Source organism: Vibrio sp. 10N.222.55.B11 (assembly GCF_041473705.1).
Classification (GTDB): Bacteria; Pseudomonadota; Gammaproteobacteria; order Enterobacterales; family Vibrionaceae; genus Vibrio; species Vibrio crassostreae_C.
The window spans coordinates 109,889-167,559 of record NZ_JBFRST010000018.1; the positions used below are offsets into that span (position 1 = coordinate 109,889).

General features: G+C 44.0%; 54 protein-coding genes and 1 riboswitch (2 of these 55 running past the window's edge). Of the genes, 33 read left to right on the forward strand and 21 right to left on the reverse strand.

The annotated features are described in order from the left end of the window. Positions 1-287 carry the 3' end of a cytochrome c oxidase assembly protein gene (locus AB4503_RS07480; RefSeq protein WP_017064839.1) on the forward strand. The gene continues 343 nt to the left of window position 1, outside the view, so 287 of the gene's 630 nt are visible here — the last part of the coding sequence; its start codon lies beyond the left edge, outside the window; its stop codon occupies positions 285-287. A gap of 38 nt (positions 288-325) precedes the next feature. Beyond that, positions 326-1,210 carry a cytochrome c oxidase subunit 3 gene (locus tag AB4503_RS07485; protein ID WP_009845661.1) on the forward strand — a complete coding sequence of 295 codons (885 nt, stop codon included), beginning with the start codon at positions 326-328 and terminating at the stop codon, positions 1,208-1,210. 19 nt (positions 1,211-1,229) lie between these two features. Here the strand turns inward: AB4503_RS07485 and AB4503_RS07490 are convergent, their stop codons facing one another. After that, a complete protein-coding gene (locus tag AB4503_RS07490) occupies positions 1,230-1,460 on the reverse strand; it encodes a DUF2909 family protein (protein WP_017066085.1) in 231 nt (76 codons plus the stop codon). A gap of 1 nt (position 1,461) precedes the next feature. On the opposite strand from AB4503_RS07490, the gene AB4503_RS07495 reads away from it, so the two are divergent. From AB4503_RS07495 to cyoE, 4 genes are all read left to right on the forward strand, one after another. Then, on the forward strand, positions 1,462-2,295 hold the full coding sequence (locus AB4503_RS07495) for an SURF1 family protein (protein ID WP_367613547.1): 834 nt from the start codon (positions 1,462-1,464) through the stop codon (positions 2,293-2,295). Next, positions 2,288-2,896, forward strand: coding sequence for a hypothetical protein (locus AB4503_RS07500; protein WP_372114145.1), 609 nt, complete (start codon positions 2,288-2,290; stop codon positions 2,894-2,896). Before AB4503_RS07495 ends, AB4503_RS07500 begins: the two co-directional genes overlap by 8 nt. Positions 2,897-2,998: 102 nt before the next feature. Beyond that, positions 2,999-4,054 (forward strand): heme A synthase, encoded by a 1,056-nt coding sequence (locus AB4503_RS07505; protein ID WP_372114146.1) that lies wholly within the window; start codon positions 2,999-3,001, stop codon positions 4,052-4,054. Further along, on the forward strand, positions 4,044-5,018 hold the full coding sequence (cyoE, locus tag AB4503_RS07510) for a heme o synthase (protein ID WP_372114148.1): 975 nt from the start codon (positions 4,044-4,046) through the stop codon (positions 5,016-5,018). The genes AB4503_RS07505 and cyoE overlap by 11 nt, the downstream gene beginning before the upstream one ends. A 111-nt stretch (positions 5,019-5,129) precedes the next feature. On the opposite strand, the gene gbpA is transcribed toward cyoE, so the two are convergent. Beyond that, positions 5,130-6,596: an N-acetylglucosamine-binding protein GbpA gene (gbpA, locus tag AB4503_RS07515; RefSeq protein ID WP_229648182.1), complete on the reverse strand. Its 1,467-nt coding sequence runs from the start codon at positions 6,594-6,596 to the stop codon at positions 5,130-5,132. A 72-nt stretch (positions 6,597-6,668) separates the two neighbouring features. Then, positions 6,669-6,758, reverse strand: a riboswitch (cyclic di-GMP riboswitch). Positions 6,759-7,081: 323 nt separating this feature from the next. On the opposite strand from gbpA, the gene AB4503_RS07520 reads away from it, so the two are divergent. The 4 genes from AB4503_RS07520 to aroG all read left to right on the forward strand — a co-directional run bounded on the left by AB4503_RS07520 (position 7,082) and on the right by aroG (position 9,802). Next, positions 7,082-7,435, forward strand: a complete 354-nt coding sequence (locus AB4503_RS07520; RefSeq protein ID WP_017066796.1) for a hypothetical protein — start codon at positions 7,082-7,084, stop codon at positions 7,433-7,435. 100 nt (positions 7,436-7,535) lie between these two features. Beyond that, on the forward strand, positions 7,536-8,207 hold the full coding sequence (locus AB4503_RS07525; RefSeq protein WP_372114149.1) for a DUF3313 domain-containing protein: 672 nt from the start codon (positions 7,536-7,538) through the stop codon (positions 8,205-8,207). 13 nt (positions 8,208-8,220) lie between these two features. Then, a complete protein-coding gene (locus AB4503_RS07530) occupies positions 8,221-8,436 on the forward strand; it encodes a DUF3820 family protein (RefSeq protein ID WP_004730103.1) in 216 nt (71 codons plus the stop codon). Between the two features lie 313 nt (positions 8,437-8,749). Further along, the gene (aroG, locus tag AB4503_RS07535) at positions 8,750-9,802 is read left to right on the forward strand and encodes a 3-deoxy-7-phosphoheptulonate synthase AroG (RefSeq protein ID WP_017061746.1); all 1,053 of its coding nucleotides are present in this window, start codon (positions 8,750-8,752) and stop codon (positions 9,800-9,802) included. Between the two features lie 110 nt (positions 9,803-9,912). On the opposite strand, the gene AB4503_RS07540 is transcribed toward aroG, so the two are convergent. The 3 genes from AB4503_RS07540 to AB4503_RS07550 all read right to left on the reverse strand — a co-directional run bounded on the left by AB4503_RS07540 (position 9,913) and on the right by AB4503_RS07550 (position 14,144). Beyond that, the gene (locus AB4503_RS07540) at positions 9,913-11,337 is read right to left on the reverse strand and encodes a phosphomannomutase CpsG (RefSeq protein ID WP_372114150.1); all 1,425 of its coding nucleotides are present in this window, start codon (positions 11,335-11,337) and stop codon (positions 9,913-9,915) included. Positions 11,338-11,352: 15 nt separating this feature from the next. Then, complete coding sequence (locus AB4503_RS07545) at positions 11,353-12,888, reverse strand: mannose-1-phosphate guanylyltransferase/mannose-6-phosphate isomerase (RefSeq protein WP_372114152.1); 1,536 nt, start codon at positions 12,886-12,888, stop codon at positions 11,353-11,355. A gap of 86 nt (positions 12,889-12,974) precedes the next feature. Continuing rightward, positions 12,975-14,144 (reverse strand): mechanosensitive ion channel family protein, encoded by a 1,170-nt coding sequence (locus AB4503_RS07550; RefSeq protein ID WP_017064827.1) that lies wholly within the window; start codon positions 14,142-14,144, stop codon positions 12,975-12,977. Between the two features lie 186 nt (positions 14,145-14,330). On the opposite strand from AB4503_RS07550, the gene AB4503_RS07555 reads away from it, so the two are divergent. Then, on the forward strand, positions 14,331-14,987 hold the full coding sequence (locus AB4503_RS07555; protein ID WP_019820412.1) for a TrkA family potassium uptake protein: 657 nt from the start codon (positions 14,331-14,333) through the stop codon (positions 14,985-14,987). Positions 14,988-15,006: 19 nt separating this feature from the next. Beyond that, on the forward strand, positions 15,007-16,374 hold the full coding sequence (locus AB4503_RS07560) for a TrkH family potassium uptake protein (RefSeq protein WP_017065604.1): 1,368 nt from the start codon (positions 15,007-15,009) through the stop codon (positions 16,372-16,374). A 98-nt stretch (positions 16,375-16,472) separates the two neighbouring features. Here AB4503_RS07560 and msrB read toward each other — a convergent pair whose 3' ends face one another. Beyond that, positions 16,473-17,615 (reverse strand): peptide-methionine (R)-S-oxide reductase MsrB, encoded by a 1,143-nt coding sequence (gene msrB / locus AB4503_RS07565; protein WP_017061740.1) that lies wholly within the window; start codon positions 17,613-17,615, stop codon positions 16,473-16,475. A 200-nt stretch (positions 17,616-17,815) separates the two neighbouring features. Here msrB and AB4503_RS07570 point away from each other — a divergent pair, with 200 nt between their 5' ends. Beyond that, a complete protein-coding gene (locus AB4503_RS07570) occupies positions 17,816-18,214 on the forward strand; it encodes an OsmC family protein (RefSeq protein WP_372114153.1) in 399 nt (132 codons plus the stop codon). 133 nt (positions 18,215-18,347) lie between these two features. Here AB4503_RS07570 and AB4503_RS07575 read toward each other — a convergent pair whose 3' ends face one another. From AB4503_RS07575 to phnW, 4 genes are all read right to left on the reverse strand, one after another. Then, positions 18,348-19,415: an OmpA family protein gene (locus AB4503_RS07575; protein ID WP_102428795.1), complete on the reverse strand. Its 1,068-nt coding sequence runs from the start codon at positions 19,413-19,415 to the stop codon at positions 18,348-18,350. 332 nt (positions 19,416-19,747) lie between these two features. Further along, entirely contained in the window at positions 19,748-20,566 is an 819-nt protein-coding gene (gene phnX / locus AB4503_RS07580) for a phosphonoacetaldehyde hydrolase (RefSeq protein ID WP_050649212.1), read from the reverse strand. A gap of 92 nt (positions 20,567-20,658) precedes the next feature. Then, complete coding sequence (locus AB4503_RS07585) at positions 20,659-22,080, reverse strand: aspartate aminotransferase family protein (RefSeq protein ID WP_102332027.1); 1,422 nt, start codon at positions 22,078-22,080, stop codon at positions 20,659-20,661. Beyond that, positions 22,080-23,183 carry a 2-aminoethylphosphonate--pyruvate transaminase gene (gene phnW / locus AB4503_RS07590; RefSeq protein ID WP_372114155.1) on the reverse strand — a complete coding sequence of 368 codons (1,104 nt, stop codon included), beginning with the start codon at positions 23,181-23,183 and terminating at the stop codon, positions 22,080-22,082. The genes AB4503_RS07585 and phnW overlap by 1 nt, the downstream gene beginning before the upstream one ends. 350 nt (positions 23,184-23,533) lie before the next feature. On the opposite strand from phnW, the gene AB4503_RS07595 reads away from it, so the two are divergent. The 6 genes from AB4503_RS07595 to AB4503_RS07620 all read left to right on the forward strand — a co-directional run bounded on the left by AB4503_RS07595 (position 23,534) and on the right by AB4503_RS07620 (position 31,007). Then, entirely contained in the window at positions 23,534-24,544 is a 1,011-nt protein-coding gene (locus tag AB4503_RS07595; RefSeq protein ID WP_128644407.1) for a putative 2-aminoethylphosphonate ABC transporter substrate-binding protein, read from the forward strand. A gap of 144 nt (positions 24,545-24,688) precedes the next feature. Then, on the forward strand, positions 24,689-26,110 hold the full coding sequence (locus AB4503_RS07600; protein WP_372114157.1) for an FAD-dependent oxidoreductase: 1,422 nt from the start codon (positions 24,689-24,691) through the stop codon (positions 26,108-26,110). 227 nt (positions 26,111-26,337) lie between these two features. Next, the gene (locus tag AB4503_RS07605; RefSeq protein WP_372114159.1) at positions 26,338-27,447 is read left to right on the forward strand and encodes a putative 2-aminoethylphosphonate ABC transporter ATP-binding protein; all 1,110 of its coding nucleotides are present in this window, start codon (positions 26,338-26,340) and stop codon (positions 27,445-27,447) included. Between the two features lie 21 nt (positions 27,448-27,468). After that, positions 27,469-29,178, forward strand: coding sequence for a putative 2-aminoethylphosphonate ABC transporter permease subunit (locus AB4503_RS07610; RefSeq protein WP_372114161.1), 1,710 nt, complete (start codon positions 27,469-27,471; stop codon positions 29,176-29,178). A 67-nt stretch (positions 29,179-29,245) separates the two neighbouring features. Then, a complete protein-coding gene (gene phnR, locus AB4503_RS07615) occupies positions 29,246-29,950 on the forward strand; it encodes a phosphonate utilization transcriptional regulator PhnR (protein WP_029235340.1) in 705 nt (234 codons plus the stop codon). Between the two features lie 154 nt (positions 29,951-30,104). Further along, positions 30,105-31,007, forward strand: coding sequence for a multidrug transporter (locus tag AB4503_RS07620; RefSeq protein WP_372114163.1), 903 nt, complete (start codon positions 30,105-30,107; stop codon positions 31,005-31,007). A 134-nt stretch (positions 31,008-31,141) separates the two neighbouring features. Here the strand turns inward: AB4503_RS07620 and AB4503_RS07625 are convergent, their stop codons facing one another. The 3 genes from AB4503_RS07625 to AB4503_RS07635 all read right to left on the reverse strand — a co-directional run bounded on the left by AB4503_RS07625 (position 31,142) and on the right by AB4503_RS07635 (position 35,389). Further along, on the reverse strand, positions 31,142-31,924 hold the full coding sequence (locus AB4503_RS07625; RefSeq protein ID WP_102332033.1) for a siderophore-interacting protein: 783 nt from the start codon (positions 31,922-31,924) through the stop codon (positions 31,142-31,144). Positions 31,925-32,124: 200 nt separating this feature from the next. After that, a complete protein-coding gene (locus AB4503_RS07630) occupies positions 32,125-33,603 on the reverse strand; it encodes a peptide MFS transporter (protein WP_069601584.1) in 1,479 nt (492 codons plus the stop codon). 415 nt (positions 33,604-34,018) lie between these two features. Then, positions 34,019-35,389 carry an L-serine ammonia-lyase gene (locus AB4503_RS07635; protein WP_372114165.1) on the reverse strand — a complete coding sequence of 457 codons (1,371 nt, stop codon included), beginning with the start codon at positions 35,387-35,389 and terminating at the stop codon, positions 34,019-34,021. A gap of 356 nt (positions 35,390-35,745) precedes the next feature. Between AB4503_RS07635 and AB4503_RS07640 the strand changes: the two genes are divergently transcribed. After that, positions 35,746-36,624, forward strand: coding sequence for a YdcF family protein (locus AB4503_RS07640; protein ID WP_372114167.1), 879 nt, complete (start codon positions 35,746-35,748; stop codon positions 36,622-36,624). Between the two features lie 4 nt (positions 36,625-36,628). On the opposite strand, the gene AB4503_RS07645 is transcribed toward AB4503_RS07640, so the two are convergent. Both AB4503_RS07645 and AB4503_RS07650 read right to left on the reverse strand, forming a co-directional pair. After that, the gene (locus tag AB4503_RS07645; protein ID WP_017059520.1) at positions 36,629-36,751 is read right to left on the reverse strand and encodes a hypothetical protein; all 123 of its coding nucleotides are present in this window, start codon (positions 36,749-36,751) and stop codon (positions 36,629-36,631) included. 38 nt (positions 36,752-36,789) lie between these two features. Then, a complete protein-coding gene (locus AB4503_RS07650) occupies positions 36,790-37,050 on the reverse strand; it encodes a DUF333 domain-containing protein (protein ID WP_017059521.1) in 261 nt (86 codons plus the stop codon). Positions 37,051-37,352: 302 nt separating this feature from the next. Here AB4503_RS07650 and AB4503_RS07655 point away from each other — a divergent pair, with 302 nt between their 5' ends. The 5 genes from AB4503_RS07655 (at position 37,353) to AB4503_RS07675 (ending at position 42,694) form a co-directional block, all read left to right on the forward strand. Further along, positions 37,353-37,871, forward strand: a complete 519-nt coding sequence (locus AB4503_RS07655; RefSeq protein ID WP_017059522.1) for an NUDIX hydrolase — start codon at positions 37,353-37,355, stop codon at positions 37,869-37,871. Positions 37,872-38,099: 228 nt separating this feature from the next. Then, positions 38,100-39,863, forward strand: coding sequence for an ABC transporter ATP-binding protein (locus AB4503_RS07660; RefSeq protein ID WP_372114168.1), 1,764 nt, complete (start codon positions 38,100-38,102; stop codon positions 39,861-39,863). Then, positions 39,857-41,641, forward strand: a complete 1,785-nt coding sequence (locus AB4503_RS07665; protein WP_372114170.1) for an ABC transporter ATP-binding protein — start codon at positions 39,857-39,859, stop codon at positions 41,639-41,641. Before AB4503_RS07660 ends, AB4503_RS07665 begins: the two co-directional genes overlap by 7 nt. 235 nt (positions 41,642-41,876) lie before the next feature. Then, positions 41,877-42,143, forward strand: a complete 267-nt coding sequence (locus AB4503_RS07670) for a hypothetical protein (protein WP_017059525.1) — start codon at positions 41,877-41,879, stop codon at positions 42,141-42,143. A gap of 116 nt (positions 42,144-42,259) precedes the next feature. Next, positions 42,260-42,694, forward strand: coding sequence for a hypothetical protein (locus tag AB4503_RS07675; RefSeq protein ID WP_372114172.1), 435 nt, complete (start codon positions 42,260-42,262; stop codon positions 42,692-42,694). Between the two features lie 80 nt (positions 42,695-42,774). Here AB4503_RS07675 and AB4503_RS07680 read toward each other — a convergent pair whose 3' ends face one another. After that, complete coding sequence (locus AB4503_RS07680) at positions 42,775-43,290, reverse strand: cytochrome b (protein ID WP_082151303.1); 516 nt, start codon at positions 43,288-43,290, stop codon at positions 42,775-42,777. 276 nt (positions 43,291-43,566) lie between these two features. On the opposite strand from AB4503_RS07680, the gene AB4503_RS07685 reads away from it, so the two are divergent. Together AB4503_RS07685 and AB4503_RS07690 are read left to right on the forward strand one after the other, a co-directional pair. After that, complete coding sequence (locus tag AB4503_RS07685) at positions 43,567-44,406, forward strand: tetratricopeptide repeat protein (protein ID WP_017067625.1); 840 nt, start codon at positions 43,567-43,569, stop codon at positions 44,404-44,406. A gap of 161 nt (positions 44,407-44,567) precedes the next feature. Next, positions 44,568-45,833 (forward strand): peptidoglycan DD-metalloendopeptidase family protein, encoded by a 1,266-nt coding sequence (locus AB4503_RS07690; protein WP_065584577.1) that lies wholly within the window; start codon positions 44,568-44,570, stop codon positions 45,831-45,833. Positions 45,834-46,042: 209 nt separating this feature from the next. On the opposite strand, the gene AB4503_RS07695 is transcribed toward AB4503_RS07690, so the two are convergent. Together AB4503_RS07695 and AB4503_RS07700 are read right to left on the reverse strand one after the other, a co-directional pair. Continuing rightward, positions 46,043-46,363: a heavy metal-binding domain-containing protein gene (locus tag AB4503_RS07695; RefSeq protein WP_004730185.1), complete on the reverse strand. Its 321-nt coding sequence runs from the start codon at positions 46,361-46,363 to the stop codon at positions 46,043-46,045. A gap of 36 nt (positions 46,364-46,399) precedes the next feature. Beyond that, positions 46,400-47,347, reverse strand: a complete 948-nt coding sequence (locus AB4503_RS07700) for a LysR substrate-binding domain-containing protein (protein WP_372114173.1) — start codon at positions 47,345-47,347, stop codon at positions 46,400-46,402. Positions 47,348-47,438: 91 nt separating this feature from the next. On the opposite strand from AB4503_RS07700, the gene AB4503_RS07705 reads away from it, so the two are divergent. After that, complete coding sequence (locus AB4503_RS07705; protein WP_136974876.1) at positions 47,439-48,464, forward strand: DMT family transporter; 1,026 nt, start codon at positions 47,439-47,441, stop codon at positions 48,462-48,464. A 42-nt stretch (positions 48,465-48,506) separates the two neighbouring features. Here AB4503_RS07705 and AB4503_RS07710 read toward each other — a convergent pair whose 3' ends face one another. Continuing rightward, a complete protein-coding gene (locus AB4503_RS07710) occupies positions 48,507-51,530 on the reverse strand; it encodes an HD domain-containing phosphohydrolase (RefSeq protein WP_372114174.1) in 3,024 nt (1,007 codons plus the stop codon). A gap of 321 nt (positions 51,531-51,851) precedes the next feature. Between AB4503_RS07710 and AB4503_RS07715 the strand changes: the two genes are divergently transcribed. The 4 genes from AB4503_RS07715 (at position 51,852) to AB4503_RS07730 (ending at position 55,440) form a co-directional block, all read left to right on the forward strand. Beyond that, positions 51,852-52,598, forward strand: coding sequence for a phosphatase (locus tag AB4503_RS07715; protein ID WP_372114176.1), 747 nt, complete (start codon positions 51,852-51,854; stop codon positions 52,596-52,598). 144 nt (positions 52,599-52,742) lie between these two features. Then, positions 52,743-53,138, forward strand: a complete 396-nt coding sequence (locus AB4503_RS07720) for a cytochrome b562 (RefSeq protein WP_372114178.1) — start codon at positions 52,743-52,745, stop codon at positions 53,136-53,138. A 301-nt stretch (positions 53,139-53,439) separates the two neighbouring features. After that, positions 53,440-53,790: a hypothetical protein gene (locus AB4503_RS07725; RefSeq protein ID WP_017064798.1), complete on the forward strand. Its 351-nt coding sequence runs from the start codon at positions 53,440-53,442 to the stop codon at positions 53,788-53,790. Positions 53,791-53,901: 111 nt separating this feature from the next. Further along, positions 53,902-55,440 (forward strand): PepSY-associated TM helix domain-containing protein, encoded by a 1,539-nt coding sequence (locus AB4503_RS07730; RefSeq protein ID WP_372114180.1) that lies wholly within the window; start codon positions 53,902-53,904, stop codon positions 55,438-55,440. A gap of 244 nt (positions 55,441-55,684) precedes the next feature. On the opposite strand, the gene AB4503_RS07735 is transcribed toward AB4503_RS07730, so the two are convergent. Further along, on the reverse strand, positions 55,685-55,873 hold the full coding sequence (locus tag AB4503_RS07735; RefSeq protein WP_372114182.1) for a hypothetical protein: 189 nt from the start codon (positions 55,871-55,873) through the stop codon (positions 55,685-55,687). Between the two features lie 158 nt (positions 55,874-56,031). Here AB4503_RS07735 and AB4503_RS07740 point away from each other — a divergent pair, with 158 nt between their 5' ends. Then, on the forward strand, positions 56,032-56,859 hold the full coding sequence (locus tag AB4503_RS07740; protein WP_372114184.1) for a LysR family transcriptional regulator: 828 nt from the start codon (positions 56,032-56,034) through the stop codon (positions 56,857-56,859). A gap of 48 nt (positions 56,860-56,907) precedes the next feature. Here AB4503_RS07740 and AB4503_RS07745 read toward each other — a convergent pair whose 3' ends face one another. After that, on the reverse strand, positions 56,908-57,671 hold the 3' portion of the coding sequence (locus tag AB4503_RS07745; RefSeq protein WP_372114186.1) for a LysR family transcriptional regulator. 169 nt of this gene lie beyond the right edge of the window; 764 of the gene's 933 nt are visible here — the last part of the coding sequence; the start codon falls outside the window, past its right edge — the gene reads right to left on this strand; the stop codon is at positions 56,908-56,910.

Below are 57,671 nucleotides of genomic sequence, written 5' to 3' on the forward strand. Positions count from 1 at the left end.
ACTACATTGCCAAAAACCTTTCTGGAGCCTCATTGGTTGGCCAAGCCGTACCGTCGGTTTCTCCAGGTATGGGGGCAACCTACTTCAATAAGATGGAATGCTTTTGCTTTAATCAGCAGCCATTGGACGGGCACAAGAGCGCAGAAATGGGTTTGATATTTTACATTGAGCCAGATATTCCAGAATCGATACATACGCTGACGCTCTCTTACACATTATTCAATATCACGAATGAGGTGGGTGCTGCGGCCAATAAATCTGAGCCTAACGTACTCGCAAGTAACTAGGAATTTACAGAACCAGTATCAACATAAGGAGTTGAGCGATGAGTTCTAAAAAGGAAGTGTATTTCGTTCCACATCAAAGTCACTGGCCATTGGTGGGTGCTGTAGCACTGTTTTTGGTCGCGGTTGGCGCTGGCTTGACGGTGCAAAACATGGGTACCGACGCCGCAGGTGGTGTGTTTGGCAAAGCGGTGTTGTTAGTCGGGTTTGCTGTGCTGCTTTACATGCTCGCAGGTTGGTTTAGCAATGTGATCACAGAATCATTGAGTGGTCTCTATTCTGAGCAGATTTCTCGTTCTTTTAGACAAGGAATGAGTTGGTTCATCTTTTCCGAAATCATGTTCTTTGGCGCTTTCTTTGGCGCGCTTTTCTATGCTCGAATGATTTCTGTGCCTTGGATTGGTGGTGCGGGCAATAATGAAATGACCCATGAAGTATTGTGGCCGATGTTCCAATCAATTTGGCCACTAACGACGACCCCTGATGGCGTAACGACACAAGCCATGCCTTGGCAAGGTATCCCGCTTAAGAACACCATTATTCTGCTGCTTTCCTCTGTGACGCTGCACATGGCACATATCAGTCTTGAACAAAATAAGCGTATGGCTTTGATCGTGTGGTTGGAGATAACCATTGTTCTGGCTGGCTTCTTCCTGTTCTTCCAAGTTGAAGAGTATCTTCACGCTTATCAAGAGATGGGGCTGACACTTCAGTCTGGCATCTACGGTAATACCTTCTTTTTGCTTACTGGGTTTCATGGCTTACATGTCTGTTTAGGGACGATCTTTTTGATTGTGTTGCTGGCAAGGGTTGCGAAAGACCACTTCACTCCGAAAGACCACTTTGCGTTCCAAGCGGGCAGTTGGTATTGGCACTTTGTTGATGTGGTTTGGTTAGGCCTGTTTGTATTTGTCTATGTGCTTTAACTGCTGAGCCTATCGGGGATTAATAGGGGCGAGGGTTAGGAGTTATCACTCCTGATCCCAAAGCAAGTAATAAAAGTAGCACGACAACGGCTGACCACATGACACGACGACCCAAGAAGTAACTGAGTCTTTTTCCATTGTGTTTACCTGAGGCGATTTGGATTAGACCTTTCATCAAATTGAAAGCGATAAAAAACAGCAAAGCGACCAATACGACTTTAAATAACAGAACAAAGGTAGATGACGCCATAGTGATAACTCCAAACCGATTGATTGATGATGAACACAAGTTCCGCAGTAAAGGTTTTTGGATAGCGGTTGTTTTAACTGTGGTTTCAGTCGGCGCTTTAATCAAGTTAGGTTTATGGCAACTCGATCGTGGTAACGAGAAATTACGTTATGAACAGCAACTATCAGAAAGAGCGCAGCAATCGTTTAGGTCATTGGACACGGTTATCTCTGAATGGAAGGGCTCGCGTACACAAGCCCAAGGTACATCTGAACAGCAGTTTTTAAATGGTTTGAAGGTTGATGTTGAATTGGAAATACCAAGTGGTTTGGTGGTCTTGTTAGACAATCAGATTAACCAAGGAACGGTGGGGTATGTGATTTACATGTTGGGTGAGGTTCAATCTAAAGAGCAAGGCAACCAGCTTTTACACGAAAAGCAGTTATTGATCGATCTTGGGTTTGTTCCGGCAAGTAATGACAGAAGAGAACTACCGCAATTAGGAAGTATCACTGTACCAACCAAAATGTCAGGGCGCTTGTATACACGCTCAATTAATCCTTTAAGTCATGAGTTGGGTTTAGAAAATACGACACCGAATAGAATCCAAAACCTAAACATAGCAGCGTTATCACAGTATACAGGACAAGAAGTGCTGCCCTTTGTCTTCCAACCTCAGAGTTTAGATTCATGGCCCTATGAAATGTTATGGCGTCCAACGGCGATGAGGTCTGAGAAGCATTTTGGTTACTCATTTCAATGGTTTGTTATGGCTGCGGTACTTTTGTTTTTGATGTTGTTGATTGGCTATCGGTACCTAAAAGCAACACCTATCACGAGGAATAAGGATGGATAAACCTCAAGCACAAGTGAACAGGGAAATTACCGAGGCAAACATGGCTGAGCTCAGAAGCCGTCGTACTAAAGGACGCTTGGTATTAATCGGACTCGTTTTAATTTTCGCTTTGCCAGCCATTATCGCCAAAACTGTGTTGGATCAGAATTGGTATACGTCAGGTGTCACTAACTCAGGCGAATTGGTAGAACCAAGAATTACACTAGCGGATTTCGGCGTAACGGTACCCATGGCAGGAGAGGGTTGGGTTGTGGGTTATATCGCTCCCACAGAGTGTGAAAGCTTATGCGAACAACAACTCCATTATTTGAATCAAAGTTACTTGGCGCTAGGGAAAAACAAAGAGCGAGTGACCGCCGTTGTTTTCGTCTCAGAAGGTAACTCGTTGTCGGGTTCGCTCAACAAGCCTGATTTATCTTTGTTAGCAGGTGGTGATCAATTAAGTACTGAGTTTGCACCCGCTTCCATTGTCATAATTGACCCACTCGGGCAATTGGTTATGGAATACAAAAGTGTTTCTGATCCTTCGCAGCTAGTCAGCCAATCTAAAGGCTTGATTCATGATCTAAGAAAGCTGCTTAAACTGTCACGAGTTGGGTAGTTAATCAGCTTAAGTTGATAAGCTTGAGTTAATGAGCTTTAGCAGATTGCGTTAATGCTGAGTGTTGTTAGTGCAAAGGGAATAAGTATAGGGAGATAAACGATGCAGAATAAAGCCCCTGATTTACTCATGCACATGATGAGATTAACTATCTTGTTAACCCTTACCGTGATTGTGCTCGGAGCTTATACACGCCTGTCTGATGCTGGCCTTGGCTGTCCTGACTGGCCGGGTTGTTACGGTAAGATCACCGTTCCGTCTGATGCCCAAGCGGTGAGTCAAGCCAATCTGCAATTTCCAGAGCGAGCTCTTGAAGCAGACAAAGCGTGGATAGAGATGATCCATCGCTACTTTGCAGGAACATTAGGGTTGCTTATCTTTGTCGTTGTAGCTTGGTGTATTAAAAAGAACATCACACCAGTTGGTCTTCCATTACTTATCTCTGCCACTGTGATTTTTCAGGCTTTGCTTGGAATGTGGACGGTGACTCTTAAGTTGATGCCCGTTGTGGTTATGGCGCATTTGATGGGGGGTTTCACGTTGCTGTCACTGTTGTGTCTGCTCTACTGCCGTTTGTCTCAATTCCAAAGCCGTTTTGGTGAGGCTTCTTATTCTCCAACACTTAAATTTTGGGCGTTGTTTGGGTTACTCATTGTGGTTGGGCAGATACTGCTTGGTGGTTGGACATCGTCAAACTATGCCGCTTTGGTGTGTACCCAATTGCCTATTTGTGAAGGTAACTGGATGAGCTACCTCGATTTCAAAAATGCGTTCGATTTTGCTCAACACGGACACGATAACTATGAGTTTGGTGTGTTGGAGTATCCCGCGAGGCTTACCATACATGTCATGCACAGGTTCGGGGCTATTGTGGCGACATTAACGGTGCTGATGGTCGTGTACCAGTTATGGAAGTTTGGCCAAGTGCCTCACCAAAAGCTGAGCATGATTGTCGCAATAGTGTTGTTTACTCAAATCAGCCTTGGGATCAGTAATGTATGGTTTCACCTGCCAATCTCAGTTGCGGTTTTGCATAACCTAGTCGCAGTAATGTTGCTCATCAGCATGGTTGTAACCAATTTTGTGGTGTGGCAACGCAAACCGAGTGAGAGCTTGGTGAAGAACAGTGTATTACAAGGAGGTAATCATGGTCAGTAGAACGTCAACACAGTATGAAGTGGTGGCTCAAGACGCAGCCTTAACTCATAAGATAACAGCCAATAATGACATAACTTTAAGTAACGAAAAGGCTGAAAAAAACAAAGCCACTTGGAAAGTTTATTTAACGCTGACTAAGCCTAAAGTGGTGGCTTTGATGTTGCTGACAGCATTGGTTGGGATGTGTTTGGCCGTGCCGAATGGATTGCCTTTGCAACAAACTCTGTTCGGAATGATTGGGATAGGGTTAATGGCAGGTTCAGCGGCTGCGTTTAACCATTTGATCGATAAAAAGATCGACGGCCAGATGACTCGAACAAATCGACGCCCTTTACCATCCGGTGAGCTGAGTAGTGTGCGTGTGTTTAGCTTTGCAGCAGGTATCGGCTTATTTGGGTTCGCTACGTTAGTGGTGTGGGTCAATCAACTCACGGCTTGGCTAACCTTTGCAAGTCTATTGGGCTATGCGGTCATCTATACCATGTACTTGAAGCGAGCGACGCCACAGAACATCGTAATTGCAGGGATAGCTGGCGCAATGCCACCGTTATTGGGCTGGACGGCAGTCACCAACGAGCTGCATTCAAATGCTTGGTTGTTGGTGATGATCATCTTTATTTGGACGCCTCCTCATTTCTGGGCGTTGGCAATTCATCGTCGTGATGAGTATGCCAAAGTGAACATCCCCATGTTGCCTGTGACTCACGGAATCGAATACACCAAGACGTCTATTCTTCTGTATACCTTTTTGCTTAGCATCGTGTGTATATTGCCTGTATTGGTTGGCATGAGCAGCTGGATATATTTGAGCGCTTCTTTGGTTCTCAACGGCGGTTTTATTTATCACGCTTGGGTACTTAAATATCGTGATGAACCTAATATGGCGATGAAGACCTTTAAGTTCTCCATCTATCATCTCATGATCTTGTTTGTCGCTCTGTTGGCGGACCACTATCTACTTTGATAACTGATGCTTCAGCTGTTACAGAATAAGAAAACGGATGCTTTGGGCATCCGTTTTTGTTTGGTTGATGACTAAAACTCACCCAATACAAAGTAAGTATCTAGCGAGTACTTAGTCCACTTTGTTCCAAGCACTTTGCCAGTGTGAACCGACACCTGGTTCGTACTGAGTTGCTGTTGGAGCCCATTGAACACAGTAGCCAGAGTATGGGAACTCTTTACACTGATAAACGCCACCATCGCTGCTTAGAACCTTTGTTCCTGCTGTGTAAGACTCAATGCTTTCTGGGAACACGAAGTCGTAGTCGCCTGCTGGTGGCGGTGTTTGCTCGTCCATTAGGTGGAAATCAAGCGTGTTCTGATCCACTAAGTTACCTTGGTCATCTTTCGTCACAACCACAAGCATGTGGTGGCCAGCTTCAGACTTAGAAAGAGTCAGTTGAACATCTTCAACTTGTCCGTCTGTTAGATCCGATTTCTGAGATGCAAGTGCTTCACGGTGATGGTTGTACACGGTAAGCTCAGCTTGGATATCGCCTGTTGCCGCTAACGTAAGATCAAGCTGAGTAGGTTGGCTCTCATCGATAATGTACTCTGATTCTAAGCCCGAGACTTCAAGATCATGCTCGGGTTCTGGAGTATCAATCTTGTAGCCGATTTCGACACTGTTAAAGCCAGAGCCTGCTTTTAGATAAACAGGATTCGTGCCGTAAACGGGTGCGAAATCGCCTTGGTCATTCAATTGACCTGCTTTGATTTGCGTCTGCTCTTGGTTGATCTTAGAAGCAAGCGCGTAAGACCAGTTATTGGCTTTGCCTTGTTCAGAAGTTTCAATCACAAGCTCAGTGCTGTATGAAGCGTTCTCACCAGACTGGTCGAATACACGCGTATAAACAGCGTCACCAACATTCAGGTCTTGTGTCGGGTTGATTTGACCACCTTGATCCCAATCAGGAATGATAGGGCCGTCACCATCAAATTTCACGTCGATAACGTTGTAGAAAGCCGCTGCAGTGTCACCTACATCCCATACGGCAAGGATCACTTGATAACCTTCACGCTCTGGCACATTACACAAGTGACTGACTTGCATCGGTGGCTGTTCCATATTGCCTTCAACAACACAGAATGGCGTTAAGTCAAAAGAGCTGCGAGCCAACGGCTGGTTTGGATTCCAGTCGGGTTGAGTAATGTAATATTTCCAATCGCGAGTCTTGTGGTTAGCTGTGAATGTCCACTCGAAGTATTGAGAACCAGACTTGATAGGGCGTTTAACCCAGCGGTCTGCCTTTTGTTCGTCTAGTGCTGCTGCTAAAGAAGATTGCGCACTGGCGATTTTCCCATCAGCAGGGCCAACTTCTGGGAAGCCTTCAGGGCCTTCTACACTTTGTGGTTCGTATTGGATACCACCACAGTTGGTGTTTTTCTCTTGCGTATCACTCGCAGGGAACTTACATAGGGCAACACGGCTCTCAGCTACGCCATTGTTGTATGCCGAGACATAACCGTGACCGAAGCTTGCACCGCTTACGCTAAGAAGCGATAGCGCGATGAGTGATTTTTTTTGGAGTTGTTTCATTATTTGTCCTTACTGTATTTGGCCGACAAAAAAGAGAACACCCCGGCATGCATTTACACTTAAATTCTATTAAGTGGCGGCCCCGCTATCATAGACAGAATATTTGTCGACAGACCGGTGGCTTTACGTCCTATTCTTTCAAATAGTTTGCCAGAAGTGCGTTTGAGCAAGCGAAATGTAGCCAACCAGTTTTATAAACGCGAATCAATAGATTGAAATGTGGAATGCCAATCTCGAACTTTTAATTCTTAATACAAATTAACTTGCTATATGTTTAGTTCGCTAACGTATAAATTATTGATATAAATGAAGAAAGCATTTACTCTAATCGCTTTTGTGAATGCTTTTCGATTGTGATGTTTTGTTCTGCACGACAATTGCGCGCATATCAAAACCAAACCTTTGGTTTCCACTAACCAAACCCTGACATGCTATGTATGAAAAGCCGGACAATTGATTGGTATGAATTATGTAAAGGAGTCGGTATGGAATTCACAGAACTAGATAGAGACGCGTTATATCAAACGTGGATGTCACAAAAATCGAGAATGCGTATTACGCAGATGGAGTTTTCAAAAAAGCTTGGAATGAACCAGCTTGATTTCTCTAGAGTGCTAAGAGGCGAGACGCCATTAACGATGTCTTTCGTTAGTCACTTTTGTCGTTTACTTCATTTAGAGCCTAGGAATGTGTTTCCTTCACTTAAAGAAGGTAATGAGTCAGGGCCAAAAGTGGTCTACCTGAAAAGTAGAATGAGCGTTGATGGTGAGATCCAAAATGCTTATATCGAAGGAAATCAGGTAATCGTAGAGTATGCACACACCGTTCAGCATGATTAATTTTAAAGCTAGCTCTGAGTTTTAACTCCCCTTTTCTACAAACCTTTCATATAAGGTATGACTTACTCAATTAAATTCCTTAATTTTAACTAAGTGCGTCATGAAACCTTTAAAAGTCTTTTTGCTTGTTGCAACCAGCATCTTCTTGTTTGGTTGTGCAGGCGGCCCAATTAAAACCGCAACTAAATTCACCAGTTATAAAGATTTTCAGCCAGTCCCTGATGGAGGCGTTGACCTAGTTTGGGCAAGGATTGGGCTACGTGACGCGCAGCGTTTGAAATCCAAGTTAGATGACTACGATTCTGTAGTGATCGACCAAATTTTTGTTTTAGCAGAAGAAGGTTCGTTGGATCAGGAAGAGATTCAGGAACTCACTGAGCACATGGTTGCGCGCTTGGAAGATAAAATATCGCCTCATAAAACGATTGTCGATGAACCGACAGGAAAAACGCTCCGCTTGAGTATCGCTCTGAGTAACGTTGAAACGCCCAATCCGCTCTTAGCTGTAACGAGCAGCGTTCTGCCGTTTGGCCTTGCGATGTCAACCATATCTAAGGTCACGACTGGTGAGCACACCAATGTTGGGAGTGCGAGTGTAGAGTTATTGGTCAGTGATGCTCAAGAGGGCACACCACTGTTTGCAGCCATCGACCGTGAAGCGGGTAATAAAGACTTTTCAACCATGATTGATTCGCTGGATGATGCCAAAGACGCGATCAACTATTGGGTTGAACGTTTAGGTGATACTCTACACAACATAGATGACGCATAGTAAAGACCGAATAATGCTAGAGAAAGAGAACCTGATTAAGTTGGCTCGAATGCAGATGCCATTTGGAAAGTACGCGGGTCGTACACTGATTGACTTACCTGAAGAATATTTGCTGTGGTTTGATAAAAAGGGATTCCCGTCTGGTGAACTCGGCGATTTATTGAAACTGTGCCTTGCTCTGAAAATTGAAGGGCTTGATAGTGTCGTCAAGCCATTGAAAAGAATGTAATTAAATAAAAGCTCACGCTGATCACGTGAGCTTTTTTGTTTTTGAGTTCGACACAATTTTACATGCATGATGTAGCTTGAAGAATGGCTCTTCTTACCTTGCTATAAAATACGCAATCGATAGCGTGTAAATAATGGTATACAGGGTGTTTTAAATATAAAACACAAAAAAAATTGCGTTTATTTTTAATTAGTGATTGAAACTAGAGTTTTTACTAGTTAAGTTACAGGGAACAAGAAGATTAGTGCTGATAGAAAGTGACGTGAGACAACGTACATTCAGCTCAAGGATAGAAAAAAGGAAGAAGTAAGCAATGTTCCAGACTGATGATGTAAGAATTAACAAAGTAAAAGAGTTATTACCCCCTGTTGCTGTTTTAGAAAAGTTTCCAGCGACAGAAGTTGCTTCTTCTACAACCTTTGAAAGCCGCAAAGCGATCCACAATATTTTAGAAGAGAGCGATGATCGCTTGCTTGTTATTGTCGGCCCATGTTCTATTCATGACACAGAAGCTGCTCTTGAGTACGGTAAACGTTTGAAAGTGTTGCGCGACGAACTTGGTGATAACCTTGAAATCGTAATGCGTGTTTACTTTGAAAAACCACGTACAACTGTTGGTTGGAAAGGTCTAATAAATGACCCGTACATGAACGATACGTTCAAGCTAAATGATGGCCTTCGTCTAGGACGTAAGCTACTGCTGGACCTAACTGACATGGGCATGCCAACGGCAAGCGAATTCCTAGACATGATCACGCCTCAATACGTTGCTGACCTAATCAGCTGGGGTGCAATCGGCGCACGTACTACAGAATCTCAAGTTCACCGCGAACTGGCTTCTGGCCTATCTTGCCCAGTTGGATTTAAGAATGGTACTGATGGCAACATCAAGATTGCAACAGATGCTATTCGCTCTGCTAGCGCTTCTCACCACTTCTTATCAGTAACTAAGTACGGTCACTCAGCTATCGTTGAAACAGCAGGTAACCCTGATTGTCATATCATCCTACGTGGTGGCAAAGAGCCAAATTACAGCGCAGAACACGTTGGTAAGATTAAAGAAGAGCTAGCAGCTTCTGGTCTTCCACAAAAAGTGATGATCGATTTCAGCCACGCAAACAGCTCTAAGCAGTTTAAGCGTCAAATGAACGTATCTGATGACGTAAGCGCACAAATTTCTGGTGGCGACAAAGCTATCTTTGGTGTGATGATTGAATCTCATCTTGTTGAAGGTCGCCAAGACCTGGTTGAGGGCAAAGCTGCAACGTACGGCCAATCTGTTACTGATGCGTGTATTGGTTGGGAAGACACTGAAACAGTACTTCGCCAGCTGGCAGACGCTGTTGAAGCTCGTCGTAACAAATAGACTAATTACAGTCAGCGATTAAGCTACTGAAAATTCAAAGCCCTTAGTTAGCAACAGCTAATAAGGGCTTTTTTGTGGATCTTAGTTGAAAACTGGAAGTGTCTGTATTCTTAAATGAGAAAAGACAGTAACTCGTCGACTTTAAGTGACAGTAAAGCTTTATCTTGTTTGGTTTCAACGTTAAGGCGTATTAATGGCTCGGTATTGGACTTTCTTAAGTTGAAGCGCCATGAGCCCATATTCATGCTGATTCCGTCTGTGTGATCGATCTCAACGGCATGATCTTGGTAGTGCGATAACACGCAAGCCATGACCTGCTCTGGGTCTGAGACTCTTCGATTGATCTCCCCGGAAGAGGGGAATCTATCTATACTAGTACTCGTTAATTGGTGAAGAGATTGTTGAGTTTTCGACATCAGCTCGATAACCAATAGCCAAGGAATCATGCCTGAATCGCAATATCCAAAATCACGAAAATAATGGTGTGCGCTCATTTCGCCCCCATAGACGGCATTCGTTTCACGCATCTTCTCTTTGATCAGTGCGTGTCCTGCTTTAATTCCAATCGCTTTTCCACCATGCGTTTTTGCGATTTCAATTGTGTTCCAGGTCATGCGCATATCGTGCAATACAGTCGTGTTAGGCTGTTTGACCAAGAATGCTTCAGCAAGCAACCCTACAATGTAATAACCCTCGATGTAATTGCCTTGCTCATCAAAGAAAAAGCATCGGTCGAAGCCTCCATCCCAAGCAATTCCAAGGTTGGCAGAATGCTCTAAAACGGCATCTCGAGTGGCTGCTTGGTTCTCTCTAATCAAAGGGTTTGGAATACCATTTGGGAAGTTTCCATCAGGGTTATGATGAACTTTGATGAAGGTGATAGGGACACCGAGTTCGTTAAATTTATTATCTAAAGCATCAATGATATGTCCTGCAACACCGTTCCCAGCATTAACCACAATCTTCATCGGTGACAGCTTTGATGGGGTTATGTACGAGAGTAGGTGCTCGACGTACGGAGCAAGAATACTGTTCGATCTACTAGAGTTACTTGGTTGTGCATGAACGAACGGTAAATTGCAGTTCAGCTCTTGATTAAGTTCTTCAATGCGTCGTTTGATTTCATCTAAACCACTGTTTTTACTGATAGGGCTAGCGTCTACACCGACCATTTTCATGCCGTTGTAATTGATTGGGTTGTGGCTGGCTGTGATTTGTATTCCGCCAATCGCTTTTAGGTAACGAGTCGCAAAGTAGACCTCTTCAGTGCCAGTCATACCTAGATCAATGACGGTAATCCCTGACTCGATTAAGCCTTTGGTCATGGCTTCTTGTAATGACAGGGAGGTTTTGCGGTTATCACGACCAATCACTACCTGCGCCAAACCATCGAGTGAGGTTTCAGGCTTAGCGGATAGGACGTATTCGCCAAATGCCTTACCGAGCAGGTAGGCGAGTGGCTCATTGATTTGTTTACCAATGACGCCGCGGATATCGTTGTTCTTAAAGCAGTTTAGGTCTAATGTTGGTTTCATCGATTTGTCGCTGCTTTATTTCGTTTGGTTGTGCTTTGATGAGTGGACTTGTTGCTTGCGCACGTCTCGCCCATAACTGTCTTGATATCGAATGATGTCGCCTTCACTTAAATGACTGCCTGTTTGTACTTCAATCATCTCGAGTGGGAGATCCCCTGGGTTCTCTAGGCTGTGAATATGACCTAAAGGGATGTAAGTGGATTGATCTTCTTCAACCAGATAGGTTTTCTCATTGTTGGTCACTTTCGCAGTACCCGCCACGACTACCCAATGTTCCGCTCTATGGTGGTGCATTTGTAACGACAACTTGTGACCGGGTTTAACGGTGATACGTTTAACTTTGTCGCGCTTGCCTAGGTCGATAACATCGTATTTACCCCAAGGTCTAAACACCTCACGATGATGCACATGTTCTGTGCGACCCGCTTGATTTAGTTGACTGACAATCGATTTAACACCCTGAACCTTGTCTTTATTTGCAACCAATATAGCGTCTTTGGTTTCGACAATAATCAGGTTGTCGACACCTACCGTCGCAACCAGCTTATTTTCAGCATGGATGTAGTTGTGTTGAGAGTCGACGGTTAACACATCACCTTCAATGACGTTATTGTGCTGATCTTTTTCGCTTACATCCCAGATCGCGGACCATGAGCCAATATCGTTCCAGCCGACATCAATCGGGATCACCGCGGCGTGCGAGGTCTTTTCCATCACGGCGTAATCGATTGAATCACTTGGACTGCTTTTGAATGCTTCAGCGTCTATACGGATAAAGTCGAGGTCGGTATTTTGCGTTGCAAGAGCGAGTTTACAAGCCGCTACTATCTCAGGGTGGTGTTCGGCGAGTTCTTCAACATACCGTGATGCCTTAAACATGAACATGCCACTGTTCCATAAGTATTGTCCTGAGCGGATGTACTCTTCTGCTGTTGCTGTGTCTGGCTTTTCTACAAAGCATTCTATGGCGAAGGCGTGATTGATTGGCTGCTCTGTTCCATTAGTATCAGTTTGAGCACTGGAGGAAAGAGGCTCTCCCTGCTTGATATAGCCATAGCCAGTCTCTGGGGAGCTAGGTGTTATACCGAATGTCACCAGCTTGCCTTGTTTTGCATAATCAACACCACGACTAATCGCTTGTTGGAATTCAGAGGTTTTCGCGATGTGATGATCAGCAGCCAGCACTAACAAGATAGGGTCGGATGCGCTTTGTTCATTAAGCGGTGGTTTACTTAAAGCCTTTAGGGCGGCAAGCGCAATGGCTGGGGCTGTATTTCTACCGACTGGCTCTAGCAGAATACCACTATGTTGAATGTTAGCTGATCGAGCTTGTTCAGCGGCAATAAAGCGATGCTCTTCATTACAGATAATGAATGGGGCATCGCATTTACTATCCATCAAGTGCTCTTCAAGGCCTTGCAGGCGTTGAAGTGTGTGCTGAAGCATTGACTGGTCGCCGGCAATATTGAGAAATTGCTTAGGGTAAATCTCGCGAGACAGTGGCCAGAGACGACTTCCGGAGCCGCCGGCTAGAATGACAGGTAAAATCATAGCGTGGTAATTAGGTGCATTAGAATACTGCCATCATATTACCACGCTTCACGCTTATTACTTATCGATAACCAAGAAGGATATGACTATCGATGACCTTCCGTAGGGGAGTTCAACATGTCTTTGGGATCGCTAATATTCTGATTATCACCTAGGCTTTGAACGCTGTTATGATCTTGAACATTAGAAAAGTCTTGAGGGTCAATCTTGAGTGTCTGTGTTGGGAACGCGATGTCTGCATTGTGTTTATGAATAATCGCCAGAACCTGTAACAGAACGTCTTGCTTCACTTTGTGGTACCTGATCCAGTTGACTGTTTTTGTGAAGGTATAGATAAAGAAGTTGAGCGTTGATGGCCCAAATTTGTCAAAGTTAACGATCAACGTCTGTTTGGCATCAATATCTGGGTGGGTCTCGAGCATGGTTCTTACATCATCAACAATGAGCGCCAATTTGTCTGCATCTTGATAACGAAGACCAAAGGTTTCATTGATTCTACGATTCAACATTCTCGATGGATTCTCTACCACAATACTACTGAACACCGAATTTGGCACGTACAAAGGACGCTTATCAAAAGTGCGGATGATCGTCATGCGCCAACCAATGCGTTCGACAGTGCCTTCGATTTGACGATCGGGAGAACGTATCCAATCACCGACTTTAAAAGGGCGGTCGAAGTAAATCATCATGCCACCGAAGAAATTCGACAGTAGATCTTTTGCAGCTAAACCGACAATTAAACCACCAACACCACCAAAGGTGAGTAAGCCGGAAAGACTGAGCCCAAATGCCTGCATAATGGTTAGGCCGCCCATCACCATAAAGAACAGGCGAGCGACTTTCGCAATTGCCTGTACTGTGGTTTCGTCTCTGTTTTTTTGCTCTAAGACATAGGCTTCAGTGTTAGTGATCATTCGTAAGGTAAACCAAACGAAGGTACAGATAATTAATATGTGCTTAAGTGTTTTTAACCAGTTGATTTCATTGCCAAACTGGTCTTGAAGGATGAGCCCGACAGATACTGTAGCAGGCCAACACCAAAGTAACGTGCTGACAGGGGTTTTTAGTGCTTCTAGCAGTAGATCGTCCCAGTGGAATGGGGTTTTCTGAACCAGAATTTCTAAGCGATTATGGATAATTCGCCAAGCTACCCAAGCGAGAAAACTCGCCATAGTGATGAATAGGACGCTGTTTGCCCAATCACTATGGCTCTGGTTGATGTAGGTTTGTACTTGGGTTATGAATTCATTCATTGTGTGTACTGCCGCAGAAATTATGAATTGGAAATTAGCAGAAACTCGAGTTGTTCTCTACCTTTATAAATCAAGCGATTATGACAATAGTATAACCTTATTCTTGCAGAACTAACTTTTTTTGAGATAGAAACTAATGTAGGTTTGGCTATCCCGTGTAATTAAAATTTCTAAACAGGATTTCAAATGAGCGACAAACAATATGCAGTTATCGGTTTAGGGCGATTTGGTCTGTCTGTTTGCAAAGAGCTACAAAGTTCAGGGGCACAGGTACTGGCCGTCGATATTGATGAAGAGCGAGTGAAAGAAGCAGCGGCTTTTGTTTCACAAGCGATTGTTGCGAACTGCACGAGCGAAGAGACGGTGAAAGAGTTAAGACTCGATGATTACGATATGGTGATGGTATCGATAGGCTCTGACGTTAACTCAAGCATTCTAACGACTTTGGTGGTGAAAGAATCTGGAGCAAAAGCAGTCTGGGTTAAGGCGAATGATAAGTTCCACGGCAAGATCCTCTCTAAGATTGGTGCTGACCATATCATCATGCCCGAGCGCGATATGGGTATTCGTGTTGCTCGTAAGATGCTGGACAGACGCGTTCTCGAATTTATCGACCTTGGCAGTGGCTTAGCGATGACGGAGATTGTTATTGGTTCTAAACTGTTGGGTAAGAAACTTGGCGATCTTAAGCTGTGTAAAGAAAATGGTGTTGAGGTACTTGGCTTCAAGCGAGGGCCGAACCTCACTAAAGCACCAGAATTGGATGTGAGTTTAGAAATTGGGGATGTGGTGATCATCGCTGGGCCGAAAGAGACCTTATCTAGAAAGCTACGCAATTGGTAATTGGCAATAAGGTAACAGTATGAATTCGTTAAAACGAAAAGGTACTTTCTACACGCTTAAGAGTGATAAAAAGCCACGTAAAGGCTCTGAACCTAAGATTATCCTTACGAGCTTCTTAGGCGTACTTATCCCCTCTGCAATATTGTTGACGATGCCTGTATTTTCTGTGACAGGCCTAAGTTTTACGGATGCACTGTTTACAGCAACCTCGGCGATCAGTGTGACAGGATTAGGTGTTGTCGATACCGGTGAGCATTTCACCTTGGCGGGTAAAATCTTACTGATGTTCTTGATGCAAGTCGGCGGGTTAGGGCAGATGACTCTATCTGCGGTACTGCTTTACATGTTCGGTGTTAGGTTAAGCCTTAAACAACAAGCACTCGCGAAAGAAGCGCTTGGCCAAGATCGTAAGATTAACCTTCGTAAATTGGTTAAGAAGATCATCATCTTTGCATTAGTGGCTGAATTTATCGGTTTTGTATTGCTCTGCTTCCGCTGGGTACCTGAGATGGGATGGTCAACGGGCAGTTTTTATGCACTGTTTCATGCGATATCTGCATTCAATAACGCAGGTTTTGCACTGTTTTCAGACAGTATGATGAGTTTTGTTGATGATCCGCTGGTGATCTTCACCTTAGCTGGCTTGTTTATTTTCGGTGGGCTAGGCTTCACAGTCGTCGGCGACCTATCGAGTAACTGGCGTAAAGGTTTTCGACATCTTCATTTACACACCAAGATTATGCTAACCGCCACTCCGACTCTATTGTTGGTAGGTACGGTATTGTTCTGGCTGCTAGAAAGAAATAACTCAGCAACCATGGAAGGGTTATCGACTCAAGGACAGTGGCTAGCCGCATTTTTTCAGTCGGCAAGTGCTCGTACTGCTGGCTTTAATAGTGTGGATTTGTCTCAGTACACACAGCCTGCGTTGCTGGTAATGATTGTACTGATGTTGATTGGTGCAGGTTCTACCTCAACAGGTGGTGGTATTAAGGTTTCGACCTTTGCAGTAGCCTTTGTCGCAACGTGGACCTTCCTCCGTCAGAAAAAGCACGTGGTGATGTTTAAGCGCACTGTGACTTGGCAAGCGGTAACAAAGTCATTGGCCATTATTGTGGTAAGTGGGGCGTTATTAACCACCGCGATGTTTTTGTTAATGCTTACTGAAAAGGCAGCGTTTGATCGAGTCATGTTTGAGGTGATTTCAGCCTTTGCAACGGTTGGCTTAACCGCTGGCTTAACCGCGAACCTGACTGAGCCAGGTAAATACATCATGATTGTTGTTATGGTGATTGGACGTATCGGTCCTTTGACCTTGGCTTATATGCTAGCTCGCCCAGAACCTTCCTTGTTGAAATATCCAGAAGACACGGTGTTGACTGGTTAATTAGGTTCACGGGCTGATAAATAAAGCTCTGTAAATAACAACAAAGCCAGCGATATGCTGGCTTTGTTGTTATAGGCTGTTCGTTAAATGCTGAATGCTTAGCCCTCAAACATCTCAACGTATTCCTCATAGCCTTCTTCTGCTAATTTATCCGCTGGGATAAAGCGCATTGCGGCTGAGTTCATGCAGTAACGTAAGCCTGTTGGTTTTGGACCATCTTTAAATACATGTCCCAAGTGAGAATCACCAAACTTACTGCGAACCTCTGTTCTTGGGTAAAGCAGTTTGTAGTCAGTAGTTGTGACGACATAAGCCTCGCTGATTGGCTGTGTAAAGCTCGGCCAGCCTGTGCCTGACTTGTATTTGTCTTTTGAAGAGAACAATGGCTCCCCAGTTACGATATCAACGTAAATACCTTCTTGCTTGTTATCCCAGTATTTGTTGTCAAATGGGCGCTCAGTAGCGTCTTCTTGCGTTACATCGTATTGAAGTGCTGTAAGCTTCGCTTTGATCTCTGCATCAGACGGTTTTACGTATGTTTTAGCATTCGCTGTCGCATTCTTACTGTCGATGATCTGACGTAGTGTTTTAGGGTTGTCCTTTCTATCATCACCGAAGATCTTATCTAGGTACTGATCGCGGCCAGAAGCATAGCGGTAGTAGTTATAACGAACCTTACTCTTCTTGTAATAATCTTGGTGGTAATCTTCTGCTGGCCAGAACTTCTCAAATTTTATCAGTTCTGTTTTTAGTGGTGCACCAAAGATATTAGCTTTGTCGATCTCCATCATGAAGTTCTGAGCAACATCTTTTTGTGCTTGGTTATGATAGAAAATAGCCGGTCGATAATGACGGCCTCGGTCTACAAAAGAGCCTTTGTCATCGGTTGGATCGATGTGTCTGAAGAATTGGTCAAGAACCTGTTCATAGCTAACAACATCAGGGTTGTAAGTCACGTTTATCACTTCGATGTGACCCGACTTGCCTGAGGATACTTGTTTGTAGGTTGGGTTTTCTAGTTCACCGCCAGAATACCCAGAGATAACGTCGGTGACGCCTGTCAGCTTTTCTAGGTCGGATTCTGTACACCAAAAACAACCACCCGCGAGTGTCGCGATTTCACTATTACCTGAATTAGCTGTTTTATCCATTGTATTGGCAGTGCCAGTCTGGCTTACAAACAGTGAAATCAGTGGTAGCGCAACCACGAGTGATACCAATATTTTAGATAATTTATTCATAGATACCTCATCTTGACGTTCTTCTCATTCGATTTTGAATGTACGAATAGAGACAGGTTTTAGATGGAAAAAATTGCATCATTCATGAAAAAAATATGTTATCGAGAAAATCTTGCTCATAAATGCCGCCAGTAGTAGGGTGTAGGCATTGATGTAAAATAATAGATAATGATGACGTTTTCGTACATCTAAGGAACAGCATGCAAGCAGAAGTTAAATGGGTCGAAGGTTTTAAATTCTTGGGTCAATCTCAATCAGGCCACTCTATTGTCATGGATGGCAGCGGTGGTGCAACGGCGCCAAGCCCGATGGAAATGGTTCTTATGGCCGCTGGTGGTTGTAGCTCTGTTGATGTGGTAGATGGATTGAAATCTGCTAGTCAAAGCATTACAGGCTGTAACGCGAAACTTGAAACTACACGTCGTGAAACCGCGCCAAAAATCTTTACTGCGATTAACATTCACTTTGAAGTTTCAGGTGACAACCTTGATCCTAAGTTGGTTGCAAAAGTATGCGCTGATTCATTGGAAAAGTACTGTTCAGTGTGCCTAATGCTAGGTGCAGGCGTAGAAATGACGCACAGCTGGGAAATCGTCTAGTCTTCTGGCTGTATAGCTTGGCTTTGAGTCGTTACTTTTCGGCTTATGAGCAAACATAGATAAAGAAAGGGAGGAGCACTTAGCAGTGCTCCTCCCTTGTTATTAAGGAAGTCGTTATTACGTTAGAATACGATTATTCCACTGTTTCAATGATAACTTCTTCAACTTGAACATCTTCTTGGTACTCGAAGCTTGGGATTGTTGCTTCCACACGACGGTTTTGAGCACGACCTTCAGCCGTATCGTTTGATGCGATTGGGTTTTCTTCCCCTTCACCAGAAGCGGTAATGCGATCAGCTTCAATACCTTGCTCTTCGATGTATGCTGCTACTGCTGCCGCACGTTTCTTAGAGATCATCATGTTGTACTCAGCTGCACCTGTTGAATCTGTGTGACCAACAATGTTAACGGTAGACTGAGGGTATGTTTGTAAGACTTCCACAATTGGCTGTATAGCGGCTTTACCTTCGTCTGAAAGTTCTGTGCTGTTAGTCGCAAATGTACCTTGAGAGAAACTCTCAGTTTGCGCTTTGGTAACCACTACCTCCGCTTCCTCTTCAACGACCACAGCTTCTGGCTCTGTGATTGGTTCAGAAGGTGCTTGAGTTACAGCCGCCGCAGAAGCTGCAGCCGCTGATGCGGTTGTATTACCCGTGCCGAAATTGTAGCTAAGACCTACTGTGACAAGGTTGGAGTTTAGGTCTTGGATGATCTTATCGTCAAAATCATCGAAGTATTGGTATTCCACTCTCAGCGCCCAATCGTCTGAAAGCTGTTTCTCGGCACCGATACCTAAGGCTAAAACAACGTCGTCTTCGTCATCGTGCATGATGTAAGCAGGACCTGCTTTAAAGAAGATATCAAACTCTTGTTTAATCGCTAGTCGATACATTGGGCTTAAAGAAATGGCTACGATAGAATCGCTGTATCTTTGAGTCGCTCCGTTGTTGTTAAAGCTGGTGTCATAATCACCTAAGTAATCTGCATTCAATTCTAGAGCAATGTTATCGGTAAAGTTGTAACCACCGTAAATACCGCCCGCCACTGAATCATCTTCACAATCAATGTTGTCGACACAAGCGCTATCTAGCCAACCCATGCCAACTTTTGCGCCTACGTATGTCGTTGCGGCAATTGATGGAGCAGCAGCGAAACCTGAAGCAGCTATCACAGCACACATGATTTTTGACAATTTTTTCATAATCTTATCCTTGGATTAACTCTTATTGTTATCTGAATGAGCCTTTAAAGCGACGACTTACTGATTGGGACACTGCAACAGTAGATCGTTCAAGGCGTAGATTCAGGTCGAACCTATCTTGGAACTGTTATTACATTGTTAGTACAGTTGCTTATTATGGCCAATGAAATTGTTAAAAATTATATATTTAAGGTGCTATTTACAGAGGTTTTTGTCAATTAATTGCTGTCTCAAATGTTGGAAACGAAGAAACCTCGTATCATTTTTAGGCGATACGAGGTTTCATTTTCATGTGTACGGAATGTTTGGTTGGGTAATCTAGGTGATTACCGTTATGGGCGCTCACCAGCTAACAAACGTTTTTCAATATCTGCAATGACACCTGGTAGGTCTGCAATGGTATCGATTAGGTAGTGTGGGTTTGATTTGTTTAGCTTAACGCTTGCTTTTTCACGTGCAGCTGCAAGTGTTGTCTCGTCTGCATCTAAATATTCTTGATACGTTAAGCCTGCTTCGTTCCCCGATAATACAAGTCCAACTGTCCACATGCCTGCGTTGTGACCCTCATCGATCCCCGGTGCTGCGTCGTCTACTTTTACACACGCAGCAACGCTAGTTACACCTAGATCGATTACGTTTTTCAGTGCCATAAATGGAGCAGGGCGACCACCTTGAGGTAAGTCATCGGTCGCTACCACGTTATCTGGTCGGTAACCGTAATCTGCAGCAGCAGGAATTAAAACATCCATCACTTCACGTGGGTAACCTGAACAAGACCCGATCTTCACGTTCTTCTCTTTTAGGTTATTGACCACTTCTATCGCATTCAAAATAGGTGCTGCGTGATCGGCTACTTTCGCTTTTTGAAGAGGCATGAATGCCGCGTAGATCGCGTCAACGTCTTCACTTGTCATGGAGCGTCCGAACTGAGCCTTCCAACGAGCGTCAACAGCTGGAATTCGACCCACTGCTTGGATGTGGTCCCATTTGCCGATCCCCATAGGTTCACGCGCTTCAGCCAAGTCGATGTCAAAGTCGAAACCTTGTTTGAATGCTTCAACGAAGATGCTAGTTGGAGCAAACGACCCAAAATCAACGATAGTGCCGGCCCAGTCAAAGATAACCGCTTGGATAGGTGATGTCGTGTTCATAATAGTGTCCTATTTTTGTGTCACTCCCAGTTCAAAGTTCTGGGAAACAAATGGTTGTTTAAGGTTATTGGTTTAAATGTTGATTTCGAGAATTAAAGGTATTCAAAATCTTTGCAGACTTTGGCTATCGCTTTTTCGAATACAGACAGAGCGACTTCTAGCTCGCTACGGCTGATGATCAATGGTGGGCTCAATTGAATCACGTTACCTTGTGAAACCTTAAAGCTCAGGCCATCGTTCAGACATTGGTAAAGTACTGCTTCTGCTTCATCGAACGCTCGGTTTTTGGTGATATGGTCAGTGACCAATTCCACTCCCCAAAGCAGACCGATGCCGCGAACGTCACCAATGACTGGGTATTTCTCTTTCATTTGAAGCAGTTGTTCACGCACGAATGCGCTGTCCGCTTGTACTTTTTCAAGTAGATTTTCTTGCTCAATCACTTCCATCGTAGCCAGTGCCGCTGCGCAGCCAATAGGACTTTTCTCGTGGGTGTAGTGACCAAGTGATACTTGCGCTGCCGTGTTGTATTTGTCTTTAGTGACCATGGCTGCAATTGGAACCAAGCCCCCGCCAAAACCTTTACCGATACAAAGAATGTCAGGTTCGATATCAAAGGCCTGGTGAGTGAACCATTCGCCACTACGACCCATACCGTTTGGAATGTCGTCGATGATCAACATGACGTTATGCTTATCGCAGATCTCACGGATGCGCTTCCAGTAAGCTTTGCTTGGAACCTGAACGTCTGTGTTACGCACTGCTTCGGCAATGAAGGCTCCAATGCCACCTTCTTTTTCAATCACATACTCTAAATAGTCGGCATAGTGAACGTCGCATGCAGTTTCGTTTGCATTGACTGCGCTATTCTCGTTAAACGGGAAAGCGCCACGATAAGAGACGGCTGGTGGAATGCGTTCTACGCCAGCCATTAACGGGCCCATGCCTTCGCGGAAACAAGCTTCACCACCCACTGAAATTGCGTCCAGTGACGCGCCATGGAATGAGTCCCACAGTGAAACGACCTTGAAGTTGTTGGTGACATGTCGAGCCAGTTTGAGTGCCATGCCGATAACCGAAGTACCACCCGGTGCAAACAACACGCGGTTCAACTCACCACCGCAGATCTGTGTCAGCTTTTCAGCGCATTGAACGGCTGTTTCATTGGTAAAGCGACGTGGTGAAAACGGCAATGAAGCCATTTGTTGAGTCACTTTATTAATGATATGTGGATGGCCATAACCCAATTGATGAACATTGTTACCGTGAAAGTCCATGTACTTCTTGCCCGTCGCATCTTGAATGTAGATGCCTTCAGCTGCTTCAAGTGTGTCTAGACAAGGCGTTGACATCGCTTGATGAAGAAATACGTCAGAGTCACGTTTTAACATCGCTTGAGTCGCATCATCGTTTAGCGACTCGTTCCATTTCTCACGCGCTGGCGTGGTGTTCACATCGCCTTCGCTTCGAAAGTGTGTCGCCTTTAGAACAGAATCTTGATTGGCCATCGTCATTATTTGATGTCCCAGTACATAGCATTCTTAACTGCGCCAATTAGAGCTTCAATGTCTGACGGATACACTTCACCGATGTTACCGATTCGGAAGCAGTCGGCGTTTGAAACCTTGCCCGGGTAAATCACAAAACCTTGTTCTTTCAAACGGTCATAGAATTCCTTGAATTGGTAATCGCTATGAGTTGGAGAATAGAAAGAGGTGATAATCGGTGAATGAAGTTCATCATTTAACAGAGGTTCAAAACCAAGAGAGCGCATACCTGCAACCAGTGTGGTTTGGTTTGTTTGGTAGCGATTATGACGAGCTTCGATACCACCTTCCTGTTCCAATTCAAGTAGAGCTTGATAGAAAGCACGCACTGTATGCGTCGGAGAGGTAAAACGCCATTTACCGAGGTTGCTTTCCATGCAGTGCCATTGGTCAAACAGATCAAGGCTTAATGAACGAGCTTGGCCTTTGCACTTTGCCAGTTCCGATTGCTTAGCAATAACAAAGCCGAAGCCCGGTACACCTTGGACGCACTTGTTTGCAGAGCTGATCATGTAATCGATACCTAAGTCAGCGATATCCATAGGGATGCCACCAAAGCTCGACATTGCATCGAGAATGACGGTTTTGTTGTGCTGTTTTGCCATTTTGGCAATGTCTTCAATTGGATTCAGCATGCCTGTCGTGGTTTCACAGTGCACAATCGCAACGTGAGTAATGTCTGAATCCATGGCCAATGCCGTTTCCATTTCGTTCAAGTCAGGCTGTGATGTTTCACCTGGGGAAACGACATGGCATGGAATGTTTAAGTATTCTGCGATTTGAGCAATACGAGCGCCGTACGCACCGTTATCAACAACAAGAAGCTTACCGTTGTTAGAGATAACGCTACCGATTGTTGCTTCTACCGAAGCGGTGCCGCTACCTTGCATTAATACGCTTGTATATCCCGCTTGCTTAGTCGCTAAAGTCACTAGCTTGCTACGAATCACTTCAACAACGTCTTTGTTGTATTCATCATCCCAAGTACACCAATCTTTTAACATCGCTTGGCGAACGGTTTCAGAAGTAGATAAAGGGCCCGGTGTCAGCAGTAAGTATTCGTTTCTCATGTTCAACTCTCGCGATTTGTATTTTGGACTATACCAATATTTGCGATTACTTTAACAACCAATTTAAACGGTCGTAAATAGCCCAAACGTTATTTTCACAAAAGCTTCATATTCAAATTTGTCACTTTTGTTGAGAAATTTTCCGATCTTTAAATTGCCATTTTTTGTTCATTTAATCGTCATAAAAGCCAGTTAGCTTAATACTCGAAATCTGGTACATACCAATGCAAAGGTGTGTGTTAACAACCTAAATGAATTTATGGATATAGAAGCCTCTAGATGGAGCTTCTAGCCTTAACAACTTTAACCTTGGCAATTCCTAACCTTGGCATCGGGCCTGACTGGAGAAAATGATGAAAAACCGTTTTATGAAAGGATCACTTGCAGCTTTAGTTACTCTATTGGCTGGTAATGCTTATGCAGCACAGGAAGTGACGGTTTACACCGCTTTTGAAACTGACATTTTAGCGAAGTACAAAAACGCATTTGAAAGTGAAAACCCAGACATCAACATCAAATGGGTTCGTGATTCAACAGGAATCATGACGGCAAAATTATTGGCTGAGAAAAACAACCCTCGTGCAGAAGTGGTGTGGGGCCTTGCGGGTTCTTCAATGGCTCTACTTAAGGAGGAGGGCATTCTTAAGCCTTACACTCCTCAAGGTGTAGAAGCGCTGCGCTCAAACCTCAACGATCCGCAATCTACTCAAGCTTGGTATGGCAACGATGCATTCTTCAATGCGGTTTGTTTCAACGAAGCGGTAGCGAAACAACTTAACCTACCAGCACCTAAATCTTGGGATGACCTAACCAAGCCTATCTACAAAGGCCACATTGCGATGCCAAACCCAGCGTCTTCTGGTACGGGTTATATGCAAGTGTCTGCTTGGCTACAAAACATGGGTGAAGACCAAGGTTGGAACTACATGCAGAAGCTAGACCAAAACATCGCTCACTACACGCACTCTGGTTCTAAGCCATGTGTTCAAGCGGGTATGGGTGAAGTCGCTATCGGTATTTCTATGGCGAGCCGCGGCGCTAAGCTGAAAACTCAAGGTGCACCACTTTCTGTGATTACGCCTGAAGGTATCGGCTGGGAATCTGAAGCGGTAGGTCTTGTGAAGCCGTCTGATGCTGCGCAACGCGTGGTTGATTGGTCTATCTCTAAAGCAGCAAACGAGCTTTACATCGAAATGTACCCAGTTGTTGGTCACCAAGATGTGACGGCAACAATTGAAAACTTCCCTAACGTCGAAAAGAACATGGCAAAAATGGACTTTGCACGTATGGGCAGCGAGCGTGCAGACGTATTGAAAACATGGTCTGAGAAGTTTGACGCTAAATCAGAGCCAAAATCTTAATCTATCGAGCTACTCAGTTAATTAACTATTTAACTATTTAGCTATTTAACTGTTTAGTTCATTAGAAGTTAGAAATCAGTAAAGGAAGGCTTCGGTCTTCCTTTTTTAGTTTTACGCCTTTAGGTTTTAAGTAAGGTACAACAAATGACAAAGCACTACTCATATTGGTTCAAGCAAGCGTTGGAACAAGAGTTTGGCAACATCCATGCGGGGCTAGATTCGGCTAAGCCGCTCCAAAAAGACGTCAACTGTGATATCGCCATTGTTGGCGGTGGCTATACGGGTTTATGGACGGCGATTTTAATCAAACAACAGCAACCAGAAAAGCATGTTGTCGTGATTGAAAAAGGCCTATGTGGTAGCGGTGCTTCTGGTGCGAACGGCGGTTGCATGCTGACGTGGTCAACTAAGTATCCGACGCTGAAAAAGCTCTATGGAAAAGAACAAGCGAAATGGTTGGTTAAGGAGTCGGAAAAGGTTATATACGAGATCGAAGCCTTCTGTAACGAACACAAGATTGACGCGCATCTATATCGAAGCGGTACTTACTACACGGCGACTAATGAAGCCCAAAAGGGTGGAATGGAGCCTGTTGTTAATGAGCTGGTTAAGCAGGGTATCAATAGCTGGAAGAAGTGCGACAATTCTTTGGCTGATAAAGCGGGATCTGAACGCCACATTGAGGGTTACTACTCAGAAGCTGCGGGTAGTGTGCAGCCAGCGTTATTGGCTAGAGGTTTGCGCCGCGTTGCGATCGAATTGGGTGTCGAAATTCACGAAAACACAGAAATGACATCACTCGACTATGGCTCTCCCGCTCGAATTCAAACCAAAGGCGGGTCAGTATTTGCGGATAAAGTGATTTTGGCACTCAATGCGTGGATGCTCGATCACTTCAAAGAGTTCAAACGCAGCATTGTGGTTGTCTCTTCAGATATGGTGGTGACCAAGCCCATTCCGGAAAAGCTCAAGCAATTTGGCCCAGAGAAAGGGGCGGCGGTGGTAGATTCGCGTATCTTTGTCCACTACTACCGAGATACCCAGGACGGACGACTCATGTTGGGTAAAGGCGGCAATAAATTCTCGTTTGCGAATCAGGTTGAAAGCATGTTCAACCAAACGACTAACTACCTACCGATTCTCAATCAATCGTTCCAAAAATTGTTCCCTAAATTGGAACAAAGTGAATTCGATTACAACTGGTCTGGCGGCTCAGATCGTTCGGTCACCGGATTGCCATTTTTCGGTAATCTAAAAGGCCAAAGCAACATCTATTATGGGCTTGGTTACTCTGGAAATGGCGTTGCTCAAACCCGTATGGGCGGGAAGATTTTGTCAGCAATGGTACTCGATATCGACAATGCTTGGACGCGAAGCGGTTTAACTAAAGGCCCATTAGGACACTTCCCGCCAGAGCCATTCCGTTGGGTAGGTGCGATGATAGTGCGTGATGCGGTACGAAGAAAAGAGAACGCGGAAGATTCGGGTAGCACGCCATTGTGGCTAGATAAACAGTTATCCAAACTCGCAGGTGCGGCGGGCAAAGCCGACAAGGTTGAATCATAGATTAATCTAGCGTTTAAATTAGAAGTTTACATTGAGGCTCTCAGTGATTTATGGGCAAGTCACTGAGGGCTTTCAACGTTGAACTAACTTTCAATGTTGAACAAATAGCAATTTTTAATGCTTATTATATCTGCAATATAAGTGTCATTTAGCTTCTATAAATTTGTCACTCAACTGCAATATTCTCAGTATAAATTTGGTATATACCATATAGAGAGTGCTGTAGTATGAGCAACCAAACTTATTTGAATATTGAAAACGTTGTAAAGCAATTTGGCCAATTTACAGCGTTAAAAGACATCTCCCTATCGATAGATAAAGGCGAGTTCGTCTGCTTCCTTGGCCCATCTGGCTGTGGAAAAACCACCTTATTACGTGCGATTGCAGGCCTAGACTTACCAACGTCAGGTTCTATTGAGCAGAACGGTAATGATACGACCTTCTTGCCACCAGAAAAGCGCGACTTTGGCATCGTGTTCCAATCTTACGCTTTGTTTCCAAATCTCACTGTGGAAGAAAACATTGCGATTGGTCTGAAAAACCAAGGCATGTCGACCAAAGAAGCCCTTGAGACGGTTGAGTCTTGGTTAGAGACCATTGGCTTACCAACGTCTGGTCAGAAATTTCCAAATCAGCTATCTGGTGGACAGCAGCAGCGTGTTGCTCTGGCTCGCGCATTAGCCTTGTCTCCAGGCTTGTTGCTACTCGATGAACCGCTTTCTGCGTTGGATGCGAAGGTAAGAACACACCTACGTGATGAGATCTGCCAACTGCAACGCAAATTGGGTATCACCACTATTATGGTGACGCACGACCAAGATGAAGCGTTAACGATGGCAGACCGTATTGTCGTGATGAATCATGGTGTTATCGAGCAGGTCGGTGCTCCTCAAGAGATCTACCAAAAACCTGTCAGTCGTTTTGTGGCTGAGTTTGTTGGTAGCATGAACTTTATTCAAGCTTCTGTTGCGGCTCAAGGCAAGATGCGTATTGCTGAGTCAATGCTGCCGTTACCTGGCTTAGATAATCTCACGCCAAATCTGGGTGATGTTTTTGATATTGCCGTTCGTCCAGAGCAAATCCAGTTTGTTGATCGTTTTAGTGAATCCTTGCCAGTGAGAATCGTATCAAGCGAATTCTTAGGGGCGGTTTATCGTGTTGAGTGTCAATTGCAACATGACTCAACGGCGAAAGAGATCATCGTTGATGTTCCCGTCAAAGAGTTCAACCGATTGAAGCTGCGTCGCAGTGATATTCGTTACGTGGCGTTTGATCAAGAAGGCCTTAGAGCTTACTCATCGAAAAGCCTGCAAGTGATGAAAGACGAGGCGGCGTAATCAATCATGGAATCGACTCAAATGATGCAATCTAAGCTGCTAATTCAACGACGAGTACAACCTTTTCTGGCTCGGTTAAGCAAAGACAACGTAATTCTATTTGGGCTGTTGGCCTTTTTGTCTGTGGTCATGACGTTGTTTATCCTGATGCCACTGTGGGCAATGTTGAAAAAGAGTGTTCAGAACGCAGACGGTGAATTTGTAGGTTTACAGAATTTCGCTACGTATTTTGCGTCTCAAAGCCTGTGGCAATCGGTAGGTAATACCTTCACGCTTGGATTGCTAGTGACCGTAATCGTGGGTGTCTTGGCGTTTGGTTATGCCTATGCGCTAACTCGTTCATGCATGCCTTTTAAGGGGCTTTTTCAAGTACTGGGTTCTGCGCCTATTCTTGCTCCGTCACTGCTTCCTGCAATCAGTCTTATCTTCTTATTTGGTAACCAAGGTATCGCTAAAGAAGTCTTGGGGGGCAACTCGGTTTATGGTTTGATTGGTATCTCACTGGGCTTGATATTTTGGACGTTTCCACACGCCTTGATGATTCTGACCACCTCATTAAGAACCTCTGACGCTCGCCTTTATGAGGCAGCACGTGCACTCAATACTTCATCGTTAAAAACTTTCTTTATGGTGACGTTACCTGCGGCAAAATACGGCTTGATCAGTACCCTGATCGTTGTGTTTACGCTGGTGGTTTGTGACTTTGGTGTGCCAAAGGTGATAGGTGGTAGCTACAACGTGTTATCGACTGACATCTTTAAGCAGGTGGTTGGTCAACAGAACTTCTCTATGGGTGCAGTAACCAGTATCTTGCTGCTATTACCTGCGTTGCTTGCGTTTACCGTTGACCGCTGGGTTCAAAAGAAACAAAAGAGCTTGTTTGATACTCGTTCTGTCGCGTACCAACCTGAACCTAGCACGCTACGTGATGGCTTATGTTTCCTTTATTGCACCATCATCTCTGCTGCTGTGGTTATTGTGTTGGGCATGGCGATATACGGTTCGATGGTCACCTTCTGGCCTTGGAACAAAGCGCTGACGCTAAACAACTACAACTTCGCAGAAATGAGTACTTATGGTTGGGCGCCATTCTTCAACTCCTTAACGCTTGGTGCTTGGACTGCGGTTATTGGTACTGTTCTGATTTTCTTAGGTGCATACTGCATTGAGAAAGGTCGCGCCTTCGGTCCTGTTCGTCAAGCGATGCAAATGCTCAGCGTTGTTCCGATGGCCGTTCCGGGTATGGTGCTGGGTTTGGGTTATATCTTCTACTTCAATGATTTGAGTAACCCACTTAACTTCTTGTATGGCACGATGGCGTTCTTGGTGATTAATACCGTGGTTCACTACTACACGGTAGGGCACATGACGGCGTTAACGGCATTGAAACAACTGCCTTCCGAAATTGAAGCAACAGCGGCTTCGGTAAACTTACCGCAATACAAGCTGTTCTTTAAGGTGACGGTACCTGTTTGTCTGCCGGCGATTTTAGATATTGCGACATACCTGTTTATTAATGCACTTACCACGACATCTGCGGTAGTATTCTTGTATTCTACCAATACGATTCCAGCGTCAGTATCAGTACTGAATATGGACGATGCAGGTCAAACCGGTGCAGCAGCAGCGATGGCGGTGATGATCATGATATCTGCAGCGAGTGCGAAGTTGATTCATATGCTAATCAACAAGTTATTCGATAAGCGCACCCAAGCTTGGCGTAAACGCTAGCGAACCACTTATATTGCAGTTGGCCAAGGAGTGGCTGACGACAAGAACAAGAATGAAAGGAAATGAAGTGCAGTACGTAAAAATCAAAGATGTCATCGTAGAGCAGATAGAGTCGGGGATGTTAACACCACGACAGAAGCTGCCTGCGGAACGTAAGCTGGCTGAATCGTTTGATACGACTCGAGTTACCTTACGCGAAGCCTTGTCTTCACTTGAAGCGGAAGGGCGCATTTATCGAGAAGACCGACGTGGTTGGTTTATCTCTCCCGAGCCGCTTCGTTACGATCCAACACAAACGCTGAACTTCACCAATATGGCTCTATCGCAGAATCGACAGCCGAAAACTGAGTTGGTTGCGGCGAAAGGAATGTTAGCAACCAAGGAGGCGACTCGGCTTCTTGAGTTACAACCTTTCTCGGACGTTTATCGAGTAGACAGAGTTCGTTATCTTGAAGATAGGCCGGTTGTGTATGTGACCAACTACATTCGACCAGAGTTGTTCCCTAACTTGCTTGATTATGACTTGTCTAAATCGTTGACGGACATCTACCGCGAACACTTTGGTGTGGTGTATCAGAAGATCCGTTACCGAGTGAGCACAACGTCTTTACTTGGCGAGACAGCGCAAGCCCTGCGTGCGACTTCTGGCTCACCTGCAATGGTTGTTGAGCGTGTTAACTACAATCAAAACGGCGATCTGATTGACTGTGATATTGAGTATTGGCGTCATGACGCGATCAGTATTGAGTCAATCGCGCAGCTAGAGCGCTAGTCATACGTTAGAACGTTAGAACGTTAGAACGTTAGCATATCTGCAATTATGCAGGATTGCCCAATTGAAAAGTTCAAAGGTCTCTTATTCGGAGGCCTTTTTTTATCACCTGTTGTCAGCCGTTGTGCTAATTCATCTATAATTTAGGAATGAAATGGAATTCTCTGCCATCGTCATCGTGATAATTTCGGCTCTGCTTCATGCGGGTTGGAATGTTCTAGGTAAATCTAATCAAGGTTCGGGGTCGTCTTTTTTCCTTGCTTCTGGCTTTGCCGCTGCCGCGATCTTGACTCCTTACCTAATTTGGTATGTTGATAACGTTGGATTTTCAAATATCTCACTTCCATTCTGGCAACTGGTTTTCTTGAGTGGGATCTGTCAAATCATCTATTTGATTGGGTTAGGCGCGGCCTACAAACAAGCTGATATCGGCGTGATTTACCCAATGGCAAGAGCACTGCCCGTGTTGATGGTGGGTTTAGGCACGGTGTTGATAGGCTATGAGCTGTCACCCAATCAATGGTTTGGGTTCACCTTGATTACCTTGGGTTGTTTGTTTGTACCACTTAAGAAGTTTTCAGATCTTAGGTTAAAAGCGTATCTCAACCTTGGCGTACTGTGGGCGTTGATCGCGGCCATTGGTACCACGGGCTATTCCATCATTGATAAAGAAGCGCTTTTGTTACTCGATCCTTTGAGCACACCAGTTATAACTAACAAGCACACCGCGATTTTCTATCTAGGCATTCAGTTTTGGGCGATTGTGATTCCACTGAGCCTGTGGTTGCTCGTGTCGAATCAAAAAATCGAATTTCATAATGCTTGGTTATTGCGTAAAAGAGCAACACTTGCTGGCATCATGATGGCTTCGACCTATGGCCTCGTATTATTTGCGATGACCATGACTGAAAATGTCAGCTTGGTTGTCGCTCTAAGGCAAGTAAGCATCATCTTCGGCGTAGTGATGGGGATCTACTTTTTAAAGGAAAAGTGGCACGCGACTCGCGGTGTAGGCGTATCTCTAATTATTGCTGGCTTAGTTATCTCATTGACTTAAAAGATCGCCTGAGTGATTGGGGATTTGTGAATAGGTATCTCTATTAAGTTAAATGAAAAAACGCCCTTAGCGAAACAAACTTCGTTAAGGGCGTTTTCTCTTTATTTAGTAAGAAGCTGTAGGTAGTAAAAGACTTACCCCGCTAAATCTTGAGCATCTTGCTGTTTCAACACTTTGTGGCCATCTTCAGTGACACCACGTTTCCAGTAGCTGCTGATGTAGATGTTCTCTTTCGCGACTTCTTTTTCGTTGCGGAAGTATTGTCTTAGCTCACGCATGCTTTCAAATTCACACGCTGTCCATATTGAAACCTGACCTTCTAACCATTCTGTGTTGCGCACGGTTTGTGAAAGTGACTCTGAGGTTTCATCTTCAATCAACCAGGTTACTTTGATACCTTGAGGAGTCTCAAGTACCTGCTTATCTGCTGCTGAGTTGATCTGAATGATAGCGTGACCAGTTGCTGTTTCTGGGAGCGTTTTTACTTTTGCAGAAAGCGCAGGTAGGGACGTCATGTCTGCAACTAAGAAGAACCAGTCTGACTCTAGGTTAAGCCCCTGAATTAAACCAGGACCAGCCACTGAAATAGTGTCACCCACTTTCGCGTTCATTGCCCACCTTGCAGCAAAGCCACACTGCAAATCTTTAGTGATGTGACGAACGAAATCGACTTCAATCCACTGCTCTACAGGATTGTACTGACGAATGGTGTAGGTACGCATGGTTGGGCGCTCACCTTCGTTTAGCTGGCTTAAATCAGTCGTGCCAAGTGGCGAGAATAAAAGCTTGATGTAGCCGCCGGCACATTCTGTTGGGTATTTACTTAATCCCTCACCGCTAAGCGTTATGCGCTGCATGTTTGGAGTAATTGTTGAGGTTTGAGTAACGGTTAATGTGATAGGGCTAGGCTTGCTCATATAAGGCTCTCTTAGATTTGGATTTCCACATCATAATCCTGAACTAAAAAACACTCAATACTAATAGTTATCATTTACTTTTATTTACACATGTACTACCTAACTTATACGACAGATCCTATTGAGAAACGGATCCTACAAAAAAGAGCCCTTTAGAAAACTAAAGGGCTCTTAGGATTGGTTTGACTCAGCGAACAGAATTAGCTGTTTGCTTGCTCTAGTTCAATCGTTTCTTCAGCGGCTTTCGCAGCTTCTAGCATCTTACGAATAATGAACGATGCTGCCATTGCGATACCTACCATCACGACGGCAAGAACAGTCAGCATTTGGAAGTAATCACCGTAAACCGTTTGCACGATCTCTTGTGTGATCTCTTGACCTTTCTCTAGTGCAATAGACGTTGAGAATACCGCGCCAACAATGCCTGATAGTGCGATAGCAACAGAGAACAAGCTTACTGAGAAGTTTTCAATGTGCTTAGGTGCAACAGACAGGATGAAGGCTACAACCATTGAACCTACAATCACTTCACCGAATGCTAGGAAGAAGTGAATCGCTAGGAAGACTTCTGGGCGGATCAGAACATCGTCACCAACTGTCGTTACTGCCATCGTAAGGATACCGAAAGCGATAGCCGTAAGGATGAAAGAGAAACCGACTTTGGTTGCAGTTGAGAAGTTAATGTTTTTCTTTTCTAGGCTAGAGAAGATACCCGCGATGATAGGACCAGCAACCATACACCATAGTGGGTTCATTGCCATTGAAGCTTCAGGTGCAACAGGGATAAAACCAAATAGATCGCCACGCATTGTGTTGATCGCTACCATTGTCATCGAAGTCATCATCTGACCGTAGTACACGAAGAAACATGTCGTCAGGAATGTGATGATTAAAATAGTGCCCATTTTCAGCATGTCTGATTTCTTCGATTTCAACATCAAAGAAACAAAGTAGACGATTGCTGCACCGCCAATTGCGTATACGATGTTTTGGCCAATATCCATGTTCGAGAACATGAAGAATACCAAGCCAATCATAGCGGCAGAAAGACCAAGGAACGCTGCCCAGTTTTTAGTGCTTACTGGTTTTTGGTCGATTTCAGCACTTGCTTCAACAAGGCCTTTGCGAACAAAGATCATCATCAGAAGCGCAGCACCGGCTAGAACCGCTGAAAGAAGGAAACCACCGTGGAAACCAACAACAAGTACTAGCATTGGGAACAGGTATTGGCCTAACAGAGCACCAATATTGTTTACTGAGTAGTTGATTGGGTAGCAGTTCTCAAAATCTTCTTGAGTTTTGAACGTGCGTTTGTAAAGACTTGGGTAAGAAGGGGACATCAAACCACGTGCATAACTTGCTAACGCAATACCACATAATGCCATCGGAACATTGGTTGCTGCTGCACCAAGTACCAGTAGAACGTAACCACTTGCGAACCCTAGGAAGGCAATGGTTAAAGATCGGTAAGCGCCTAAAAACTTGTCGGCGATAAAGCCACCTGCGATAGCAAATAGCGGTCCGATTGCAGAGAAAGCACCAACAACCATCATGGTGTCGGCTTCATTGTAGTTCAGATCTTCAAGGAAGAAACGAGTCAAGATCACCATGACGCCATAGAACGAAAGTCCGAACATCATTTGGCAGAACATCATTGATTTGTTTAATCTATTCCACATTATTTTATTCTCACGTTTGTATTAATATGTAGTGTAATTACCCGATTATAATATCATTAGTAGTAATACATAAACTGAAACATCTGTCCCAAACAGAACTATACTCGATATATCTTTTCTTATGAGTGCATTCATATTTCTCATGAATGAGATTTGCAACGTTAGATTTTGCAAGTGGATGCATGGCGGTATGAAATTTAGCCATCATCATTTGTGGCTAAGTAATGAACTAATAAAGGGAAAGTTAGAGGTAGTCATTCTGTAAGTTATTTTGAGTGAGTATCACTTTCAATTAGCTGTTGGGCTTTAGCCAATAAAAAAGCCAGCTTGGTGGCTGGCTTTGTTGAGATATTGAAAACTAAGTTTACAAGAATGCTGTCTCTATAGAGGCTTTCTCCACTCGTGTTCCTGTCTTTTATTCACAAGGTGGTGCCATGTGGATCACGGCTAGGCCGCCTAGAGAAGTTTCACGGTACTTCTTGTTCATGTCTTTACCTGTTTGATACATGGTCTCGATAACCTTGTCTAACGAGATAAGACACTTGCTGGTACGTTTCAACGCCATGCGCGATGCATTGATGGCTTTCATTGCACCCATTGCGTTACGTTCGATACATGGCACCTGAACAAGTCCGCCGATCGGATCGCATGTCATGCCCAGTGAGTGTTCCATCGCGATCTCAGCGGCAATACAAATCTGTTCGTTGCTACCACCACGTAGGGCAGTTAGGCCTGCTGCGGCCATTGATGAAGAAACGCCGACTTCACCCTGACAACCTACCTCTGCGCCAGAAATCGAAGCGTTGGTTTTGTATAAGATGCCGATTGCACCAGAGACAGCCAAGAAGTCTTTAAGCTGCTTAGTGTCTAGCTCTTTGACGAAACGATGGTAGTACATCAAAACCGCAGGAATAACGCCAGCCGCACCATTAGTAGGTGATGTCACGACCTGACCGCCCGCTGCATTCTCTTCACTCACGGCAAAGGCAAATAGGTTAATCCAATCCATGATCTCCATTGGATCGTTTTCAATCGAGGCATTCGCTTCAAGCTTTTTAAGCAGAGCAGGTGCTCGACGAGTGACTTCTAGGCCGCCATCAAGGATGCCTTCCGTGTCAAAGCCACGCTGCATACACAGAGACATCACCTTCCAAATTTGGTCGGCTTTCTGGTCAATCACATCCATACCTTGGAATGAAACTTCGTTACGTAGAATTAAGCCACCAAGGCTCAGTCCTTGTTGTTCGGATAGTTCAAGCAACTGATCAGCAGAAGAGAAAGGGAACTCAACTTGAGTTTCTGCTTCCTGTTTGCCGTTTTGTAGCTCATCAGCGGTTGCGATAAAGCCACCACCAATCGAGTAGTAGGTTTCCATATCCAGAAGGCTGCCGCTTTCGTCAAAGGCAGAGATAGTCATACCATTTTCATGCAACGGAAGGTTGGTCTTGTGGAAGAGCAGATCGCTTTCTACATCGAAATAAATTTCATGGTTACCGCTAACCAATAGAGATTTATCTTCAATCGCCTTACGCATTGCTTGGTTAGCACTGGTGATTTTAATGGTGTCGGGGCGGTTACCTAGCAAACCTAACAAGGTCGCTCTGTCTGTGTGGTGACCAATACCCGTCAATGATAACGAGCCGTATAAGTCGATTTGAATACGCTTCACTTGCTTAAGCTGAGCATCAATTTTTTGGGTAAAGTTAAACCCAGCGATCATTGGTCCATTTGTGTGGGAGCTGGATGGCCCAACCCCAATTTTGTAGATATCGAAAATAGACAGCATAGTAACTTCCTGTGAAGACGGTTCGATGGACGAACTCTGTGTAAAATTTGTATTTAGTTAGTTGCACTTCTTTGAGTGAACCTGTTCTTTGGGTGAAATAGTTATGCGATTGAGCGTATTCATTGATTGAAAGGGCTCTTTTATCGACCAGTGCTAACAAGCATAGAGCGATGAAATACAAGAGCGTGCTATGTTTGCTGTAAAGCAACACGTCTATTCTTGTATTACCTAAGATGTCGCTATCAATAGTGAGCATTATTGCGAGCAACATATAAGAATTTCAAAATACTTTTGTTAACAAGTATTGTATACATAATTCACTCCATCTAATCCCCAAAACGAGACTTGAACATAAAATGAGCACTAATCACCTCCTTATTGTGCTGGGTAAGCGACTTAATGAGAATAAATTGACTGATGAAGGAACCAGTCGAGTTGATGCTTTGGTTGAGTATCTGGCGGAGCCTTTGGCAGAAGAGTCGAATCAGCAAACTGCGGTAGCATTTTGTGGTGGGGTAACAAAAGGGCAAACACTGTCTGAAGCCGATGCGATGCACCAGTACTTTAGAAAGCTTGAAAAGCAGCGTGAACATCCGTTTTCTTTAGGGGCGATTTTGCTCGAGCAGTATTCGACCAACACTGTCGAGAACATACAGAACTTGGCCTCAGAGATGATTGCAAGCGGGCTGTTTACTCGTGGGCAAAGTGTGCAAGTGACATTCGTTTCGAATGACTACCACTTACAACGTATATTTGAGATTCAATCGCTCATGGACGAGCAAGGTTTGCTTAAAGTTCTCGTCGAGAAGTGTTCCGCACTTGGGGGTGAGCTGCAAATAGATCGCAGGTTGGATGCTCATGTTGCGGTGCCATACCCACATCAAAGTGCTCAAGGGCAATTGTTTCTGTTGATGGATGTACTGACGACCTACCGAGTTTATCTTGAAGGTGTTTGTGCGGGCGCATTTAAGCGAGATTTAGAGTTGGTTAGACGAGAGCCAGAAAGACTGTCTTTGGAAGCATTGATCACTGCCAAAAAGCTCGTTGGACGTTCATCTGACTTTGACATTGTGGAGAGTTTACTCCCAGCATTGGAGCGCTGTATCCAGCAGACTTCAGTGGGTACCGATGTAAAAAAAGTCAGGGAATACCTAGCTCTACTAGATACTAACCTGACTTTATTGAATCGTTATTTAGATCCGGAATCGGATCACACACATCGCTGGTGGCGATAGGTGATTATTTCTTTCTCGTGATGCCAATAACGGTCTTTAAACTCGCAAAGGCAATCAGACAGTAAGCTAGAAGCTCAGTGCCTTCTTCAGCGATGTTTTTAACCGCTCGAACGTAATCATCGCCCATAACATTGTGCCAGAAGGCTCATGTGTTTTTTACAGTGATTAACTTTGGTTTTCTGAATCTTGCTCATGGTTATTGCGGTAGTACTCCCACTGTTCAATGCGCTCGCCGTCATCGAATACACAGTAAGTTGTACGCTGATTGTTTTCAGTAACCGTGTCTAATTCACCGTCTTGTTGAACACAATAAACCGCTGCTGGGTTAGCGACTGAAACACGTTGGCCCTCGCTATATTCTGCATAGTCGTTTGCACAACCGCCTAATACAACGGCACATACAGCCATCAAACCAATTTTCTTCATGTCTATCTCCTACGTGATAACTCTATAATCGAATGCGTTAAGTTCTACAGAACCAAATGAGAAGCTCTATGAAATTAGTATATTTTAGATTTCAGAAAAGGTTGTCCTAATTTGGTCAAGATATTGAAATAGGTTGATATTTCTTCATGTTTAACGACTTTTTGAGTGTTAGATCAAGCTAAGTGGATTCAAGTTACCGTAGGAATATCCCCGTCCGATCCGTTCTGGTTAGCAGTTGTGAACCTCGAATCTATTGATGATTATGATATGATGCCGCCAAATTCAGTAGAGCAGTCAGAATCATGAGACACCTAAAAACAACCATCCATCCTGATATCGACCATCTAGACAATAAAACGGTCTATAAGCGCAACGCTGCCCGTGCCATTGTGTTAGATGGTGAAGACATTCTGATGCTGTATACAGAGCGTTATCACGACTACACCATTCCTGGTGGTGGTTTGGATGAAGGGGAAGATGTGATCGCAGGTATGGTTCGTGAACTCGAAGAAGAGACTGGCGCGAAGAATATCCATAGCATCAAGCCGTTCGGCATTTTTGAAGAGTTTCGTCCTTGGTACAAAGATGATGCAGACATGATGCACATGATTTCTTACTGCTACTCATGCAAGATCGATCGTGAGCTTGGTGAAACGGCTTACGAAGATTATGAAGTGAAAAACGGGATGAAACCGGTGTGGATGAATATCCATGAAGCGATCGCTCATAACGAAAAGACCATGGCAGAGAGCCCTAAGAAGGGCATGAGTATTGAACGTGAAACCTTTTTGCTGCATTTGATTGCCAAAGAGATGCTTTAGCCGTTATCAATACTAGCCTGCTAAGCTATTTATTTGCCGCCACTTTTGGCGGCAAAATTGTTTCTAGCAATGCTAAAATTTAATAGCGGAAACTAATTATTGAATATGGTTGATATTGTCAACTAAGTGTTTTTGATGTATCTTTACCTCAGCGATGAACCTATCTAGCTTAACTGCCCGGTTATATCGTTAAATCTCGCTGTGAGCCTGCCCTAAACAAAGAATACTATGAATAAAAGACAGTTTATTGCCCATTATCTGCGCATGAATCGCACCTCGTACTTATTGGCGATTGTGTTCATCTTTCTCGTCAACTGGTTACAAGTAGAGATCCCTCGTTATATCCAATTGGCGATAGATTTGATTGATGATTCCTCTTCAACTGGCCACCAACAGCTTCAAACCTATGTTTGGATTGTGGTCGGGATGTCGGTTGCCATGGTGGTGGTGAGAATTCTGTCTCGTATCTATGCGCTTAATCCGGGGCGAATTACAGAGGCCGCACTTAAAAGTACACTTCTACAAAAGTTGAATCGCTTACCGAGCAGCTTTCACGAACGCTTTGCTTCGGGTCGACTGATCTCGATTATCAACAATGACCTTAGTGGCATTCGACTGCTGTTTGGTGTCGGCTTCTTGCAGTTCTTCAATGCCTTGCTTGCGTTGTCGTTGACGCCTCTTTACATGTGGCGCATATCGCCAGAACTCACACTGTATTCGATCATTCCTATCTCAATCGCTTTTGTGATTTTCCGTGTGGGCTTCAAGCGTATGAAAACGCTGCATTTAGAGCACATGAAGCGTCTACAAAACCTGTCTGCTCAACTAATGAGTTACCTGTCTGGGATTGACTTGATTAAGAGCCAGCAGATGTCACCTTGGGTGAAAGCCGAAACTGAAAAGCTGAACCAGTTATTGCTTGAATGCCGCCTTAAAATTACACGCATTCAAGTCTTCTTTATGCCGGTACTCGACTACGCCAATGACCTGATGAAAATCATCATTCTTGGGCTTGGTGGCTACATGTTAATGAGACAGGAACTCACACTTGGTGAGATTACCGCCTTTCTGACTTACTCGGTTTTGCTCGCTATGCCATTGATGCAACTTGGCAGAATCGCGACCATTTATCAGCGTGGCATGGTAGGTATTCAAAGTGCACAAACCATTCTTAATGCCAAAGTCCCGGAGCTTGATGAAGATAAGCTGACTGAACTAGATGTTGAATCACTGAAGGGAAAAACGTTTTCTGTTCGCAACCTCAGCTTCAGCTATTCAGGTGAAGAACGCGTGATTCTCGATGACATCAGCTTTGATATTCCAGCAGGTAAGAAAGTGGGTGTGTTAGGCGGGATCGGAGCGGGTAAAACGACATTAGTGAACTGCTTAAACCACCACTTGGATGTACCACAAGGTTCTGTTTTCCTTGGTGAAAGAGATGTCACTAGCTTCTCACGCAGTGACTTACGCCGTTACGTGAAAACCGTGACTCAAGACCCTTACCTGTTTTCAGCAACCGTCGAAGACAATATCCGCTTTGGTAGCCTAGATACCGATTTGGCAAAGAGTCAGGTTGATGAAGTGCTAGAGCTCAGCCAGTTGGCTAGTGATGTGACACGTTTTGAACACGGCGATCAAACCTTAGTCGGTGAGAAAGGGATCATGTTGTCAGGTGGTCAGAAGCAGCGCTTAAGTATTGCGCGTGCTTTATTGCAACCCACCGACCTGATCATCATGGATAACGTTCTATCGGCTGTCGACTATGAAACAGAACGTAAGATCTTGGAAGGTTTGTTTAAACGTTTGGAAAATCAATCGGTTCTTGTGGTTTCACACCGCGTTAATGCCCTTGAATATATGGATGAAGTCATCGTGTTGAACGAAGGTAAAGTGATCGCGAAGGGCGACCACGCCACGTTATTGAAAACCTGTGATTACTATTACGATACATGGCAACTACAGCAGAATGAAACGGAGGCAGCAGCATGTTAAAACGTGTTGATCTCAAGTACCTCAAGCACTTTTTTAAGTTTGCTAAGAAATACAAAGGCTCTGCGATTCTGGGCATCGCTATGCTTCCTCTTTCTGTCATCACGAGCTTGTTGTTCCCTTGGTTGATCATTCAAGTGATCGATGTTCACCTGAGTCACGGGGATATGGATGGACTGCTCGAGTACGTCTTCTATCTCGTTGCCGTGCTGGTGGCGAGCTATGTGGTGGATACCACCTATTCGTACAACCTACGTAAAACCGGGCAATACACGATAACTGACATGCGCTCAGTATTGTTTGCTCGCGTGCTCAAACTACCGCGCAGCTATTTTGATAACACACCGATTGGGGTAACGCTTTCACGATTAACCAGTGACTTGGAAACCATCGGCGAGACGTTTGTTCAGTCGGTTGTCGGGCTAGTTAAAGACAGCATCAATACCATTGCTCTGTTAGTGATGATGTTCTTTATTGATTGGCAGTTAACGATGATTGTATTGATCATTATGCCACCAGTGATGTATTTGACGGTTTATGTACGAAACCGACTTCGTGCTCTCTATAAGGTGACTCGTTCTTCTCTCGCTCGCGGTATTGGCTTTTTACAAGAAGTCTTATTTGGCATGAAAACCGTTCAGATGTACCGAGCGGAAGAGCAAGTCGAGCAACGCTACCAAGGCTATACCGATGAGTTTTTAAGAGCGCAGAAGAAGATCAATAAATACGATGCGATTTTGTTCTCGTTTATCTCTGGCATCACCTCCATCACTATCGCGATTATGATCTGGTATGGCTCTGAGCAAGTGTTAAAAGGGGCGCTCACCTTGGGTGTGCTGATTGCGTTCATCAACACCTTAGAGAAAGTGTTTGTTCCGATTCGTGACTTTACTTCGCAGATCGCTTCGATTCAGAGTTCATTTGCAGCGTTTGACCATATTGAAGAGCTGTTTGTTGAGCCGACTGAAGAAGAAGGGCGCAACCTGTTGTCATCTAACAAGGTTGAGAAGCAGCTTGAACAGTTTGTGAGCCTAGAGTTTAAGAACGTAAGCTTCCGCTACAAAGACGACTCTCCCTACGTTCTAAAGAATGTCTCGTTTGTATTGGAGAAAGGGCATCAAATCGCGCTTGTGGGTTCGACGGGCTCGGGCAAGTCGACGATTCTGCGTCTGATCTCTAAAGCCTACCAAGACTATGAAGGCAGCATTTTGTTGAATGGAATAGAGCTGTCACAGATCTCAAGTGAAGACTCTGCTCATTTGTTCTCAATGATGATGCAAGACGTGCACTTATTTGAAGAGACCATCCAATTCAATATCGCGCTGGGCAAAACGCATCTATCTAGAACTGAGGTTGAACAGGCGGCGCGCTATGTTTATGCCGATAAGTTTATTGAACAATTGCCACAAGGTTATGACTTCCACTTGGAAAAGAACGGCTCTAACTTGTCTGTAGGGCAAACGCAGCTTATCTCGTTCGCTCGAGCGGTTGCACAGGGTGGTCAATTGATGATGCTTGATGAGGCGACCAGTTCGGTAGATTCAATCACTGAAGACCTGATTCAAAAAGCAATGCAGCGCCTTTTCAAGGAAAAAACCGTGATTGCGATTGCACACCGTTTGAGTACCGTTCGTCACTCAGATACGATTTTGGTGTTGGAAAAGGGTGAAATTGTTGAGCAAGGTAATCATCAACAGCTGGTGGCACACAATGGTATTTATGCTGGCTTGTTACAAGAATCGATTGTAGAAACGGGCGATTCTCAAGTAACGGTTGCCTGATCACCTCAAATCAGGTTTACCGTTATCGATACTATGAATTGGTGTTGCTTATGTTTCACCAATTTCTATTCTTTTCTATTATTCCCAGTAGCTTAGGGAAAATAAAACATATTTTACGATTATTAATATGTTATGATCTCCCTACTACTAAAGGGGTGTCTTAGGGCATCGGGATGTATGCAAGCAAAAAGAACCGGCTTGTGTCAGTCACTTTCTGGCGAATATGGAATCGAAAATGTTGTTGGAAGAAGTTGTAGAAATTATCGAATTAACCGACTCAGACCATTTATCTCAAGCAATGGAACTGTTTAACGAGCATGGTTTTGTTGATGCTGAGTCTTTACCTTTTATGAATGTTGTTTTTGAAACAGCACCAGATCAACTTGCGAAGAAGCTGTCGCAGATTGGTTTTAAAGGTTTAGTGCAAGTCGAAAAGAATGAAGATGCATCAGGCTTCACCATTATTGATGCTGACCGTGTTCTGCTAAAAGATTCTGCTTAGTCGAAAGGCTCTGCTTAGCTGCAAGATTCTTCTTAATAACAAGAATAAGATTCAGCTTAGTGAAAAGACTCTATCCAGTTCAGTAACACCCGTTATGATTATTTGAGGTTAACACAGTGACAACAGCAACCGTTTCATCAACAGAACAACATATTTCCAACGAACATGCACTTTTAGGTGCATCGTTATTAGCGTCTCAAAAAGTTGAGTTGGCTCTGTTCAGTGTGATCTCTAAATTAGCTAAAGCCCTATCAAAAGAGCAGCAACAGTCATTAGGTTTGGATTTGGATACCTTTTTAAGTGAGAAGCCAAGTGAACAAGCCTCGACTCTGAGCCGCTACGAAAATACGTTTGGTGAACAACTTCCTTTGAAGGCTAATGAACTCAACGATTTTATTTATCATCGAAACTTGGTCACTCGTGGCTTTTGGCGTGTGACTGGTGCTGATGTTAAAGGCGGTGAGAAACTTGCTAACCCAGAGCTTTATTTAAAAGAGTTCTTGGCTAAATGTGAATACTGGCAAGTGATGATTGATACTCAAACCAAGTAATCAAATTGAAATAAGAAAGCCATAGCGAACATGCTATGGCTTTTTTGTTGTTTGTGCAAATTGTCTTGAATTCTTTGAATCTAGAGCATCATCTTCAATACATAGTTCCTAGAGACAAAGTGATGTTTAAGTGCGGCACTGATATGCAGCACAATTAAACAGGCTAGGGCAATACAACTGGCACGATGTAAATAGAAAAAGAAGCCGTTGATTGCAGAGTCGGTAATTAGATTATTTACGCTCACTAACCAAAATAAAGAGTACGGTTCTTTTAGCATTAAGTAGCCGGTGCTGAAAACCATAAACATCACAAGATACATCAAAGAGTGTGCAAGCTTGGCAACGCATTTTTGCCCTTCAGGCACAGAGGTTGGCATGCTTGGCGACGAGCGAAAGTGGCTCCAGATATAACGAACCACAAGCAGTGGCGTCGCAACGGTCGCCAATGACATGTTGAGCACTGACAGAAAAGAAAACAGCTCTGGATGACTGGTGACATAGTGCATCACATACCCTGCGATCGTTGCATAGATGATTACAGAAGCCATTACCCAGTGCAGTACACGGCTTACTAAATCGTATCGTGGATTATTCAAATTAACCTCGTTCTGATCGTTATTAATATAAGATTCATCTCGATGCAATAAACCATTTTTCGGTATATTCGCATCGCGAATTAATCATATAGAACAGTATTACGCGGTATTTTTATAATTTAGAAATTAATGATGTTGCTTCAGGTGTTTTATAATTATCAATGATGTTTTAGAGTGTTAATTCCAATATGGACATAGCAAACTTGTCGACTTCCTAGCTTGTATGCCTATTACGAGATACAGTTAGTCTAAATATAAACATATAAGGAATGTATAATGCTTCGAATCTTATTGGTTGCAGTTATCTCGGTGTTCAGCACGATGAGTTTTGCAAGCGAAGATGTTAAGTACTCGGAACAAGAGTATTTGGATAGACCGCTGATGGAACGCTATATCTTGGATGAGTTGAAGCAGCTTCGAATGGAACAGCAGGATCTTGAAAGACGCTTGACCATTCAGATGACTGACCGGGAACTGACTGTGGCAGACAAGTCTCTGAATTACGCCAATGTAACCGTAACCTACTTCTTCTACATTATTGCTGGTGTGGCCTCTCTTATCGCGCTGGTGGGTTGGCAATCCATCAAAGAGCTTAAACACACAACTCAAGACATGGCTGATAAGCGACTTAATTCTATCGCTCAAGACTATGAGAAGAAGTTTAATGTTCTTGAACGGGATCTTAAGCGCAAGACCAGAATCATTTCCGACAACAACCGCGAAATTGAAATTATCAATGAGATTCATAACCTATGGTTGAGAGCACAGAACGCACAAACGGCAGAGCAAAAAATTGAAATCTACGATGAAATACTGAAGGTTCGTCCTGGAGATTTAGAAGCACTTACTGCCAAAGCTGACGCTGCTATGGATATACAGGAATACCACTGGGCAATGAGTCTTTGTAACCGTGTATTAGAAGTCGATGACCAAAATGCTCATGCCTTGTATCAACGTGCTTGCGCCTATGCTCGATTAGGGGCTGAAGGTCAAGCTATCGATGACTTAGAGCGCGCTATTGAAGCCAGTGGGTCCATGAGAGAGCTGCTAACTGAAGAGCCGGACTTTGAGATGCTGCGAGGCTTAGAACGCTTCGAAGTACTTCGTGAAGAGTAATATGAGGTAAAGATCCGTGTTAACTAAGGTGGTGGGCTTTGCATGCTCACCATACTTTCACACCTATCGCGCTATGGTTTCTTACATTTCATTTATTTTTTTGATTTAATTGTTATGTTATAACACTTTCTAAGTTCCTCGTTATAACCGCTAAGTATTTTATGAAGTTCCTCCGTATTGGTCTGATCGTTACTGCGATCAGCGCATTTTCCCTTGCTGCTTTGCTCTCTTTTCACTCCAAACCAGCACCAGAAATCTCTATCAAAATAACACCTTACCAAGGTTCTCAACCTAATGATAAGGAAGTCATCGACTCGCAAGCGACTCCCAACTCTTTGGTTAAGGTCCATTATTTTGTGAAAGTTGGCGATACGCTAAGCAACATCTTTTCGTCATGGCAACTGCCATATGGAACCGTTCAAAAGGTGATGGAAGCGGATCTGGAGTCTTTGAAACTCGACACAATAAAACCTGGTGACCATCTAGAGTTGCTTTTGGATAGTGACTCAAAACAGCTTGTGGAGCTGATTTATCACGAGAGTTTGGTTGAGCAAGCAGCCTTTACTCGAAATGATGATGGAAGCTTTAATTACCAATTCCATGAAATGCCTGGCGAATGGAAAGAAAAGCTCTATACGGGCACCGTTCATGGCAGTTTTTCAACGTCAGCATACAAAGCGGGATTAACAACCGCCCAGATCGCCAATATTACTCGAACGTTAAGAGACAAGATTAACTTCTCAAAGCAGTTAAGAGCGGGCGATGAGTTTAATGTGTTGGTCAATGAGCAATACACAGGCGACCATCTAACAGGAAAAACAGAGATCCAGGGCATATCGATTAGGTTACGAGGTAAGGAAGTGGCCGCGTTTCTTGCTTCAGATGGACGCTTCTACGACAGAGAGGGTAACAGCCTTGAGCAAGCGTTCAATCGCTACCCAATAGACAAACAATTCCGAAGAATTACTTCGCCATTTAACCCATACCGTAAGCACCCAGTGACCGGACGTATATCTCCGCATAATGGTACTGACTTCGCAACACCCGTAGGGTCGCCAGTTTATTCAACCGGTGATGGTCGAGTTATTGCTATTCGTAACCACCCGTATGCGGGGAAATACATAGTGATTGAGCATAACAGCGTTTACAAAACTCGCTATCTGCACTTGAGCCGATTCTTGGTTAAGAAGGGGCAACAGGTTAAGCGTGGGCAGAAAATTGCGTTGTCTGGCACGACTGGTCGCGTAACCGGGCCGCATTTGCATTTTGAAGTGCTGGTGCGTGGAAGAGCGGTGGATTCGATGAAAGCGAACTTACCTTTAGCAAGTTCTATCTTACCTGAAAATAAAGGTGCATTCTTGGCGAGAGTTGCCTCGTTTGATGACATGCTCTCCGGGCAAAAGGTTGCACGAGTAACATCAAGCTAAGTATCAGCTTATAACTGTTCTAACCCTTTGGTGGCTAGTCATCAAAGGGTTGGAACGAGTTTTCATTAGGCTGCCTGATTGCTCAATAGCTTAATAGATTAAGTGCTCAACATCTTATGTGCCCAAGTGCTCATGTGTTGAGATCTTAAGTGACTAAGTGACTAAGTGACTAAGTGACTAAGTGACCAAGCGATTGAGCGACTAGGCGATTAAGCGACGACAACCGCCGTGCCGCTCGCTGATACCATCAACATGCCATTACCCGTCCCTAATACTTCATAATCTATATCGACACCTACCACCGCGTTGGCACCCGCTTCAATCGCTTTTTGCTCCAACTCTTTGAATGCGTAGTTGCGTGCTTTTTCTAATTCTTTCTCGTAGGTGCCAGAACGTCCACCCACAAAGTCACGAATTCCTGAAAACATATCTTTGAAAACGTTCACCCCTAGAATGGCTTCTCCGGCAATAACCCCTTTGTAATCGACAATGCGCTTGCCTTCGACTGATTGTGTGGTGGTAATAATCATAATGGCCTCTTGTAAGCTTGCTGAGCTGTCACTCGCTTATTGATTGATAGTTTGGTCTTGCTCTTGAATGTCATTGTTCAGTGCTGTCTCTGAGCGTGTGAATTCATGTCTTAACCATGTTCTCAGTTTTAGCACACTTTCTTGTTTTAATTTGTTTTTTGGGCAAACAAAGTAAAAATCTTGGTGCGGGTTAGCAACCGGTTTACCCAATTCGACAAGCATCCCATGGCTGATATCATCTTTCACAAACAAGCGATGCGTTACTAGTACGCCTAACGAACGAATTGAAGCTTGCACCGCTTGAATGGAGACATCGAACGTCAGATTGCTATGGAATGTGGGCAGTGGAATTTGGTAATTGTCGCACCACACTTGCCAGTCGTGTTGCCGCCTGAGGTTAAAAACGCCAATGGTCGGGTTTTGTTTGACGAGTTGCTCGACGCTCAATCCGGTCTGGTTTTTTAATAGAGTAGGGCTGCACACCAAGACCAGATCATCGTCGGCCAGTTTCTCGCTGTAATATTGCTCCCACTCATTGGGCTTGCCATGTACGAGCGCAACATCGACCCCTTCCTGTTCAATATCGAAAGGGCCAGTTAGCGTCGAAATACGGATATCAAGTGAGGGAGCGAAAGCTTGGAAGTCGGGAACTCGTGGGATCCACCAGTGCATCGCGAGCGAATTGACCATGTTGAGGGTAATGCGGTGGTCGTTAGGCGTTCTGGCAAGCTCTTCGGTGGCTTCTATCACCTGTTCCAGTGCTGGCGCGACTTTACGATAATATCGCTTACCTGCGGAATTTAGAACAACACGACGGCCGACACGTTGGAACAGCGGCTTATTGACCAGTTGCTCCAATGATTTGATGGCTTGGCTTACTGCAGAATGACTGACATACAACACTCGAGCAGCGTCGGTCATGCTGCCTGTTTCAGCTACAGCGATGAACGCATAAACGGATTTAAGCGGGACGAGTTTCTTCATTGGTAAGTTTTCCTTACAGTTATGGTTAATATTACTCGCTATTTTTCATCACGTCACGCTTCTAAAATAGGTGTCATAGGAGGTGATAATTATGTCTGATATTACCAAGGCGACGACTTTCATGTTGTTGTCGACGTTCAGTTTGTCTTTAAGCGGCTTAATGGCCAAGTATCTGTCTGAAGTGATGCCCACTTCGTTACTCAGTTTTGTGCGTTTTTTGTTACCCAGTCTGTTTTTATTTCTTTTCCTGACCTTTTACAAAATCAGCAAGCCGACACGAGAAATGTGGAAACCTTTGGTGATGCGGGCGATCTTTATGGTGGCGTGTCAGTGGTGTTTCCTTACTTCACTGCAAACCTTAACGCTTGTTGAAGGGGTTGTGTTGTTCAGTACGGGGCCTCTGTTTATTCCATTGTTAGAAAAGTTAATATTTAGAACCAAGATTCATACAACGACGATAGTGTGTTTAGCTGTCACCTTTGTTGGCGTAGTGATGATGGCGGGGGATTGGTCGCAGTTTGAGTTGGGTTCGGAGTTCTTTAGACCTGCGCTTCTGCTTGGGCTTCTCGCGGGGGTATTTAATTCTGGCTCGCAAGTGAGTTTGTACCGAGCGTCTAAAACCAGCCTGACTCCGGCAGAGCTTAACGCGTGGACCTTTTTAGTCGCGGCAATTATTGTGATACCAATGGTGGTGTTTACTTCACTTTCTGCGGTGCCCGATGTGCTTGAAAGTGCTGAAAAAGGCTTCGTGTCGGCGTTACTGTCTTTTGACGATTTACGCTGGATTGTTCTCGGATCACTTGGTCTTGCACTGTTTACCATCAATACCCAAATCTTCCGTTCCAAGGCGTATAAGCTTGCAGACAGTGGCTCCCAGTTGGCACCTCTGATTTTTACTAACATGCTGTTTAGCGCGCTTTGGCAGGGCTTGTTCTTTGATGATGTGTTTTCTACACAGCAGATGATTGGCATTAACCTGATTGTCGTGGCGAGCATCACCAATACATTGCTGGCAAAAAGACACAGCAAGGCGAAAGCCAAACAAAAACCGCACACCACAGTGGCTGTAGCGACTGTAGTGGACGTTGCGGTATTGGACTCGGCAGCTAAAAGCTAACCATTGAATTATGGCTTATCCTCTGAATGGTTAATTTAAAACTTAGAACAATGAGCGTATGTATTCTTTTACTCGGTCGATGTGTTCGTGCGGGTCAATCTCGCAGCGTTGGTTCATTTCTAGGAATCGCTCAGCGTATTTATCGTAGATTTTGTTTTCCAAAAACAGTAAATACAACTTGGGATCGATATGACCGCTGGTGGCCATGTCGGTCATGATGTTGAGTGATTCGCTTAAGAGTTTACCTTTCTTATAAGGGCGATCACTAGAGGTGAGCGCTTCAAAGACATCAGCAATTGCCATTGCTCTGGACGGCAGAGGTAACTGGTCTTCGTTTAAGCCTCTTGGGTATCCCTTACCGTCGATACGTTCGTGGTGTCCGCTGGCGATATCCGGAATGTTTTGAAGGTAAGGCGGGTAAGGCAACTTGTTGAGCATGGTGAAGGTTTGGATAATATGATCGTTGATCATGAAACGTTCTTCATCGTTTAGCGTACCACGGCGTACTTTCAAATTGTGCAGTTCACCTTGGTTGTATTTAACTTCTCCGGGCTTAAGTACAAACGCTTCTTGCCATACATCGGCAGGGTTAAAGCCATTGTCCCAAGGTATTTTATGCTCCGGTTTGTCTGCAAGCAGAGGCTCCATGACAGGCAAACCCTTTTCCTGACTTGTTGGCTCAGTTCTCTCTTTCTCAACCGACTCTTTTTGGGTGTTAAATCTCTCTTTTTCAGACCAAGACAAACCCAATTGATCATCCAGTGTACGTTTCCATTGGCGTTTGGCTATTTGATCTAAGCGTTCTAGCTGCTCTTCCGTCATAGATTCGCCGCCAAGATTACACTCAGCAACGAAGGCAAACTCCTCATCCAGTTCAGACAGGCTTTGTTCGAGTATTTTGAGTTGTTCTTCTTGTAGTGCACCGTTCGCCATCGCTTTCCAGTAATCGGTTTCCGCTTGCTGTTTCAACAACTCAAAACGCATTCGCACTTCGTGGATTCGGTCGTAAATGGTTTCCAGTTTTGTTGCCTTATCTACCACATATTCAGGCGTGGTCACCTTGCCGCAGTCATGAAGCCAAGCGGCGAGCATCAACTCTTCCCACTGTTTACTGTCCAATGAGAATTGCGGGTAATAGCGGTCATCATCTATGGTTGCTTGAGTTAGCCATTTGGTGAGCTCAGGCACTCGTTGGCAATGCCCGCCCGTATAAGGTGACTTGGTATCAATCGCCGATGCAATCAGCTCAATAAAGGCATTAAGCATGTCTTTTTGTTGCTGCATTTGGTCGATGTTGTCTTTCGCTATTTCCGCAAAGCTGAGCAACTCTCTTAAAAAGGCGTGCTTGTCTGCCTGCATCTTGGTAATTGGTCTCTCATAGCCAATTGCCACAATCCCTACCAACAGTTTCTCTCGGTTTAATAGTGGAAATAGGTACAGGTCTGAATTGAAGATCGAATCTTGGTAATAGTTGAGAACATTGTCTTCTCTGTTCAAATGGATCGTCTCACCAGATTTAAGCTGACACAGCAACCAAGGCGTGTGTTTGATGAAGTCATTGATGTCGGCCTTAAAAGGAAGAATGGCAAGGTTGGCTGCCGTATCAAACACGTCTTTCTCTTTGGATTGAGTGAAAAGGACAATAGTTTCTGCTTTGGTAATTAAATAGCTTTGATGAGCAATGTTCTTGGCTAAGATCGAAAACTCCTGATTCCCGGCGGTGTCTCGAAGTAGGGTAATCAGATCATGAAGCGTGTGTTCCATTAGCTCAATCGAGTGGGCGAGGTTAGCCACTTCTTGAATCATGCTTTTGGGATAATGAGTACGCCTGAAGTCGAACCGAGCGATGTTGTCGGTGAGTTGCATCAGCGTATTGAGCGGCTGAGACAGTCGATTAGCAACAAACCATACGATAGCGAAGCAGATGAACAACATCCCAATCGCGACCGCAACTTGCTTGTCTCGCATCGAGATAAGATCAGCGAGCAGCTCATTGTGTGGCGTCGCTTCTGCCAAGTGTAAGGTGACATTTTGAGTCAGTTGAACCGGCGTTAGCGTTAGTGCCCAAGTGTTTAAGTTGTACTCAACGTTTTTTAGATTGAGGTTAAACTTCTCTTCATCAGAGATAAGCGGCGCAATAACGGACGCTTTCAATGCTTCCATCTGTTCACGTTTGGGCACATTAAAGAAGCTTTGGTCTTGCTCACTGCCAGAGAGATTCCCCGTCGTTTGGTTGTTCGTTTGCTCAGTTTTACTTGTGTCATCAGATTGGGAGTCAGGCTTGGGTACTGATAGCTCAAGTTGATGCTGACCGAGAAGATTAAAATGTTGATCGAACAAGGCGAGTCGGGTTTGCGGAGAATAAGCTAATTCACTGATCTGAGAAGAGAGGGAACTCAACGTAAAGTCGGCACCAACCACATGCTTGCCATCGGCAGAACGCCTAGAGAGTGTAATGCCATTGGTTTGCAGGAAATAGAATAGATAGGGCTCAGAGAGTTGTATTGAGCCATCAGGCTTTGCGTTACGAAACCAAGGACGAGTTGTGGGGTTGAACTTACTCTCTGCTTGTCGAGTACTGATCACTTGATGTGCGCCATCAAGATAGGTAATAAAGTTTTCACCGTCTAGATTGGTGCTGCTGACCATCATGGTCGCTTTAGCGGGCGCGCTGTTTTCGGCTCTCTGTTTATTGGTGCTTAATGGACGAAAGATTCTGAAGTCACCATCTTCAGAACCATAAAATAGAGCGACCAAATTGGTGTTTTGCTTGAAGATGATATCGACCGAAGCAAGCCAAGAGTCTTTTTCGACAGCGGAAGCTTGATGAGCAACAAACGGGCTCACCGCCATCACATTTAAGGTTGTGATAACAGGGGCAATGGCTTGTTTAAATACTGATTCCAGTTTGTCGCGGTGCTCATTACTGATCTCGCGCACTGTGCCTAGCAGCAGCTCTTGGGAGTGCCGATAACTTATCGAAATCAATACCGCACCGACAAGTGTTGTCAAAATTAGGAAAAGGCTAGTGATGTGGATACTCAGCGGATATCGTCTTCTTCTCATCTAACACTCCAGTTTGTAGGCTAGTTTAAGTATTGACGAACTTGGGTAGGTTGCAAAAAATTGGCGCAATTACCGAGTGTGTGCGGTTCGACTTAGATAAGACCAAGCGCTGGCTGGCTCTGGTTAGCCACGTATTCCCGTGTCGTGTAAATGAACCAGTAATAAACCTTTATGTTTGGGTGCTAATTGTCACTTTCAGCTGATAAACTGGCCGAATTGTTGCCATTAGGCATTCATTTTCTGAAGTATTCTTTTCCTGAAAGAGATTCAGAGTTACTTTCTGAAAAACGTATTTTGACCGAGCGAAGAGGGCATTGATTCATGGAACTCAAAGTAGATACTCACACCCACACATACGCAAGTGGTCATGCTTACAGCACATTGATCGAAAACGCCAAGTCGGCAAAGCAAAATGGTTTAGCCATGTTTTGTACTACTGATCATTCAGAATCAATGCCGGGCGCGCCACACTATTGGTTCTTCAGCAATCAGCGTGTGCTCCCTCGTTTTATTGAAGATGTCGCAATTATTCGAGGTGTTGAGTCAAACATCATGAACACACAGGGTGAAATCGACATTCATCCGAGTGTGGATAAGAACTTGGATTGGGTGATCGCGAGTTTTCATGAGCCAGTATTTCGCCCATCGGATGTCGCTACCCATACAGAAGCATTGTTGAATGTGATTAAGGGCGGTCGAATTGATGCGCTTGGTCACTTAGGCAATCCTAATTTTGATTTCGATTTCGAAGCCGTTATTCAATGTGCGGTTGAGAACAACGTGGCGATTGAGATCAACAACACCACACTCAAAGGCAATAGCCGAGTTGGCAGTGTTGACCGCTGCTATGAGATTGCAAGAATAGCGAAAGCGAAGGGTGCATTTATTACAACAGGCAGCGATGCGCATTTCTGTTTAGATGTCGGTGGCTTAGACTTAGTCGCAGCATTGTTAGATGAAGTGGGCGTAGATTCGAGTAAAGTGATTACCCATTTGCCAAAGCAGTTCCTAGCCTTTTTGGCCTTGCGCGGTCGTAATGAAATCCCAGAATATTCAGATCTTGTTTAAGAGAATGTCGGCGGGTTTGCATTTCGACACAATCAATTTTTGTGCCTGAAAGATTTTTGTATACACTAGCCGAAAATAATAAAGTCGAAGTGCCACAGTAATGACGGCTCTAACTTCAAAGACACCGCTTCACCTGGAGAAACAATGAAAACTCGCTCAACCCTTTTATCTGGCTTAATCGCTGCTTCAGTATTGTCTGGCAACGCATTTGCTAATGTAGACCTTAAGAAAAACATGCAAGAAATGAAGCTTGCGTTCAAACAAGCGGCAGAAGCTCAAAGCATTGAAGAGATGCAAAAGCCTATCGTTCGTTTAGATACGCTAGTGGCAGAGCTGAAAACGGGTGTTTACCCAGTCGAGAAAGAAGACAACTTCATGGAAGGCTTCAAAAAGATCAGTGCATCACTGGATAGCATTGAGCAGAAGCTAGACCAAGGTGACTTAGCGTCGGCACAGCAAGAACTTCGTACTATTGATGGCCTTCGTGAAGAGTACCATGAGAAGCGTAACCCAAGCATCTGGAGCAAGATCTTCGGTTAATTCGTTAATCATGAACGTTTGCTAGATAGGTAACAAAGAGCAAACCTCAAGATTCGATTTCTAAAACGCCGCCTTACATTACCCTCTTTCGAGGAAGGTGTAAGGCGGCGTTTTTATTGTCTCTTTTATCGAAAGCCTGCTGCAAAGAGATGAGTATTACTTTGTTAGTTTTAGTGTTGTAACCAGTATTTAACGAAAAAGAGTGTGCGTTAGCTTCAATTTTTTAACTTGCTGTTAATCTTTACGTTTACCTATATTCCAAGTCCCTCATAATAAGGGAAATTTATAAAGACTTGGAATAATGCGCCGAACCTCGTTCAACTTCTTCATGTTACTTGCAACAGCATTAAGCTGGGCGCTAGTGACATTAATGCCTGTTATCAATGCTCATGGTAATAGTGCGGGAGTATGGGCGTCGTTATGTACGGTCAATGGCTTTGAATTGGTTCAAATCGAAGAAGGCGAACCTAATACTCATAAAGGAAAGCCGTGTCCGTTTAGCCATTTTTCCACGTTTCACCAAGATGAACTTCCCACTACACTACTGACAACTCGACTGAGTTCTATTGTCTCCGACAGCTACGCTTTTTTGGCTCTAAGCGAACGCTACACGAGGCAAGCCCCGCGCGGCCCTCCCTTTGTTATTGCTTAAACCTAACCCATTAAAATAATTAAAAAATAAAGTATTAAGTAAAGTTAAACATGCTCAGATTACTTTCTGATTTTTCAGAAGGTATGTTTGCGTGTGTCAAAGGAAATTATAATGTTGAGAAATGAATCTCAAACCCCTGCGAAAGCACAAGCAACTTCGCAGTCTAAAAGCAGTGCAACAACCGGTTCGGAAACCAATATAAAAAGCAAAGACCGCAATAAAACCCTCTATTTCCTCACATGGCGCTGGCACTTCTATGCTGGGCTATTTGTTATCCCGTTTATGTTAATGCTGAGCATTACAGGTTTGGTGATGCTGTTTGATGATGAAATCGAATTGACTTTCCACCACGAAGCCCTAGAGATTGTTGCATCGGGCGAGCCGATTAAAGTGTCACAACAGTTAGCTGCAGTACAACTTCAATACCCACAAGGTTCGGTTACCCAGTTTGTTCCGAGCAAAGCTCCTGATCTGGCTAACCGCTTTTCGGTAGCACTTGTAGACGGCACATCGGTCTTCGCCACGGTAAATCAATATACGGGCGAAGTGGTCGGAGAGATTCCGCGTAGCGACAGCCTGTACCAACTCGCGAATGACATTCACGGCACTTTGTTGATTGGTGATTGGGGTGATTATCTAATTGAAGTCGCAATAAGCTTGTCTATTCTGTTGCTCATCAGTGGTATTTACTTATGGTTACCTAGAGATAACGCGAGCCGCGCTGGTTTTCTTAAGCTTCGATTTGGTTCAGGAACGCGTATTTTAATGCGTGATCTGCATGCGAACATTGGAGGTGTTTTATCGCTCGTTCTGTTGTTGTTTATTCTGTCTGGATTGGCATGGACAGGTTTTTGGGGCGGTAAGCTTGTTCAAGCATGGAGCACTTTCCCTGCTCAAATGTGGGACGATATTCCGTTGTCTGATAAGACGCACGCTTCCCTCAACCATGGCTCAGAAGAAGAGCTACCTTGGAACTTGGAGCAAACACTATTGCCTTTGTCTCAAGATAAGCCAGCAGAACACGTTCATCATGTGGAAGAGGCGACGGAACCTCATGATCACTCTAAGATGGGTGAAGATCACTCTCAACATGTGTTGTCAGCAAGCAACTTCGACATTGATGACGTTACTGAAAAAGCATACTCACTTGGCTTTACACGATACAAGGTGAATTTCCCGCGTTCAGAAACGGGTGTTTACACGGTCACAGCCAACACTATGGGCGGTGACATCATTGATCCAACGCAGGACCGTACTACGCACCTCGATCAATACTCAGGTCGTATTCTGGGTGAGGTGACATGGCAAGATTATAACTTCATTGCCAAAACGTTAGCGGTAGGTATTTCATTGCATCAAGGTGACATCAGCATCATTAACAAGCTTCTAAATGCTTTGTTTTGTTTGGCGTTTATTGTTGGGTCGGTGACCGGCGGAGTGATGTGGTGGATTCGCAGACCTTCAGCAGGCCAACGTAAGCTTGGCACGCCACCTAAGTTCGGTGATGCTGGCTTATGGAAAGCAGGCTTAGGCACAGTCGTTGTTATTTCAGTACTGTTTCCACTTGCGGGTGCAACGATTGTGGCTGCGATGCTATTGGATTGGCTGCTGTTTTCGCGTGTTGAAAAGTTAAAAACTGTTCTTAATTAGTTCATTGATACACAAACTGACCTTCTTTGTTTGAGAGGGTCAGTTTCATGATTAAGAGCATATGTTCAACTTTGATTTTTTTAATAAAAAATTAGTTCTAACTGATAGACGATGATAATTAATACCGTTCTCGCTGTGGTCCATCAGGAGTTGCGACAATGTTTGTGACATTATGCATTAACACATAAGAAACTATATTGAAGTCTAAATGGTTTATTTTTATTTAGTGAATTAAATTGATCAATTAATCTAAACCAAGGTCTCGTTTCATGTGTTCACTAAAATCAGACGTGTTTCGAACATTGATTTTATCCTTGTTGTGACGGAAATTTATTTCATCACCAAATAGCGTAACAAAAACTTTTGTATAAAATTTTATAATGTTATCTATCAAGTTATATGATTTTTTTGAAATTTGTTTTTCTTTTTTCATGGTATGTACCCGTATATAGTTTATGGATTTAATTTTTAAAATATGTCTATTACTTGAATATTATTTCTAATGCCACTTCCCCCCTTCGACTAAATGTAGTTATACTAAGGAGACATTTTAAATACAACGTGACCCAGAGTTGCAAATAGGTAACAATCATGGAATTGATGAACAATGAACTAATCTGCTTTGCAGCAGTTTGTAAGCACCTTTCCTTGACGGAGGCTTCCAAGGAACTGGGAAAGTCGAAGGCTCAAGTCAGTCGTCAACTAGCAGCCTTAGAGAAGCAAATTGGAGTGACACTCGTTCACAGAACAACAAGACAACTCGTTCTGACTGATCACGGAGAAAGTATCAAAGAGCTTGCCATCGAAGCTTTAGATAATTTACAAGCGTTGAATTACAGAGCGAAATCACTTAGTGATTGTATTGGTGGGAAGTTTAAAATAACAATGCCTAACTCAGTCGCCTCTTCTATTTTCGGTGAAATTCTTAAAGGCCTTAAAGAACGATACCCAGCCGTGAACTTTGAAGTATCATCAAATAATAATGTTGAAAATTTATTGGAAAGCAATATCGATATTGCAATTAGACTAAATAACGTTGTTGATGAAAAATTGATTGCACATGAAGTTGGAAACTATAATGATATTGTAATCTCACAAATTGATAATACTAAAAATAACACGTTATTAATTTATAAAAGACACTCTAATAAAGAGGAGATAAAGCAGAGGTATAGTGATGTAATTGAAGTTGATAATACATCTATTCTAATGAACTTTGTTTCTAAAGGCGTAGGCGTGGGTGTGATTCCGAATTATCTTATGAAAGGAAGTCAAATAAATAAGAACATCCATATTACGCAGGTTTTTGACACAGAAAGATCCATGTATATTGCCTACCCTTACCAAAATCCACTGCCGAGAAAGTTGGTCGAAATTTCAGCATTTATTAGAATGGAACTGGATAAGATTTTGAATTAATAATCCTTTTAGTAGTCTGACATTGTGAGCAGCAGATCTCTATCAATATTACTTTAGTTCCCTGGCTAACTTATCACCCAAGTGTTCCATCGCATAATCAATGAACACACGCAGTCGTGCGGGCATATACTTGGTTTGAGCAAATTGCATCGCGATAGCACCATGGTAGTTACTCTTGATGGTCCAATCTTCTAGCACTTGCACAACAGAGCCTTCAGACAACGCATCTTGAATCACGAAGTCATGGAAAATACCTACACCTAGACCTTCTTTCACGCCTTTAAGTCGCATCTGCGAGTGGTTAACTGCGTAACGTCCACTGACGGGTACTGTGTGAAATTCATCATCTTTAAGAAAATCCCAAATGTGATCTTTGTCTGTCTCTGCAAGATACAAACAGTCGTGTTCAGACAGCTCGGTAGGGTGGTGAGGAATCCCCTTGGCATCTAAATAGTCAGGGCTTGCACACAACACGAGGTTTGTTTTTCCTAACTCTTTCAATACTAAGCTTTCGTCGGGCTTATCAGTCAGGCGGAAAGCAATGTCGATGCCTTGACGTAAAATATCGATGTCGCCGTCAGCCGCTCTCAATTTAAGTTGGATTTCTGGATACTGATTTAAGAATGGAACAACGAAAGGCTGCAATACCGAATTCAAGAAGGCTTCAGGCGCCGCTACCGTTATCGAGCCTGCAGGTTCGGTATGGTCGGAGGTAGACAGTTCAACGGCTTGTTGCGCTGCGTTGATCATCACCACACTCTGATCATAAACCAATTGACCCGCTTGCGTAATGATAAGGGTACGAGTGGTAC

Excerpts from the sequence above, each read along its gene's own strand:
- AB4503_RS07485 (WP_009845661.1), top strand. The coding sequence starts at position 326 with ATGAGTTCTAAAAAGGAAGTGTATTTCGTTCCACATCAAAGTCACTGG.
- AB4503_RS07490 (WP_017066085.1), bottom strand. The coding sequence starts at position 1,460 with ATGGCGTCATCTACCTTTGTTCTGTTATTTAAAGTCGTATTGGTCGCT.
- AB4503_RS07500 (WP_372114145.1), top strand. The coding sequence starts at position 2,288 with ATGGATAAACCTCAAGCACAAGTGAACAGGGAAATTACCGAGGCAAAC.
- AB4503_RS07505 (WP_372114146.1), top strand. The coding sequence starts at position 2,999 with ATGCAGAATAAAGCCCCTGATTTACTCATGCACATGATGAGATTAACT.
- cyoE (WP_372114148.1), top strand. The coding sequence starts at position 4,044 with ATGGTCAGTAGAACGTCAACACAGTATGAAGTGGTGGCTCAAGACGCA.
- gbpA (WP_229648182.1), bottom strand. The coding sequence starts at position 6,596 with ATGAAACAACTCCAAAAAAAATCACTCATCGCGCTATCGCTTCTTAGC.
- AB4503_RS07520 (WP_017066796.1), top strand. The coding sequence starts at position 7,082 with ATGGAATTCACAGAACTAGATAGAGACGCGTTATATCAAACGTGGATG.
- AB4503_RS07525 (WP_372114149.1), top strand. The coding sequence starts at position 7,536 with ATGAAACCTTTAAAAGTCTTTTTGCTTGTTGCAACCAGCATCTTCTTG.
- AB4503_RS07530 (WP_004730103.1), top strand. The coding sequence starts at position 8,221 with ATGCTAGAGAAAGAGAACCTGATTAAGTTGGCTCGAATGCAGATGCCA.
- aroG (WP_017061746.1), top strand. The coding sequence starts at position 8,750 with ATGTTCCAGACTGATGATGTAAGAATTAACAAAGTAAAAGAGTTATTA.
- AB4503_RS07540 (WP_372114150.1), bottom strand. The coding sequence starts at position 11,337 with ATGAAACCAACATTAGACCTAAACTGCTTTAAGAACAACGATATCCGC.
- AB4503_RS07545 (WP_372114152.1), bottom strand. The coding sequence starts at position 12,888 with ATGATTTTACCTGTCATTCTAGCCGGCGGCTCCGGAAGTCGTCTCTGG.
- AB4503_RS07550 (WP_017064827.1), bottom strand. The coding sequence starts at position 14,144 with ATGAATGAATTCATAACCCAAGTACAAACCTACATCAACCAGAGCCAT.
- AB4503_RS07555 (WP_019820412.1), top strand. The coding sequence starts at position 14,331 with ATGAGCGACAAACAATATGCAGTTATCGGTTTAGGGCGATTTGGTCTG.
- AB4503_RS07560 (WP_017065604.1), top strand. The coding sequence starts at position 15,007 with ATGAATTCGTTAAAACGAAAAGGTACTTTCTACACGCTTAAGAGTGAT.
- msrB (WP_017061740.1), bottom strand. The coding sequence starts at position 17,615 with ATGAATAAATTATCTAAAATATTGGTATCACTCGTGGTTGCGCTACCA.
- AB4503_RS07570 (WP_372114153.1), top strand. The coding sequence starts at position 17,816 with ATGCAAGCAGAAGTTAAATGGGTCGAAGGTTTTAAATTCTTGGGTCAA.
- AB4503_RS07575 (WP_102428795.1), bottom strand. The coding sequence starts at position 19,415 with ATGAAAAAATTGTCAAAAATCATGTGTGCTGTGATAGCTGCTTCAGGT.
- phnX (WP_050649212.1), bottom strand. The coding sequence starts at position 20,566 with ATGAACACGACATCACCTATCCAAGCGGTTATCTTTGACTGGGCCGGC.
- AB4503_RS07585 (WP_102332027.1), bottom strand. The coding sequence starts at position 22,080 with ATGACGATGGCCAATCAAGATTCTGTTCTAAAGGCGACACACTTTCGA.
- phnW (WP_372114155.1), bottom strand. The coding sequence starts at position 23,183 with ATGAGAAACGAATACTTACTGCTGACACCGGGCCCTTTATCTACTTCT.
- AB4503_RS07595 (WP_128644407.1), top strand. The coding sequence starts at position 23,534 with ATGATGAAAAACCGTTTTATGAAAGGATCACTTGCAGCTTTAGTTACT.
- AB4503_RS07600 (WP_372114157.1), top strand. The coding sequence starts at position 24,689 with ATGACAAAGCACTACTCATATTGGTTCAAGCAAGCGTTGGAACAAGAG.
- AB4503_RS07605 (WP_372114159.1), top strand. The coding sequence starts at position 26,338 with ATGAGCAACCAAACTTATTTGAATATTGAAAACGTTGTAAAGCAATTT.
- AB4503_RS07610 (WP_372114161.1), top strand. The coding sequence starts at position 27,469 with ATGATGCAATCTAAGCTGCTAATTCAACGACGAGTACAACCTTTTCTG.
- AB4503_RS07620 (WP_372114163.1), top strand. The coding sequence starts at position 30,105 with ATGGAATTCTCTGCCATCGTCATCGTGATAATTTCGGCTCTGCTTCAT.
- AB4503_RS07625 (WP_102332033.1), bottom strand. The coding sequence starts at position 31,924 with ATGAGCAAGCCTAGCCCTATCACATTAACCGTTACTCAAACCTCAACA.
- AB4503_RS07630 (WP_069601584.1), bottom strand. The coding sequence starts at position 33,603 with ATGTGGAATAGATTAAACAAATCAATGATGTTCTGCCAAATGATGTTC.
- AB4503_RS07635 (WP_372114165.1), bottom strand. The coding sequence starts at position 35,389 with ATGCTGTCTATTTTCGATATCTACAAAATTGGGGTTGGGCCATCCAGC.
- AB4503_RS07640 (WP_372114167.1), top strand. The coding sequence starts at position 35,746 with ATGAGCACTAATCACCTCCTTATTGTGCTGGGTAAGCGACTTAATGAG.
- AB4503_RS07645 (WP_017059520.1), bottom strand. The coding sequence starts at position 36,751 with ATGGGCGATGATTACGTTCGAGCGGTTAAAAACATCGCTGAAGAAGGC.
- AB4503_RS07650 (WP_017059521.1), bottom strand. The coding sequence starts at position 37,050 with ATGAAGAAAATTGGTTTGATGGCTGTATGTGCCGTTGTATTAGGCGGT.
- AB4503_RS07655 (WP_017059522.1), top strand. The coding sequence starts at position 37,353 with ATGAGACACCTAAAAACAACCATCCATCCTGATATCGACCATCTAGAC.
- AB4503_RS07660 (WP_372114168.1), top strand. The coding sequence starts at position 38,100 with ATGAATAAAAGACAGTTTATTGCCCATTATCTGCGCATGAATCGCACC.
- AB4503_RS07665 (WP_372114170.1), top strand. The coding sequence starts at position 39,857 with ATGTTAAAACGTGTTGATCTCAAGTACCTCAAGCACTTTTTTAAGTTT.
- AB4503_RS07670 (WP_017059525.1), top strand. The coding sequence starts at position 41,877 with ATGTTGTTGGAAGAAGTTGTAGAAATTATCGAATTAACCGACTCAGAC.
- AB4503_RS07685 (WP_017067625.1), top strand. The coding sequence starts at position 43,567 with ATGCTTCGAATCTTATTGGTTGCAGTTATCTCGGTGTTCAGCACGATG.
- AB4503_RS07690 (WP_065584577.1), top strand. The coding sequence starts at position 44,568 with ATGAAGTTCCTCCGTATTGGTCTGATCGTTACTGCGATCAGCGCATTT.
- AB4503_RS07695 (WP_004730185.1), bottom strand. The coding sequence starts at position 46,363 with ATGATTATTACCACCACACAATCAGTCGAAGGCAAGCGCATTGTCGAT.
- AB4503_RS07700 (WP_372114173.1), bottom strand. The coding sequence starts at position 47,347 with ATGAAGAAACTCGTCCCGCTTAAATCCGTTTATGCGTTCATCGCTGTA.
- AB4503_RS07705 (WP_136974876.1), top strand. The coding sequence starts at position 47,439 with ATGTCTGATATTACCAAGGCGACGACTTTCATGTTGTTGTCGACGTTC.
- AB4503_RS07710 (WP_372114174.1), bottom strand. The coding sequence starts at position 51,530 with ATGAGAAGAAGACGATATCCGCTGAGTATCCACATCACTAGCCTTTTC.
- AB4503_RS07715 (WP_372114176.1), top strand. The coding sequence starts at position 51,852 with ATGGAACTCAAAGTAGATACTCACACCCACACATACGCAAGTGGTCAT.
- AB4503_RS07720 (WP_372114178.1), top strand. The coding sequence starts at position 52,743 with ATGAAAACTCGCTCAACCCTTTTATCTGGCTTAATCGCTGCTTCAGTA.
- AB4503_RS07725 (WP_017064798.1), top strand. The coding sequence starts at position 53,440 with ATGCGCCGAACCTCGTTCAACTTCTTCATGTTACTTGCAACAGCATTA.
- AB4503_RS07730 (WP_372114180.1), top strand. The coding sequence starts at position 53,902 with ATGTTGAGAAATGAATCTCAAACCCCTGCGAAAGCACAAGCAACTTCG.
- AB4503_RS07735 (WP_372114182.1), bottom strand. The coding sequence starts at position 55,873 with ATGAAAAAAGAAAAACAAATTTCAAAAAAATCATATAACTTGATAGAT.
- AB4503_RS07740 (WP_372114184.1), top strand. The coding sequence starts at position 56,032 with ATGGAATTGATGAACAATGAACTAATCTGCTTTGCAGCAGTTTGTAAG.